The 56,286-nt window shown below is 67.9% G+C and carries 52 protein-coding genes (1 of these 52 only partly in view); 23 read left to right on the forward strand and 29 right to left on the reverse strand.

The features are described 5' to 3' along the window. The 3 genes from H162_RS33310 to H162_RS0118005 all read right to left on the reverse strand — a co-directional run. The coding region (locus H162_RS33310; RefSeq protein WP_211223685.1) for a transposase domain-containing protein at positions 1–206 on the reverse strand (206 nt) is incomplete at its 3' end. Between the two features lie 226 nt (positions 207–432). Beyond that, positions 433–1,800, reverse strand: a complete 1,368-nt coding sequence (locus tag H162_RS0118000; RefSeq protein WP_026354798.1) for a DEAD/DEAH box helicase — start codon at positions 1,798–1,800, stop codon at positions 433–435. A 265-nt stretch (positions 1,801–2,065) separates the two neighbouring features. Beyond that, positions 2,066–2,845: an inositol monophosphatase family protein gene (locus tag H162_RS0118005; RefSeq protein ID WP_020654885.1), complete on the reverse strand. Its 780-nt coding sequence runs from the start codon at positions 2,843–2,845 to the stop codon at positions 2,066–2,068. A 173-nt stretch (positions 2,846–3,018) separates the two neighbouring features. On the opposite strand from H162_RS0118005, the gene H162_RS0118010 reads away from it, so the two are divergent. The 7 genes from H162_RS0118010 to H162_RS0118040 all read left to right on the forward strand — a co-directional run bounded on the left by H162_RS0118010 (position 3,019) and on the right by H162_RS0118040 (position 9,311). Then, a complete protein-coding gene (locus tag H162_RS0118010; protein WP_020654886.1) occupies positions 3,019–3,780 on the forward strand; it encodes an RNA methyltransferase in 762 nt (253 codons plus the stop codon). Between the two features lie 106 nt (positions 3,781–3,886). Further along, the gene (locus H162_RS0118015; RefSeq protein WP_020654887.1) at positions 3,887–4,405 is read left to right on the forward strand and encodes a hypothetical protein; all 519 of its coding nucleotides are present in this window, start codon (positions 3,887–3,889) and stop codon (positions 4,403–4,405) included. After that, positions 4,402–6,030: a GMC family oxidoreductase gene (locus H162_RS0118020; RefSeq protein WP_020654888.1), complete on the forward strand. Its 1,629-nt coding sequence runs from the start codon at positions 4,402–4,404 to the stop codon at positions 6,028–6,030. The genes H162_RS0118015 and H162_RS0118020 overlap by 4 nt, the downstream gene beginning before the upstream one ends. A gap of 4 nt (positions 6,031–6,034) precedes the next feature. Further along, positions 6,035–6,988, forward strand: coding sequence for an esterase/lipase family protein (locus H162_RS0118025; RefSeq protein WP_020654889.1), 954 nt, complete (start codon positions 6,035–6,037; stop codon positions 6,986–6,988). Positions 6,989–7,120: 132 nt separating this feature from the next. Beyond that, positions 7,121–7,876 carry a response regulator gene (locus H162_RS0118030; RefSeq protein ID WP_020654890.1) on the forward strand — a complete coding sequence of 252 codons (756 nt, stop codon included), beginning with the start codon at positions 7,121–7,123 and terminating at the stop codon, positions 7,874–7,876. A gap of 151 nt (positions 7,877–8,027) precedes the next feature. Further along, positions 8,028–8,723, forward strand: coding sequence for a TetR/AcrR family transcriptional regulator (locus tag H162_RS0118035; protein WP_020654891.1), 696 nt, complete (start codon positions 8,028–8,030; stop codon positions 8,721–8,723). Between the two features lie 9 nt (positions 8,724–8,732). Then, positions 8,733–9,311, forward strand: coding sequence for an LOG family protein (locus tag H162_RS0118040; protein ID WP_020654892.1), 579 nt, complete (start codon positions 8,733–8,735; stop codon positions 9,309–9,311). Here H162_RS0118040 and H162_RS0118045 read toward each other — a convergent pair. From H162_RS0118045 to H162_RS0118085, 9 genes are all read right to left on the reverse strand, one after another. Beyond that, positions 9,308–9,907 (reverse strand): YdcF family protein, encoded by a 600-nt coding sequence (locus H162_RS0118045; protein WP_020654893.1) that lies wholly within the window; start codon positions 9,905–9,907, stop codon positions 9,308–9,310. The two genes, H162_RS0118040 and H162_RS0118045, sit on opposite strands and share 4 nt — an antisense overlap. A gap of 48 nt (positions 9,908–9,955) precedes the next feature. Then, on the reverse strand, positions 9,956–11,056 hold the full coding sequence (locus tag H162_RS0118050) for a diguanylate cyclase (protein WP_020654894.1): 1,101 nt from the start codon (positions 11,054–11,056) through the stop codon (positions 9,956–9,958). Beyond that, a complete protein-coding gene (locus tag H162_RS0118055) occupies positions 11,053–13,770 on the reverse strand; it encodes a bifunctional diguanylate cyclase/phosphodiesterase (protein ID WP_020654895.1) in 2,718 nt (905 codons plus the stop codon). The genes H162_RS0118050 and H162_RS0118055 overlap by 4 nt, the downstream gene beginning before the upstream one ends. A gap of 3 nt (positions 13,771–13,773) precedes the next feature. Then, on the reverse strand, positions 13,774–14,205 hold the full coding sequence (locus tag H162_RS0118060; protein WP_020654896.1) for a type 2 periplasmic-binding domain-containing protein: 432 nt from the start codon (positions 14,203–14,205) through the stop codon (positions 13,774–13,776). A 7-nt stretch (positions 14,206–14,212) separates the two neighbouring features. Next, positions 14,213–15,466 carry a hypothetical protein gene (locus H162_RS0118065; RefSeq protein WP_020654897.1) on the reverse strand — a complete coding sequence of 418 codons (1,254 nt, stop codon included), beginning with the start codon at positions 15,464–15,466 and terminating at the stop codon, positions 14,213–14,215. A gap of 270 nt (positions 15,467–15,736) precedes the next feature. Then, positions 15,737–16,255, reverse strand: a complete 519-nt coding sequence (locus tag H162_RS0118070) for a M48 family metallopeptidase (protein WP_020654898.1) — start codon at positions 16,253–16,255, stop codon at positions 15,737–15,739. An 80-nt stretch (positions 16,256–16,335) separates the two neighbouring features. Beyond that, positions 16,336–16,677 (reverse strand): KGG domain-containing protein, encoded by a 342-nt coding sequence (locus H162_RS0118075; RefSeq protein ID WP_020654899.1) that lies wholly within the window; start codon positions 16,675–16,677, stop codon positions 16,336–16,338. A gap of 323 nt (positions 16,678–17,000) precedes the next feature. Further along, entirely contained in the window at positions 17,001–17,366 is a 366-nt protein-coding gene (locus tag H162_RS0118080; RefSeq protein ID WP_020654900.1) for a hypothetical protein, read from the reverse strand. A gap of 89 nt (positions 17,367–17,455) precedes the next feature. Beyond that, on the reverse strand, positions 17,456–18,487 hold the full coding sequence (locus H162_RS0118085; RefSeq protein WP_020654901.1) for an NADP-dependent oxidoreductase: 1,032 nt from the start codon (positions 18,485–18,487) through the stop codon (positions 17,456–17,458). Positions 18,488–18,605: 118 nt separating this feature from the next. On the opposite strand from H162_RS0118085, the gene H162_RS0118090 reads away from it, so the two are divergent. Together H162_RS0118090 and H162_RS0118095 are read left to right on the forward strand one after the other, a co-directional pair. Continuing rightward, on the forward strand, positions 18,606–19,148 hold the full coding sequence (locus H162_RS0118090) for a YaeQ family protein (RefSeq protein ID WP_020654902.1): 543 nt from the start codon (positions 18,606–18,608) through the stop codon (positions 19,146–19,148). A gap of 63 nt (positions 19,149–19,211) precedes the next feature. Then, positions 19,212–19,661 carry a copper chaperone PCu(A)C gene (locus H162_RS0118095; protein ID WP_020654903.1) on the forward strand — a complete coding sequence of 150 codons (450 nt, stop codon included), beginning with the start codon at positions 19,212–19,214 and terminating at the stop codon, positions 19,659–19,661. A 7-nt stretch (positions 19,662–19,668) separates the two neighbouring features. Here H162_RS0118095 and H162_RS0118100 read toward each other — a convergent pair whose 3' ends face one another. After that, the gene (locus tag H162_RS0118100; RefSeq protein ID WP_020654904.1) at positions 19,669–20,451 is read right to left on the reverse strand and encodes a head GIN domain-containing protein; all 783 of its coding nucleotides are present in this window, start codon (positions 20,449–20,451) and stop codon (positions 19,669–19,671) included. Between the two features lie 240 nt (positions 20,452–20,691). Here H162_RS0118100 and H162_RS0118105 point away from each other — a divergent pair, with 240 nt between their 5' ends. Together H162_RS0118105 and H162_RS0118110 are read left to right on the forward strand one after the other, a co-directional pair. Then, complete coding sequence (locus H162_RS0118105; RefSeq protein WP_020654905.1) at positions 20,692–21,165, forward strand: DMT family transporter; 474 nt, start codon at positions 20,692–20,694, stop codon at positions 21,163–21,165. A gap of 107 nt (positions 21,166–21,272) precedes the next feature. Beyond that, positions 21,273–22,394 carry a type IV pilus twitching motility protein PilT gene (locus tag H162_RS0118110; RefSeq protein ID WP_020654906.1) on the forward strand — a complete coding sequence of 374 codons (1,122 nt, stop codon included), beginning with the start codon at positions 21,273–21,275 and terminating at the stop codon, positions 22,392–22,394. Between the two features lie 19 nt (positions 22,395–22,413). On the opposite strand, the gene H162_RS0118115 is transcribed toward H162_RS0118110, so the two are convergent. The 4 genes from H162_RS0118115 to H162_RS0118130 all read right to left on the reverse strand — a co-directional run bounded on the left by H162_RS0118115 (position 22,414) and on the right by H162_RS0118130 (position 25,581). Next, entirely contained in the window at positions 22,414–23,682 is a 1,269-nt protein-coding gene (locus H162_RS0118115) for a c-type cytochrome (RefSeq protein ID WP_020654907.1), read from the reverse strand. Then, entirely contained in the window at positions 23,679–24,398 is a 720-nt protein-coding gene (locus H162_RS0118120) for a c-type cytochrome (protein WP_020654908.1), read from the reverse strand. The genes H162_RS0118115 and H162_RS0118120 overlap by 4 nt, the downstream gene beginning before the upstream one ends. An 84-nt stretch (positions 24,399–24,482) precedes the next feature. Further along, entirely contained in the window at positions 24,483–25,076 is a 594-nt protein-coding gene (locus H162_RS0118125) for a 3'-5' exonuclease (protein ID WP_020654909.1), read from the reverse strand. A 7-nt stretch (positions 25,077–25,083) separates the two neighbouring features. Next, positions 25,084–25,581, reverse strand: coding sequence for a ProQ/FINO family protein (locus H162_RS0118130; RefSeq protein ID WP_020654910.1), 498 nt, complete (start codon positions 25,579–25,581; stop codon positions 25,084–25,086). Positions 25,582–26,137: 556 nt separating this feature from the next. On the opposite strand from H162_RS0118130, the gene rpoD reads away from it, so the two are divergent. Both rpoD and H162_RS0118140 read left to right on the forward strand, forming a co-directional pair. Continuing rightward, positions 26,138–28,825 carry an RNA polymerase sigma factor RpoD gene (rpoD, locus tag H162_RS0118135; protein ID WP_020654911.1) on the forward strand — a complete coding sequence of 896 codons (2,688 nt, stop codon included), beginning with the start codon at positions 26,138–26,140 and terminating at the stop codon, positions 28,823–28,825. 376 nt (positions 28,826–29,201) lie between these two features. Further along, positions 29,202–29,999 carry a transporter gene (locus H162_RS0118140; RefSeq protein ID WP_020654912.1) on the forward strand — a complete coding sequence of 266 codons (798 nt, stop codon included), beginning with the start codon at positions 29,202–29,204 and terminating at the stop codon, positions 29,997–29,999. Here the strand turns inward: H162_RS0118140 and H162_RS0118145 are convergent. Continuing rightward, positions 29,989–30,834 (reverse strand): PEP-CTERM sorting domain-containing protein, encoded by an 846-nt coding sequence (locus tag H162_RS0118145; RefSeq protein WP_020654913.1) that lies wholly within the window; start codon positions 30,832–30,834, stop codon positions 29,989–29,991. The two genes, H162_RS0118140 and H162_RS0118145, sit on opposite strands and share 11 nt — an antisense overlap. Positions 30,835–31,105: 271 nt before the next feature. Between H162_RS0118145 and H162_RS31225 the strand changes: the two genes are divergently transcribed. Beyond that, positions 31,106–33,274, forward strand: a complete 2,169-nt coding sequence (locus H162_RS31225; protein WP_084677053.1) for a family 10 glycosylhydrolase — start codon at positions 31,106–31,108, stop codon at positions 33,272–33,274. A 50-nt stretch (positions 33,275–33,324) separates the two neighbouring features. Here the strand turns inward: H162_RS31225 and ppc are convergent, their stop codons facing one another. Continuing rightward, the gene (gene ppc / locus H162_RS0118155) at positions 33,325–36,132 is read right to left on the reverse strand and encodes a phosphoenolpyruvate carboxylase (RefSeq protein WP_026354800.1); all 2,808 of its coding nucleotides are present in this window, start codon (positions 36,130–36,132) and stop codon (positions 33,325–33,327) included. A 109-nt stretch (positions 36,133–36,241) separates the two neighbouring features. On the opposite strand from ppc, the gene hemC reads away from it, so the two are divergent. The 5 genes from hemC to ppa all read left to right on the forward strand — a co-directional run bounded on the left by hemC (position 36,242) and on the right by ppa (position 41,020). Further along, entirely contained in the window at positions 36,242–37,264 is a 1,023-nt protein-coding gene (gene hemC / locus H162_RS0118160) for a hydroxymethylbilane synthase (RefSeq protein WP_084677054.1), read from the forward strand. Then, positions 37,257–38,027, forward strand: coding sequence for a uroporphyrinogen-III synthase (locus tag H162_RS0118165; RefSeq protein ID WP_020654917.1), 771 nt, complete (start codon positions 37,257–37,259; stop codon positions 38,025–38,027). Before hemC ends, H162_RS0118165 begins: the two co-directional genes overlap by 8 nt. After that, positions 38,024–39,175 carry a uroporphyrinogen-III C-methyltransferase gene (locus H162_RS0118170; RefSeq protein ID WP_020654918.1) on the forward strand — a complete coding sequence of 384 codons (1,152 nt, stop codon included), beginning with the start codon at positions 38,024–38,026 and terminating at the stop codon, positions 39,173–39,175. Before H162_RS0118165 ends, H162_RS0118170 begins: the two co-directional genes overlap by 4 nt. Before the next feature lie 3 nt (positions 39,176–39,178). Next, on the forward strand, positions 39,179–40,387 hold the full coding sequence (locus tag H162_RS0118175) for a heme biosynthesis protein HemY (protein WP_040787669.1): 1,209 nt from the start codon (positions 39,179–39,181) through the stop codon (positions 40,385–40,387). A gap of 93 nt (positions 40,388–40,480) precedes the next feature. Further along, positions 40,481–41,020: an inorganic diphosphatase gene (gene ppa, locus H162_RS0118180; RefSeq protein WP_020654920.1), complete on the forward strand. Its 540-nt coding sequence runs from the start codon at positions 40,481–40,483 to the stop codon at positions 41,018–41,020. Between the two features lie 112 nt (positions 41,021–41,132). Here the strand turns inward: ppa and H162_RS0118185 are convergent, their stop codons facing one another. Further along, on the reverse strand, positions 41,133–42,068 hold the full coding sequence (locus tag H162_RS0118185) for a DUF2145 domain-containing protein (RefSeq protein WP_020654921.1): 936 nt from the start codon (positions 42,066–42,068) through the stop codon (positions 41,133–41,135). Further along, positions 42,068–42,532, reverse strand: coding sequence for a hypothetical protein (locus H162_RS0118190; RefSeq protein ID WP_020654922.1), 465 nt, complete (start codon positions 42,530–42,532; stop codon positions 42,068–42,070). The genes H162_RS0118185 and H162_RS0118190 overlap by 1 nt, the downstream gene beginning before the upstream one ends. A 251-nt stretch (positions 42,533–42,783) precedes the next feature. Here H162_RS0118190 and H162_RS31230 point away from each other — a divergent pair, with 251 nt between their 5' ends. After that, positions 42,784–45,339, forward strand: coding sequence for a sensor domain-containing protein (locus H162_RS31230; protein ID WP_084677055.1), 2,556 nt, complete (start codon positions 42,784–42,786; stop codon positions 45,337–45,339). A gap of 20 nt (positions 45,340–45,359) precedes the next feature. Here the strand turns inward: H162_RS31230 and H162_RS0118200 are convergent, their stop codons facing one another. The 8 genes from H162_RS0118200 to H162_RS0118235 form a co-directional block, all read right to left on the reverse strand. Then, positions 45,360–45,710, reverse strand: a complete 351-nt coding sequence (locus H162_RS0118200) for a TfoX/Sxy family protein (protein ID WP_020654924.1) — start codon at positions 45,708–45,710, stop codon at positions 45,360–45,362. A 16-nt stretch (positions 45,711–45,726) separates the two neighbouring features. Continuing rightward, positions 45,727–46,803, reverse strand: coding sequence for a branched-chain amino acid ABC transporter permease (locus tag H162_RS0118205; RefSeq protein ID WP_211223721.1), 1,077 nt, complete (start codon positions 46,801–46,803; stop codon positions 45,727–45,729). Positions 46,804–46,805: 2 nt separating this feature from the next. Next, positions 46,806–47,828 (reverse strand): branched-chain amino acid ABC transporter permease, encoded by a 1,023-nt coding sequence (locus tag H162_RS0118210; protein WP_020654926.1) that lies wholly within the window; start codon positions 47,826–47,828, stop codon positions 46,806–46,808. Positions 47,829–47,836: 8 nt separating this feature from the next. After that, a complete protein-coding gene (locus H162_RS0118215) occupies positions 47,837–48,580 on the reverse strand; it encodes an ABC transporter ATP-binding protein (RefSeq protein WP_020654927.1) in 744 nt (247 codons plus the stop codon). After that, positions 48,567–49,355 carry an ABC transporter ATP-binding protein gene (locus H162_RS0118220; RefSeq protein ID WP_020654928.1) on the reverse strand — a complete coding sequence of 263 codons (789 nt, stop codon included), beginning with the start codon at positions 49,353–49,355 and terminating at the stop codon, positions 48,567–48,569. The genes H162_RS0118215 and H162_RS0118220 overlap by 14 nt, the downstream gene beginning before the upstream one ends. A 1-nt stretch (position 49,356) precedes the next feature. Continuing rightward, complete coding sequence (locus H162_RS0118225) at positions 49,357–50,556, reverse strand: substrate-binding domain-containing protein (protein WP_020654929.1); 1,200 nt, start codon at positions 50,554–50,556, stop codon at positions 49,357–49,359. A 22-nt stretch (positions 50,557–50,578) separates the two neighbouring features. After that, positions 50,579–51,466: an alpha/beta fold hydrolase gene (locus tag H162_RS0118230; RefSeq protein WP_020654930.1), complete on the reverse strand. Its 888-nt coding sequence runs from the start codon at positions 51,464–51,466 to the stop codon at positions 50,579–50,581. Between the two features lie 139 nt (positions 51,467–51,605). Further along, entirely contained in the window at positions 51,606–53,882 is a 2,277-nt protein-coding gene (locus H162_RS0118235) for a TonB-dependent receptor (RefSeq protein WP_229452132.1), read from the reverse strand. A gap of 275 nt (positions 53,883–54,157) precedes the next feature. On the opposite strand from H162_RS0118235, the gene H162_RS0118240 reads away from it, so the two are divergent. The 3 genes from H162_RS0118240 to H162_RS0118250 form a co-directional block, all read left to right on the forward strand. Beyond that, complete coding sequence (locus H162_RS0118240) at positions 54,158–55,108, forward strand: LysR family transcriptional regulator (protein ID WP_020654932.1); 951 nt, start codon at positions 54,158–54,160, stop codon at positions 55,106–55,108. Next, positions 55,105–55,647, forward strand: coding sequence for a GNAT family N-acetyltransferase (locus tag H162_RS0118245; RefSeq protein ID WP_020654933.1), 543 nt, complete (start codon positions 55,105–55,107; stop codon positions 55,645–55,647). Before H162_RS0118240 ends, H162_RS0118245 begins: the two co-directional genes overlap by 4 nt. A 234-nt stretch (positions 55,648–55,881) precedes the next feature. Next, a protein-coding gene (locus H162_RS0118250; RefSeq protein WP_229452134.1) for a glycoside hydrolase family protein crosses the window boundary here: on the forward strand, positions 55,882–56,286 show its 5' portion. Its footprint extends 135 nt past the window's final position; the window shows 405 of its 540 coding nt (coding positions 1–405); its start codon is at positions 55,882–55,884; its stop codon lies beyond the right edge, outside the window.

Here is a 56,286-nt window from a genome sequence, read left to right on the forward strand (position 1 = left end):
TGCCGTACCGAACGATGACGGTACAAGGCCAACGCAATGACCAGCCACACTACCTGCTGTGCTGGCAAACGTCTTCGTCGAATGCTCGCCTTACCTGTATGGCTGAGCGCCTGCTCGATCCACTCAACTGGCAGATGCTCACCCAGCCGTTGCCAATCAGGAGCGGGAAGATCTGCGGTTACAAGTGGGAGGGTATCGGCTAGCATCGGAACCGCAGGTTAACAGAGCCGCTACACGTTTACAACAGCCAAATGATCAAAGGTGGCTTAACTTAACCGCATTAGACTCTGACCCTAATTATTGGGAGTGCTGAGCTTGGCTAAAAGAAATAGGGTCAGAGTTGAATTAACGGAAACTTTTAAAAGTTGTCTGTTAATTCTACTCTGACCCTACGTTTAGCTTTCCTGGCCCTGGCTTGGGCCTGGCCTGGGCTTAGCGGTCGCGGTTGGGGCGGGAGGCCGGGGAGTGGGAGCGGGCGCCGGCGCCGCTGCGTTTCGGGGCGCTGGAGGGGGCGGCGCCTGGGGCGCGCGGCTTGGCGCCGTTGCCGGCGCTGCCGGCGCTGCGGTTGCCGCCCGGACGACCACCACCACGGTTGGCATGGCCCGGGGCGCCGCTGCGCAGCTGGATCGGCTGCGCACGCGCGGTCGGATCCGGCTCGAAACCGGGGATCACGTGACGCGGCAGGGTCTGCTTGATCAGCTTTTCGATGTCTTTCAGCATCTGGTGCTCGTCGACGCAGACCAGCGAGACAGCTTCACCCGTGGCGCCGGCGCGGCCGGTACGGCCGATGCGGTGCACGTAGTCTTCCGGCACGTTCGGCAGGTCGTAGTTCACCACGTGCGGCAGCTGGTCGATGTCGATGCCGCGCGCCGCGATGTCGGTCGCCACCAGCACCTGCAGGCTGCCATCCTTGAATTCAGCCAGCGCCTTGGTGCGCGCCGACTGGCTCTTGTTGCCGTGGATCGCCATCGCGCCGATGCCGTCCTTGCCCAGTTGCTCCACCAGCTTGTTGGCGCCGTGCTTGGTGCGCGTGAACACCAGCACCTGGTGCCAGTTGTTGGTCTTGATCAGGTGCGCCAGCATCGGGTGCTTCTTGTCGCGGTCCACCGGGTGGATCGTTTGCGCAATGACTTCCACCGTCGAGTTGCGGCGTGCCACTTCGATCGACGCCGGGTTGTCCAGCAGGCGGTCGGCCAGGGCCTTGATCTCGTCGGAGAAGGTGGCCGAGAACAGCAGGTTCTGGCGCTTTGGCGGCAGCACCGCCAGCACCTTGCGGATGTCGTGGATGAAGCCCATGTCGAGCATGCGGTCGGCTTCGTCCAGGATCAGGATTTCGATGTTCTTCAGGTCGACCGTGCCCTGGCCGACGTGGTCGAGCAGGCGGCCCGGGGTAGCGACCAGGATGTCGACGCCCTGCTTGAGCAGCTTGATCTGCGGGTTGATGCCGACCCCGCCGAAGATCACGGCCGAATTCAGGTTGGTGTACTTGCCATACACGCGCACGCTTTCCTCGACCTGGGCCGCGAGCTCGCGCGTCGGGGTCAGGACCAGGGCGCGGATCTGGCGCGGCACGGTCTTGTTGCGCAGCGCGCTGCCGACCTTGTCGGTCGACAGGCGGTGCAGGATCGGCAGGGTGAAACCGGCGGTCTTGCCGGTGCCGGTCTGGGCGCCGGCCAGCAGGTCGCCGCCGTTCAGCACTGCAGGAATCGCCTGGCTCTGGATCGGCGTCGGTGCGGTGTAACCTTGTTCAGTGACGGCGCGCACGATGGCCTCGGACAGGCCAAGTGTAGAAAATGACATAAATTCTCAGTAAAGAGTGGCCCGTCGCCAAAGGAGGCGTCAGTCCAGGAATTGAATTACTAATGCGGCGGGCGGAATTAAAAAGTCCGCATGCCCGGACGCTGCCGCTGTACGGCTAGCTGGGATTATAGTGAAAGATGTTTCACTGTGGAAAGTTTTTTGATCGGCGCTTTCCGGCCGGTGACGCGGGACGAGCAGGATAATGCTGCCAGCCTACCCTGGCGAGCAGGGCAAGGCCGGTCGTCCCGGAAGCACGGAGGGTATTTTACGCGAAAGGCGAGAGCAGCGTGACCATGGCCCCGAAAACCTTCGGACCGGCGGCCAGCACGTCGCCTTTGTGCAGGTATTCGGATTCGCCGTTGAACTCGCCGACGATGCCGCCGGCTTCGGTCACGAGCAGGGCGCCCGCGGCGATATCCCAGACCTTCAGGCCCTTCTCGAAGTAGCCGTCGATGCGGCCGGCGGCGACGTTCGCCAGTTCCAGGGCCGCCGAGCCGCCGCTGCGCACGCCATGGCAGCGCGAGGCGACCACTTCGTACATGCGCAGGTATTCGGCCAGCGCGCGCGGATCCGGGCCATGGCCGGCACCCAGCAGGGCCTTGCCGATGCGGTCGTGGTTGCGCACGCGGATGCGCTTGTCGTTCAGGTAGGCGCCGCCGCCCTTGGAGGCGGTGAACAGGTCGTTGCGGACCGGGTCGTAGACCAGGGCCTGGGTGATTACGCCGCGCTGCTGGAGCGCGATCGAGATGCAGTAGTTGGGGTAGCCGTGCAGGAAGTTGGTGGTGCCATCGATCGGGTCGATGATCCACACGAATTCACTCTCGTCGTTCAGGTTGCTCGATGCGCCGGTTTCTTCCGCCAGGATGGCGTGGTCGGGGTAGGCTTTCAGCAGCGTCTCCACGATCGCCTGTTCCGCCGCCTGGTCGACGTCGGTGACGAAATCGTTATGATTCTTTTCGGAGATGGTGATGCGGTCGAGATCGAAGGACGCGCGGTTGATGACGGTGGCGGCGCGGCGAGCGGCCTTGACGGCCGTGTTGAGCATTGGGTGCATGAAGGCTTTCCGTGAAAAACGCGAACGCCCACCAACGCACGCGGCGCCGTGAACGGTCAGCTATGAGAGTAGATTAAAGAGCAAAGCGGTGCCGAACCCGTTACAATCGCGAACCTTCGTCCGCCAATTCCAACCGTTCGCACCGCGCGATGGCGCTATTGTAAATGAACCCGACCGAAATCGACACTTCTCTTTTCAAACGCCTGCGCTTCGTGCTGGTCGAAACCAGTCGCGCCGGCAACATCGGCGCCGTGGCGCGCGCGATGAAGACGATGGGATTCAGCGAGCTCGTGCTGGTCACGCCGAAATGCGCCGAGCCCCTGACGGACCCGGAAGCGGTGGCCTTCGCCAGCGGCGCGATCGACGTGCTGGGCAATGCCCGCATCGTGGGCAGCATCGGCGAAGCGCTGGAAGGCTGCAACTTCGCCGCCGCCGTCTCGGCCCGCCTGCGCGAATTCTCGCCGCCGGTCTGGACCCCGCGCGAGTTCGCCGCCCACGCCGCCGCCCAGGCCGAACTGCGCCCGGCGCTCGTGCTCGGCAACGAGCGCTTCGGCCTGCCGAACCACATCGTCGAGCAGTGCAACGTCCTGATCAACATCCCGGCCAATCCCGAGTATTCCTCGCTCAACCTGTCGCAGGCCGCCCAGGTGCTGGCCTACGAGGCGCGCCTGGCCGCCATCGGCGACGGCATCGATGCGCGCGGCGTCGGCTTCCATGGCGATGCCGCCAGCGTGGCCCAGATCGAGGGCATGTATGCGCACCTCGAAGAGGCGCTGGTGGCGGTCGGCTTCCTGGATGCCGGCAATCCGAAGAAGCTGATGCCGCGCCTGAAGCGCCTGTTCGCCCGCACCCAGCTCGAGACCGAGGAAGTCAACATCCTGCGCGGCATCGCGCGCCAGATCCTCAAGCACACGCCGCCGCGCTGAGGCGCGGCCGGAGTCCGGTTCCGGCTAGACGCCATCCTCTAGTCCAGCCCGCCGACCTGCGCCGACCCTTGGCGTACACTGGCGAAAAAACGACAAGAGGTCTGAGATGGCGACTTCACGCAGGACTTTCCTGGCAGCGGGCGGCCTGGCCGCGCTGGCGCTGGCCGGCGGCGGGACCTGGTACCGCTTGCGGCACGCGCCGCCGCACCGCTTCGCACTCGACGGCGAGGCGCGCGCCGCACTGCACGCGATCATCCCGGCGCTCCTGGCGGGCGCGCTGCCGGATGACCCGGCCCGGCGCGCGCTGGCGCTCGCCTCCGTGACGGACGGCGTGCACGCGGCCATCCTCGGCCTGCCGCCCGCCACCCAGAAGGAAGTCCAGGACCTGTTCGGACTGCTGGCGCTGGCGCCGGCGCGCCGCCTGCTCACCGGGATCCCGGACGGCTGGCGCAACGCCACTCCCGACCGGGTCGGCGCCTTCCTGCAGGACTGGCGCCTGCACCGCCTGGGCCTGCTGCGCACCGCCTACCACGCGCTGCACGACCTGGTGCTGGGCGCCTGGTACGCCCAGCCGGCCAGCTGGGCGGCGATCGGCTACCCCGGGCCGTTGACGGAGCTGGCATGAGCGCGGCGCACGGCCTCGTCCCCGATCCGATCCAGGCCGGCCTGGCGCGCGGCTGGAAGGTGGTCGACGCCGCCGCCCTGCATGAAGACCGCGCGATGACGGCCGATGTCGTCATCGTCGGCAGCGGCGCCGGCGGCGCGGTCAGCGCCGAGATCCTGGCCAGGTCCGGCCTGTCGGTGATCGTGGTCGAGGAGGGCCCGCTGAAATCCTCGCGCGACTTCAGGATGGACGAAGCCGAGGCCTACCCGGCGCTGTACCAGGAATCGGCCGCGCGCAAGAGCGCGGACAAGGGCATCAACATCCTCCAGGGCCGCGCGGTGGGCGGCTCCACCACCGTCAACTGGACCTCGAGCTTCCGCACCCCGGACGCCACCCTGGCGTGGTGGCGCCAGCGCCATGGGCTCGCCGAAGCCACGCCGGAGGCGCTGGCGCCCTGGTTCGCGATGGCCGAACGGCGCCTCGGCATCGACGACTGGCAGGCCGGCCCCAACGAGAACAACGACATCCTGCGCCGTGGCGCCGACAGGCTGGGCATCCCGACCGGCTTCATCCGGCGCAACGTGCGCGGCTGCTGGAACCTCGGCTACTGCGGCATGGGCTGTCCCACCAACGCCAAGCAGTCGATGCTGGTGACCTGCATCCCGGCCGCGCTCGACCAGGGCGCGACCCTGGTCACGCGCGCCCGCGCACAGGCACTGCGCATCCGCGGCGAGCGCGTCGAGGAAGTGCTGTGCCACGCCCTCGACCCGGGCGGCGTGCTGCCGAGCGGACGCCTGCTGCGCCTGCGCGCGCGCCACGTGGTGGTGGCCGGCGGCGCGATCAATTCGCCCGCGCTGCTGCTGCGATCAAGGGCGCCCGACCCCGGCGGCCAGCTCGGCAAGCGCACCTTCCTGCACCCGACCCTGGTCTCGGCCGCCTTCTTCCCGCAGCGCGTGGACGGCTGGGCCGGCGCGCCGCAGACCGTGTATTCGGACCACTTCCTGGGCGCCGCCCCAATCGACGGACCGCTGGGCTACAAGCTGGAAGCGCCGCCGCTGCATCCGCTGCTGCTGGCCACCACCATGCCCGGCTTCGGGGAGGGGCATGCGGCGATGATGCGCGATTTCCCGCACATGCAGGGCATGCTGGCGCTGCTGCGCGACGGCTTCCACGCCGACTCGCCGGGCGGCGCGGTGCGCCTGCGGCCCGACGGCAGCCCGGAACTCGACTATCCGCTGAACGCTACCCTGTGGGAAGGCGCGCGCCGGGCCTTGCTCAGCATGGCCGAGATCCAGTTCGCCGCCGGCGCGCGCAGCGTGCAGCCGGCGCACGAGATGGCGCGCCGCTACACCAGCTGGGAGGAGGCGCGGCGCGGGATCGCCGCGCTGCCGCAGCGCGTGCACCTGACGCGGGTGGCCTCGGCCCACGTGATGGGCGGCTGCGCGATGGCGGGCGACGAGCGCCTCGGGGTCACCGATCCGGACGGGCGCTACCGCGGCCTGCTGAACCTGTCGGTGCACGACGGCTCGCTGTTCCCGACCTCGATCGGCGCCAATCCGCAGCTGAGCATCTACGGCATCGCGGCGCGCCTGGCGAGCAGGCTGGCCGCTGCGCTGACCGGCCGTCCGGCGGCGCCGCTGGCCTGAAGCCATGCGCGCGCGCAGCCTGCTCAAGCTGGTCCTGCTGGTGCAGGCGCTGGCCGCGCTCGGGATCGGCCTGGCCGCGCTGCATGTGTTCGGCGCCAGCCGCTGGCAGGCGCTGGCGGCGGGGCTGGGCAGCGTGGTGCTGGTGCGCATGCTCATCAACGCCAACAACTTCGCGATGAGCGCGCGCTTCGCCAGCCCGACCCCCCGCCAGTTCCAGCTGGGACTGGGGGCGCGCCTGGCCCTGTTCGCCGAGGAGTTCGCGGCCAGCATGCTGTACTCGTCCTGGTACATGACGCGCGCCGTGGCGCGCACCCGGATCTACCCGGAGTCCGGCGTGCCGCCGGTGCTGCTGCTGCACGGCTATGGCTGCAACAGCGGCTACTGGTCGCACCTGCTGCCGCTGCTCGATGCGGCCAGGATCAGCCATGCCTCGGTCGACCTGGAGCCGCTGACCGGCGACATCGACGGCTACGCGCCGCTGGTCGACGGCGCGGTGCGCGCGCTGTGCGCCCAGGCCGGCAGCGAGCAGGTGATCGTGGTCGCGCACAGCATGGGCGGACTGGTGGCGCGCGCCTGGATGCGCACGGGCGGCTGCCGGCGGGTGGCGCGCCTGATCACGCTCGGCACGCCGCACCACGGCACCAGCCTGGCGGCCTTCGGGGTCGGCGCGAACGCGGCCCAGATGCGCCGCCTCGGGGTGGAGGGGCCGGAAAGCGACTGGCTGCGCGCGCTCGGCGCCTGCGAGGAGGCGGCCACGCGCGCCCTGGTCACCTCGATCTATACCCACCACGACAACATCATCGCGCCCCAGACCTCGAGCGTCCTGCCGGGCGCGCGCAACCTGGCCTTCGGCGGCGTCGGACACGTGGCGCTGGGCCGCAACCCGCGCGTGCTGGCGGCGGTCATGGAGGAAATCGCGCGCCTGGGCCGGGCGCGCAAAGCCGGCCCGGCGGCCTGACTCTCTGTCTTATGGGAGAGCCGGCGCGCCGCCACGCGCAGGGCGACGGGGCGGGCGCCGGCCGCCGCGGCAAACCGGATCGCCGGGTGCGGCGTGGTACAGTGCACCCCAATGCCGCAACCGGAGTGCCTCGTGGCCCGCATCCTCATCATCGAAGACAATCCCGCCAACATCGAACTCATGTCCTTCCTGCTGAACGCCTTCGGCCATACGCCGCTGGTCGCATCGAATGGCGCGCGCGGGGTGGCGGCGGCGCGCGGCCAGCATCCGGACCTGGTCGCCTGCGACGTCAACCTGCCGGACATGAGCGGCTTCGCGGTCCTGTCCGCCCTCAAGGCCGAGCCGGCGCTGGCCGGGGTGCCGGTGCTGGCCGTGACCGCGCTGGCGATGAGCGGCGACCGCGAGAAGCTGCTGGCGGCCGGCTTCGACGGCTACATCAGCAAGCCGATCGAGCCGGAGGGCTTCGTGGCCCAGCTGGAGGCCTTCCTGCCGGCCGCGCAGCCGGCCCTGCTGCTGGTCGACGACGACCGCTTCATGCTGGGCGTGCTCGGCGACATGCTGGAGGGGCAGGGCTACCGCGTGCTCGGCGCCGGCTCGGGCGAAGAGGCCCTGGCGCTGCTCGAGCGCGAGCCGGTCGGCGTGATCCTGTGCGACCAGTCGATGCCGGGCATGTCCGGCACCGCGTTCCTGGCCGAGGCCGCGCGGCGCCATCCGGCCACGGTGCGCATCATGCTGTCGGGCCAGCTCGACCTGGCCGAGATCGAGGCGGCGATGGACGCCGGCGTGATCGACGGCCACTACGCCAAGCCGGCGGCGGCGGGCCCGCTGCGCGAGCGCATGGCGCTGGCCTTCCGCCTGCACGCCCGGCGCGCGGGCGGGGACGTATAGAAGCCGCGTTCGGCAGCGGCGTTTCACGCGCCAGGCCCGCTTCTGGACTGCCGTGCAAGCCGGCAGGCCGGGGCAGTTCCCGATTCGAGGAAGCATTCTACGAACGACCGTTCGGTGTTATCCTTGCGGGAATACATTTCAGCTCGTCCCCATGCAACAGAAAGCTCCACGCCGTACCCGTGAACGCATCCTCGAGCTCTCGCTCAGGCTGTTCAACGAGTTCGGCGAGCCGAATATCACGACTACGGTCATTGCCGAGGAGATGAATATCTCGCCCGGCAACCTGTATTACCACTTCCGTAACAAGGACGACATCGTCAATTCGATCTTCGTCCAGTTCGAAGCGGAGATCGAGCGCATCCTGACGGTGCCGGCCGGACGCCGCTCGAACATGGAAGACGTGTGGCTCTACCTGCACCTGATGTTCGAACTGATCTGGCGCTACCGTTTCTTCTACCGCGACCTGAACGACCTGCTGTCGCGTAACCGCAAGCTCGAGCTGCACTTCAAGGCGATCCTGGCGCACAAGATCAAGGTGGCGCGCCAGCTGTGCGAGGATTTGCGCAGCGAAGGCTCGCTGGAAGCGTCCGACCCGCAGATCGGCGCGATGGCGACCAACATGGTGGTGGTGGCGACCTACTGGCTGTCCTACGAGTACGTGCGCAATCCGCGCAAGTACAGCGAGCAGCAGGCGATCGCCGACGCCCTCGCGCGCGGCTGCTACCAGGTGCTGTCGATGGTCGGCCCCTACCTGCGCGGCGACACCCGCCTGCTGTTCGAGAAGCTGTCCGACGAATATCTCAAGAAGCTGTCCGCCGAGGCTCGGCCCGGCACCGATTTCCTGTAAGGCCCAACAATGAAAACAATCGCTGTCTACTGCGGCGCCTCGCATGGCGCCAATCCCCTGTACGCCGACGCGGCGCGCGACCTGGCGCGCACGCTGGTCGAGCACAACGTCGGCCTGGTCTACGGCGGCGGCAAGGTCGGCCTGATGGGCGTGATCGCCGACGAGGTGCTGCGCCTGGGCGGCGAAGCCACCGGCGTGATCCCGCGCGCGCTGGTCGAGCGCGAAGTCGGCCACGCCGGCCTGACCCGGCTGTTCGTGGTCAAGGACATGCATGAGCGCAAGGCCATGATGGCCGACCTGTCCGAAGGCTTCATCGCGATGCCGGGCGGGATGGGCACGCTCGAGGAACTGTTCGAGATGGTGACCTGGTCCCAGCTCGGCATCCACGCCAAGCCGATCGGCCTGTTCAACGTGAACGGATTCTACGACGGCTTGAGCGCCTTCGTGCGCCACCAGTGCGAGGAAGGTTTCGTGCGCGCCGAGCATGCGGAGCGGATGCTGGTCGACGCCGACCCCGCCAGCCTGATCCGCCGCCTGCGCGCGGCCGCGCCGCCCCAGGCGCCGAGCGCGGCGGACCTGCGCGGCTAGGGCGCGGGGGAGCGGGCGGGGTAGGGCGCATAGTCGGCTACCTCGCTCAGGAAACCCTGTTCGAGGTAGCCGGGAATCTTCTGGTACTCGGCCAGCACGCGCCTGCGGAACTCGCGGTGCTCGTGCCAGCGCCCGACCTCCACGCCGAAGTAGTTGACCGGGCAGGCGGACAGCGCCAGGCCGGGCCAGTGGCGTTCGATGGTCATCAGGTAGCGCCGGGTGGCGCAGACCTTGCCGATCACCAGCACGCTGCGCACCTGCGCCAGGTCGAGCCGGGCGGACAGCGCCGCGCGGCCCAGGATCACGTTTTCGCCGGTATTCGTCGCCCTCGTCTCCAGCACCAGCGCCGCGCGCGGCATCCCCAGCGCGAGCAGGCGCGCGGCGATCACCTCGGCTTCCGGCCGGCGGTCGCCGGGCGTGACCCCGCCCGACACCAGCAGCACGCGGAACATCCCGCGCATCCACAGCGCATGCGCGCTGGCGCAGAATTCGTCCACGCCATGGCGGGTCCCGAACAGGAAGCCGACATCCGAAGGCCGCAGCGGGACTTCGGGCATCACATAGGCGGAAATGGCGGCGAGGTCGGGGGCGTCCATGGGGCGGCTCGGGATCGGATGCGCCGATCTTACCAGCACCTTGCGGGCTCAGGCCACCATGATGCGGTCGCGTCCCGCTTCCTTGGCGCGGTACAGGGCCTTGTCGGCGCGGTTGATGGCGTCGGCGAAGGGCTCGTCCGGACGGCGCTCGACCAGGCCGGCCGAGAAGCTGATGCGGCGCCCGGGATCGAGTCCCGGCACCTGCATCGCGTGCACCCGTTCGGCCATGCGCGCCAGCACATTCTCCGCATCGGCGGGCCGGGTGTCCGGCAGCAGCAGCAGGAATTCCTCGCCGCCCCAGCGCGCCAGCATGTCGTGCCCGCGCAGCGCCGAGCGCGCGGTGCCCGCGAAGGCGCGCAGCACGGCGTCGCCGGCCGCATGGCCGTGGCGGTCGTTCACCTGCTTGAAGAAGTCGATGTCGAGCAGCGCCACGCAGGTGCCGGCGCCGTGCGGCTGGCGCCGCTCCTCGGCGTCCAGCACCTCGTTCATGTGGCGCCGGTTCACCAGCGAGGTCAGTTCGTCCATCGTGGCCAGGGTGCGGATGGTGCCGAGGGCCTCGGTCAGTTCGCGCTTCTGGTGCTTCAGGCGCGCGCGCAGCTTGTGCATCTCGCCGCTCAGCACCGCGGTCGAGAACAGGGCGGCGGCCAGGTAACCGAAGGTCAGCGCCTCGGTCTCCGGCGGGAAGCGCGCCGGGTCGTGCGCCTGCAGCCACCACATGGTCGCGCCCACGCCGGCGGTCGCGATGAGCGACAGCAGCATGGTCTGGCGCGGGCGGGCGGCGAACATGCAGAAGGCGATGACGACCACCGCCATGCTCAGCGGGGCCGCGCGCAGCGGGCCGGAAACCGCATACATCCACATGGCGCACACCAGCGAGAACACGGCCTGGGACACGGCCAGCCGGTCGGGCGCCACCCCGAGCCTGGCGCTCAGGCGGATCAGGAGGTAGAACGCCAGCACGCCGCAGACGCCGAACCGGATCAGCGTCCTTGCCGCGGGTGCGGGGGTGTAGCCATGTTCCACCTGCAGCAGCACCAGGCCGGCGCAGGCGCAGTACAGGACCGCGGTGAAGGCCCAGTAATGCAGCATCCGGCGCAGGCCGGGATCGGTTCCGTACAGGAGGGTCGCGAGGCGGCGCAACAGGTTCATGTCTGTCCCGTGGAATGTGGAGGGTGGACCAGCAGGGCGGCAAGGTCGGCGGCCGGTACCGGACGGCTGAACAGGTAGCCCTGCATCTCGTCGCAATCGTTGGCGCGCAGGAAGTCGCGCTGCTGTTCGGTCTCGACGCCTTCGGCGATGACGCGCAGGTTCAGCTTGTGGCCGAGCGAGATCACGGCCATCGCGATCGCCTGGTCGTCCGGGCTGTCGGCCAGGTCGCACACGAAGGATTTGTCGATCTTCAGGCGGCTGATCGGGAAGGACTTCAGCGCCGACAGGCTCGAGTAGCCGGTGCCGAAGTCGTCGATCGAGAGCGACACGCCCATCGCCTTCAGCTCGCGCATCTTGTCGACCGAGCGCGCCAGGTCGCGCATGATCGCGCTTTCGGTGACCTCGACTTCCAGCGCCTCGGGCGGCAGCCCGGTGTCGCGCAGCGCGCCGGCGATGCGCTCGACCAGGCGCTTTTCCTCGAACTGGCGGGCCGAGACGTTGACCGACACGCTCAGGGGCGGCAGTCCGGCGGCGCACCAGGCCCGGGCCTGGCGGCAGGCGCTGCGCACCACCCATTCCCCGATCGGCACGATCAGGCCGCTCTCCTCGGCCAGGCCGATGAAGCGCAGCGGCGACACCATGCCGTGCTCGGGATGCCGCCAGCGGATCAGGGCCTCGACGCCGAACACGCGGCCGCTGCGCAGATCGACTTTCGGCTGGTACAGGAGCTGGAACTGGCAGGGGCCGGCATGGCCGTCGGCGCAGCTGTCGAGGGCGGCGCGCAGGCCTTCGAGCAGCCTCAGCTTTTCCTCGACGCTGGCGTTCATCTCGCTGGCATAGAACTGGACGTTGTTGCTGCCCAGGTCCTTGGCGCGGTACATCGCGGCGTCGGCGTTCATCATCAGGGTGTTGACGTCGGCCCCGTCGCGCGGGAAGAAGGTCACGCCGATGCTGCAGCTGACCTGCACTTCCTGGCCGCCGACCTGCACCGGCTCGGTCACCGCCTGGCGCACCTTCTCGAGCAGCGGGGTGATCGCCATCGGGTCGCCCGACAGGTCGGGCAGCAGGATCACGAATTCGTCGCCGCCGAAGCGCGCCAGGGTGTCGGTGCGGCGCAGGCAGCGGCCCATGCGCGCACCCACCACCTTGAGCAGTTCGTCGCCCGCATTGTGGCCCAGGCCATCGTTGACCAGCTTGAAGCCATCCAGGTCGATGAAGGCCAGGCCGACCGCGCCGCCCTTGCGCTCGGCGTCGCGGATCGCCTGTCCCAGGCGGTCGCGCAGCAGGCTGCGGTTGGGCAGGCCGGTCAGGTCGTCATGGTGGGCGAGGTGGCGGATGCGCTGCTCGGCGAGCTTGCGCTCGGTGATGTCGCGCACGATGGCGACCACGCCGCCCTCGACCGCCACCACCTGGCGGTGCAGCCAGCGCTCCGCCACCGGCACGGTGTGCGCCAGCCATTCGGCTTCGCGCGCCACGCCATCGAGGGCCACCGCGGCCAGGTCGTCGAAGATGCTGGCGCCCAGCGAGGCGGGCAGCATGACCGACATGCGCTGGCCGGCCATCTGCTCCTTGCGCAGGCCGGTGAGCTGCTCGGCGCGGCTGTTGGTGGCCTCGATGCTGAAGTCGGCGATCGAGCGGCCGGGGCCGGCGACGGTGCGCAGCACGAAGAAGGCGTCGGGGCTGGCCTCGGAGGCGGCGGCATAGGTTTCCTGCGCCCGGCGCTCGCGGCGGCGCGCCTTGGCCAGCTGCCACGACCAGGCGCTGACCAGGCCGACCGCCGCCAGAAGCAGGGCGCTGCCGGCGCCGGCGGCCAGCAGCCAAGCGCGGCGCTGCTGCTCGAAGCGGGCCATCTGCTCGTCCTGCGACAGGCCGACCACGGCCACCAGCGGGAAGCCGCTCAGCGGGCGGGTGCTGGTGTAGCGCAGCTCGGTGTCGGCGCCGCCGGCGCCCAGCACCACGGCGCCGGCCGCGGCGGGCGCGAAGCGCTGGCCCCAGGAGACCTGCTCGCCGATGCGCAGCGCGCGCAGCACGCCGTCGGCGCCGGCCAGGCCGAGCAGGCCGCGTTCGCCCTGGCGCGAGCGCTCGTAGGAACTGGTGAAATAGGCCGGTTCGACGGCGACGATGGCGACGCCGGCGAAATGCCCGGCGGCGTCGTTGATGCGGCGCGAGAAATGCAGGTGCGGCAACTGCCTGTCCTTGCCCGCCCCGACGCCGGTATGGCCCACATAGGGGGTGTCATGGACGGCGTCGCGGTGGAAGGCGAAGGTGGCCGTGCGCGACAGGTCGCGCCTGCCCAGGCCCGGATTGCTGGCGACCACCTGGCCTTCGCTGTCGGTGATCGCGACCTGGAACACCAGGCCGGGCGGCAGCAGTCCCTGGGCGCCGAGGACGGGCAGGGCGCCGGTCGGGCCGTTCAGTTCGACCGCGTACTTGAGCACGCGCAGGGTCTGGTCGATGCCGCTCAGGCTGCGCGCCATCTGGGCCTCGTAGGTGTCGACCAGTTCGCGCGTGGCGTCGAGCGCGGCGTCCACCGCGGCGCGCCGTTCCGACTCGATCAGGTGCAGGGTGGCGAACCACATGGCGGCCACCAGCAGCAGCGCGAACAGGGGCAGCGACACATGGGTTTCGCGGACGAACGCCAGCCGGCGCGCCGGCGCGCCGCGGTGCACGGCGGCGGGAGCCGGGGGCAGGGAGGGACGAACGGCGCTGCCCATGGCCTAGCGCAGCACCAGCACGGGCCGCACGCTGGCATCCAGCGCGGAGCGGTCGATGTAGCCGATCATCGAGGCATTCCCGGCCACCATGCGGCGCACCGCGCCGTTGTCGGCGGCTTCGCGCGGCGGCTGGCCGCGCCCGGTGAACACCATCTTCGACCAGTGCGCCTTGAGCAGGGCCGGGGTCTTGCCCGTCACCTGCCGGTAGAACTGGTCGCGCTGCGGCGAACCCAGGCGCTGGTCGAGTGCGACCGCTACCCCGCCGTCCGGGAAATGTCCCGCCTGGCCGAGGAAGATCGCGGCGACCTGGTCGCCGCTGAGCACCTGCACGGGATTGCGGGCCGAGACGATCACCACCAGCTCGGCCGACGCATTGGCCGTTGCCGCCAGGCCGATGGCCGCCGCGGCCAGCAGGAGTCGGATGCGTGTCTTCATGGCCGCCTCAGAACACGACATCGAGCGCCACGCTCGTCACGTGGGTGGACTTGTCGAGCTGGAAGGCCGGCTGCGGATTGACCAGCATGCCGCTCGAGGCGCCATGCGGGCGGATGTAGTCGACCTGCGCCTTGAGGGCGATGTCGCGCGCCGCGTCCCAGCGCAGGCCGGCGCTCCAGGTGGACTGTGCCGGCCTGGCGGACAGGTAGCCGTTGAGGGCGGCGTTCAGCGCCAGCACGGTGGCCGCCTCGCGCGGCGGCAGGCCGGCCGCCGGCAGGCCGGGCTCGGCCGCCGGGACGTCGGCGTGCACGCGCGCATAGCCGGCATACGGCGTCAGCGCGCCGTGGCGGTAGCCGGCGCCGACATGCAGCGCGGTGGTCCCGCCGAGCGGCGACGTGCTGCGGCTGTGGCCGGCCTCGGCGCTGACGAACCACTGGCCAGGATCGTGGGTGAAGCCGGCGGTCAGCATGCTGACCCGCCTGTGCCGGATCGCATGGCGGTCGGCCAGGGCATGGCCGCGCGGCCCGAAGCTGCGCAGCGCGGTGAACAAGTCCTTGCCGACGTCGGTGGTCAGGTTGCCGGTGAGGACCGCGACGCGGCCGCTGAACGGGCCCCGGTCGACGCTGTGCGCCAGGCCGGCGATGCCGCTGGCCTGCAGCCGCAGTCCGTTGTACAGGTCGAGATCGGCCTGGCCGTGGAAGACCTGGGTGGCATGGCGCAGGCCCCCGGCGTCCCAGCGCCAGGTGGCGTCGACGCCGTCGCTGCTGCCGATCGGCAGCGCACCATAGACCTCGACCGGGGGACGCACCCAGGGCAGGGTGTAGCCGACCTTGCGGTACTCGGCCGCCAGGAAGCCCGGCAGCGCGATGCGGCCGGCGCGCAGGGCGAGGTCCGGCGTGAGCTGGACCTTGATGTTGGCCCATTCCACCAGCGGACGGTAGCTGCCGTCCAGGCGCTGCTCGCTGACCACCTGCACCACGCCCGACCAGCGGCCGGTCGCCACATCGAGCTGGGCGCCGACGCGGCTGTCCACGTCCACGCTCCAGGCGCGGGTATGGCCGGCGCCGTCCGCCTTCAGGACCGAGGAGATGAAGTCGACATTGCGGTTGCTGGAGTGCACCGCGCCGAGCGTGCCGAAGCCCGACAGCTTCCATGCGGGAGCGGACTCGGCGGCGCAGGCGCCGGCGGAAAGTCCGCAGGCAAGCACGCCCGTACTGAGTACGGCAGGGAAGGACCGGCCGGGATTGAAATACTTGACCATGCAGATGTCGAAGCGGGCCCAGGGGCCAGGAAACGTGCCGGGTGAACTGGACGCGGATGCGGATGTCGGGACAAACTGTAACGAAGCCGCATCGGAATGTCGAGAAATTTTACGCTCGGCAAGTGTGTGTTTCGACAAGCTTCGTTGTTGAATGGCAACGTCCTGGTCGCAGCCCGGCAAGCCACGAGGCCGGGCAGGATGGCGGCTTATCGGAACGGCATGCCGGCCGGACTTTGGACCGGATACCTGAACGGCTGCCATGCATGAGCGTCAGGCAGCAGCGGCCCACAGCCGCTCTCCCGACAGATCCAGCCAGGTCAGGTAGAGCCGAAGGTCGAATTCATATTGGTGGTACTGCGGCTCCATCCAGCAGCAGAGCTTGTAGAACGCCTTGTCGTGTTCCTTTTCCTTCAGGTGGGCCAGCTCGTGGACGGCGATCATGCGCAGGAAGGGGAGCGGGGCGTCGCGGAAGACGGTGCCGATCCGGATCTCGTGCTTGGCCTTGAGGCGCTTGCCCTGCACGCGCGACACGGCCGTGTGCAGGCCCAGCGCATGCTGAATCACCCGGATCTTGCTGTCATAGGCGACCTTGGCGATGGGCTCGGCCTGGCGCAGGTAGCTGTCCTTCAGTTCCTGGACGTAGGCGTACAGCGCCTTGTCGGTGCGGATGCCGTGCGCCGCAGGATAGCGCCGGCGCAGCAGGTCGCCGAGGCGTTCTTCGGCGATCAGCTGGCTGACCTGGGCGCGCAGGGGTTCGGGATAGGCGGTCAGGTATTTGAGGGTATGCATACGGGGCGCAATGTAACACAGCAGGCCCGCGGCGCGGACGCCTGCGGCGTCCGCGCGACACCTTCCCCCGCATGCCCGCCTCACCCCTCCTTGTCACCCTGGCGGTTTCCCTTGGCTGCGGCGCTGGCCGCGCGCTGGGCCGATTGCCGGCTTTCGCCGCCCTTGCGCCCGATGTCGGCCATGTGGGCCCGGTTGCGGCTCACCGCTTCGCCGCCTTTCTGCCCGGCGCGGCGCGCTTCCTCGGAATCGAATTCGTGGGCCGTGCCCTTCTGGTGCGCAGCCTGGCCGCCCTTGCTCGCGATTTCGCGCTGCTGGTTCTGGTCCATTGCCGCGAAGCCGCGCTTGGCAGCTTGCCCGCTGCCGCTCTTTTGCGCGTTGCCCGGGTTGTCTGCGCCTTTGCCGCTCTCGTTACTGTTCGCCATGTCGATCTCTCCTTGTGCCCTGGTGCTGTCGATGAGTTAGCCCGTGAGCGCGGTATGGCTGCGCTCGTGCGTTTAGAGGCAGGGGTAGCGCGTTAGTTCCGGGCACCCGGAGACACGGGCAGGGCGGGTCGTGTCGGGGGCGCTGGCGTCGGGCACCGGGAACGGCGCTACCGCCCCCGGCTTGCAGGCGCGCGCCGCCTCGCGCGACGCGCTGTCCTGACAGGCGACATGATGCGCCAGTTCCGCGGCCAGTGTTGTCGTGCGGGCGATGAAATATTCATCGCCCGGCGCCGCCGGCGATTGGGTGGCGGTATCGAGAGCGCTCAGCCCGCCTGGGTCGGGAAGCCCGGCAAGCGCATCAGGTCGAGGAGCGGACGCGCCAGCTGCTCCCGCGAGTCGGTCAGCAGGGCCAGCAGCCCGGCCTGGTAGTTGCGCAGCGGCTGGCCGCCATCCTGGAGCTTCTGCATGGCGATGCTGCCCAGCTGGAACGGGTCGGTGCAGCCGGCCAGCTCGCGCCAGGTGTCGGCCGTCTGGGCGAACGTCTGGTGGATCAGCTCCATGTGCACCATGCCCAGGCGTACGCCGAGGTCGCCGTAATGCTGGGCCAGCGGCCCCAGGAAAGCCAGCTGGGCGCCGGTCCCGGCGCGCATGGCGGCGCCGGCGGCGGGGATGTCGGGATAGGGGAACACGTTCGCTCCTTCGCAATATGGCCATGCGTCCGGTTGGACCCGGCCGAAAGGGTGGAAGTTCGCCCCATCCGATGCGGGACAGCGCGGACTCAGGCGTCGGCGACCTTCAGCACCAGCTTGCCGAGGTTGCGGCCCTCGAACAGCATCAGGAGCGCCTGCGGGAACTGCTCGAAGCCCTCGACCACGTGCTCGTGGCTCTTGACCGCGCCTTGCCGGAGCAGCTGCGCCAGCTCGGCCACCGCTTCCGGATAGCGGGCCGCGTAGTCGAACACTACCATGCCCTCCATGCGCGCACGGTTAACCAGCAGCGACAGGTAGTTCGACGGCCCCTTCACCGGCGCGGTCGCGTTGTATTGCGAGATCGCGCCGCAGATGACGATGCGCGCCTTCATGTTGATGCGCGTGAGGACGGTGTCGAGGATCTCGCCGCCGACGTTGTCGAAATAGACGTCCACGCCCTGCGGGCAATGTTCCTTCAGGCCAGCGGCCACCTTGCCGGCCTTGTAGTCGATGCAGGCGTCGAAGCCGAGCTGCTCGACCGCGAAGCGGCATTTGTCGGCGCCGCCGGCGATGCCGACCACGCGGCAACCCATGTGCTTCGCGACCTGGCCGACCGTCATCCCGACCGCGCCGGCCGCGCCCGACACCACCACCGTCTCGCCGGCCCTGGCCTGGCCGACCTCGCGCAGGCCGAACCAGGCGGTCATGCCGGGCATGCCGAGGATGTTCAGCCAGGCCGTGGCCGGGGCCATGCGGAGATCGACCTTGACGAAGCCGGCCGCCTTGTCGTCGGCCGGCCCGGACCAGTAGCGCTGCACCCCGGGTGCGCCCACCACGTGGTCGCCGACGGCGAAGCGCGGCGAGCGCGACGCGACCACCACGCCCAGTCCGCCGGCGCGCATGACTTCGCCGATGGCGACCGGACGGATGTAGGATTTGCCTTCGTTCATCCAGCCGCGCATGGCCGGATCGAGCGACAGGTACAGCACCTTGACGACGATCCCGCCTTCCTCGGCGGCGGCGACCGCCTGTTCGTGGAACTGCCAGTCGTGCGGCTGCGGCAGGCCGTTCGGGCGCGCCGCCAGGAGGAACTGCTGGTTGGGGGGGAAGGTGTTCGTCATCCTGGTCTCCTTGAGTTGTTTTTGGCAACAAGACTATACCGCCTTCGTGCCCCGTGGTGCGGCGCATGCGACAATAGCGGGTTACCCGATCCATCAACATAACCAAGCAAAAGCACCAATGGCTCTCAAAGCGACCATCTACAAGGCCGACCTCTCGATCGCAGACATGGACCGGCATTACTACGGCGACCACAGCCTGACCATCGCGCGCCACCCGTCCGAAACCGACGAGCGCGTGATGATCCGCGTGCTGGCCTTCGCCCTGCATGCCCACCCCGCGCTGGGCTTCACCAAGGGCCTGTTCGACACCGACGAGCCCGACCTGTGGCAGAAAGACCTGACCGGCGCGATCGACCTGTGGGTCGAAGTCGGCCAGCCCGACGAGAAGCGCATCCTGAAGGCCAGTGCGCGCGCCGAAAAAGTGGTGGTGTACAGCTACAGCGCCACCAGCCACATCTGGTTCAAGGGGATCGCCAACAAGATCGAGCGCACCAGGAATGTCTCCGTCGTCAACATCCCGGCCGACACCAGCGCCCAGCTGGAAAAGCTGGCGCAGCGCTCGATGCAGCTGCAGTGCACGATCCAGGACGGCCAGGTGTGGCTGACGAATGGGGTCGACACCGTGCTGGTCGAGCGCGAAATGTTCCGCGATAAAGCCTGACGCACCCGAGGTCCGGCCCGACGCTATAATCGTCCCTCTCACCCAGACTTACCGATCCCGACCATGACCCGACAGTTTCTCGCCCTGCTGGCCGCCGGCCTGTTTTCCGCTACCGCCTGTGCCCAGGTAACCGTGTCCGAACCGTGGATCCGCGCCACGGTGCCGGCGCAGAAGAGCTCCGGCGCCTTCATGCAGGTGCAGTCGGCGACGCCGGCGCGCCTGGTCGAGGTGCGCACCCCGGTGGCCGGCCGCGCCGAGCTGCACGAGATGGCGATGGATGGCCAGACCATGCGCATGCGCCAGGTCAAGGAGATCGAACTGCCGGCCGGCAAAGTGGTCAACCTTGCCAGCGGCGGCTACCACGTGATGCTGCTCGACCTGAAGCGCCAGCTCAAGGAAGGCGAGAGCGTCGAGCTGACCCTGGTGGTCCAGGACGCCGCCCAAAAGCGCCAGGAAGTCAAGCTGGCGGTGCCGGTGAAACCGCTCACCCACAGCGCCCACGCGGGACACTAGGTAGCGCTTACGGGTTGCCCGCCAGGCGGCGGGCATCGCCCGAACCCACCACCGACTTGCTCACCCGCGGGTCGCCATAGTAGTTGACGTCGCCCGAGCCGGCGATCGTCAGGCTGAGGCTGTCGCGGGCCCAGACCGTGACGTCGCCCGAGCCGGCCACGCTGATGCTGGCATTCTCGGCCTGCACCTTGCCCAGGTCGACATTCCCCGAACCGCCGATCGAGACCGACAGCTTGCGGGTCCTGCCGCCGGCGGCGCGGAAGTCGCCGCTGCCGCCCAGGGTGACCGAGGCCGATTCGCTCTCCAGGCTGCGGACATGGATCTTGCCCGAACCGCCCAGGTCGAACTGCAGGCGCTGGCCGCGCAGGACATCGGCGTCGATGCTGCCCGAACCGCCCAGCGACAGGCGCTCGACCTGGCGCGCGCTCACGTAGATCTTCAGGTGGCGGCTGCGCAGGTTCAGGTGGCGCTTGGCGGGGCGGATCTTCAGGGTGCCGTCCTCGACGACGGTCTCGATCAGGCCTTGCAGATTGTCGTCGGTCTCGACCGTGACACTGTCGCTGCCGCCGGTGCGCAGTTCCAGCCGGCCCGGCACTTCCATCGCGATGCCGCTGAAGTGCTCGACCTGGCGCACCTGGCGCTTGACGCTGCCGCTGCCTTCCACCTGTTCGCCGCTCCACGGCCAGGAGCCGGCGGCGGCCGGCGCGCCGGCGCCGGCCAGCAGGACGGCCAGCACGAGGGTGCGCAGGACAGGGGTGAAAAGCGGGGAGGAAAGCGTAGTCTTGTTCATGGTGGTCTCCTGGGGACGATGTCATGGAACGCATCCTAATCATGGCACCCCGCATGCGCCGCGCGTTTGCGACGAACCGCAGCGACCGCCCACCAGAATGCATGCTGGACGGATGGGCCGTCCCGGGTCTTTCCCCGGTCGTTCCCCGGTCTTTCCCGTGTGTTGCGCTAGGCGCGGCGCGCCACATGCACTAGAATCGTGCGCTTTTTGTCCCCGGCAAGCGCCGGTTGGAGCCTTGCAATGAACCTGATTCTTTTCCTGATGGCGTTCTGCGTCGGCATCGCGATGTCGGTGCAGGCGGCCGTCAACAGCCAGCTGGCGCATGCGATCGGCGCCAATTCCGTGGTCGCCGCCCTGGTCTCCTTCACCTGCGGCACGATCGTCCTGCTGGGCATGGCGCTGGCCAAGGGCGGGCTGGGCGGCACCCTGGCCGCGCTCGCCTCGCAACCGCTGTGGAAGTTCGCCGGCGGCTTCCTCGGCGCCGCCTTCGTGTTCGGCACCGTGTTCCTGGCGCCGCGCATCGGCCTGCTCAGCCTGATCGTGCTGGTGATCGCCGGCCAGCTCCTGACCTCGATGGCGATCGACCACTTCGGCCTGGTCCACATGGCGATGCGCAAGGTCTCGGCGGTGCGCATGGCGGGCGCGCTGGTGGTGGTGCTGGGCGTGGCGATCACCCTGTTCGGCGACCGTATCGTTGCGAGCATGTCACGTTAAGCAATTTTGCTTTCGATATTGCAATTTTTTGCCGGCGCTGGTTCTATAATGGCCTGCTCATTAATCTTTTAACAGCTCGATTAATCTTTTAACAGCTCGCCGGCCAGATGGAACACCACCAGTCCTCGCAGATTCCCACCCTCTCGTATATCGAAAACGAAGACCACCCGGTATTCGGGACCCTGGTCGAGCAGATCCTGCACCTGCTGAACTCGCGACTGGTGTTTTCGGACATCATCATTCACCAGAACAGTCCGCTCATGCTGCGCCAGCCCAAGGGACTGGTGGCGGTGACCGATTCGCCGATTACGAAGGAGGAGCTGGAAGAGTTCTTCGACGTGATCGAGCCCAACTGGGCCGAGCGCATCGCGGTGCGCGCCTTCGACCGCTCGATCGACCTGCACACGGCGCGCATCCGCGCCAACTGCTTCAGCTTCCAGGGCAAGAAGCGCCTGGGCTGCGTGATCCGGCGCTTCCCCAAGGAGCCGATGGCGCTGTCCGAGCTGGGCCTGTGGGACGACGAGCGCGAGTTCGCGCGCCTGACCAGCGGCCTGGTCCTGATCATCGGCGACACCTGCCAGGGCAAGTCGACCACCATGGCCTCGATCCTGGACGAGATCAACCGCCAGCGTTCGGGCCACATCATCACCATCGAGGATCCGGTCGAGACCCTGATCCCGCAGCGCAAGTGCATCATCACCCAGCGCGAAGTGGGGGAGGACGGCGACGTCGAGAGCTACTACCTGGGCGCGCTCGACGCGCTGCGCGAGCGGCCGGACGTGATCATGATCGGCGAGATCCGCGACGCCCAGACCGCCCAGGAAGCGCTGGCGCTGGCCGAGTCGGGCCCGCTGGTGCTGGCCACCCTGCATGCGCGCTCCACCGAACTGGGCCTGCAGAAGATGCTGCGCCTGCTGGGCAATTCGGAAGTCCAGGCGCAGGCGCTGGCGCACGCGCTGCGCGGGGTGCTGTGCCAGGCGCTGCTGCCTTCGGTCGAGGGCAACCGCTACCACCTGGCGACTGAATGCCTGACCCCGAGCCCGGCCTTCGTGCGCCTGCTGGAGGCGGGCGACATCGGCGGCATCCGCACCCACATGAACAGCGGCCGCGATCCGGGCTGCCACACGATGAACACCTCGCTCGAGCAGCTGCTGGCCGCGCACAAGGTGCGGGTCGACGATGCGCGCAACGCCACCACCGACCGGGTGGCGTTCGCGGACATGATCTGAGAACCTGTCCCGGCAGGTCCTAATCGGATCCGGACACCGCGCGGTAGCGGTTCACCTCGGAACCGCGTACCGGCGGGGCCGCGTTGCCCCAGCTGGCACGCACATAGGTCAGCACCGCCGCCACCTGGGCGTCGTTCAGTTCGTGGCTGTAGGGCGGCATGCCGTAGGGGCGCGGATTGCCCGCGGTCCCGGGCGGGAAGCCGCCGTTCATCACCATCCGGATCGCATTCACCGCCGGCGTCAGCGTCACCGCGCGGTTGCCCGCCAGCGGCGGGTAGGCGGGCGGCTTGCCCCGTCCGTCCGCGCCATGGCAGTCCACGCACTGCGCTTCGTAGATCCTGCGGCCTTCCAGCAGTACCTGCTCGCTGGCCGGCTCGCCCGGGCCAGGGGCCGGGCTGTCGCCCGCCGGCAGCGATTTCAGGTAGTCCGCCATCGCCTCCAGGTCGGCGGGCAGGAGGTGCTGCAGGCTGCGCGCCACCACTTCCGCCATCGGTCCGGTGGCCGAGCCGCGCGGCGAGACGCCGGTGCCCAGCAGCGCGACGATGTGCGCCCGTTCCCAGTCTTTCATGCCGGCCTCGCCGCTCGACGCCAGCGAAGGCGCATACCAGCCGATGCTCGGAATCAGGCCGCCGGACAGGGTGTCGCCGCTGGCGCCGAAGCGGTTGCGCGTGCTGTGGCAGGCGCTGCAATGTCCCAGTCCCTCGACCAGGTAGGCGCCGCGGTTCCATTCGGCGCCGCGCGCCGGCTGCGGCGCGTAGACGCCGGGCCGGAAGTACAGCAGGCGCCAGCCGGCCAGCAGGGCCTGCTGGTCGTAGGGGAAGCGCAGTTCGTGCGGCCGGTTCGGCTGGCGCTTCGGCGGCAGGCTCCGGAAGTAGGCGAACAGGGCGTCCGAGTCCGGGCGCGTGACCCGGGTGTAGTTGGTGTAGGGGAAGGCCGGGTAGAGCAGGCGGCCGTCGCGGGCGATGCCGTTGTGCAGGGCATTCCAGAAGTCGTCGGCGCTCCAGTCGCCGATGCCGGTCTCGCGGTCCGGCGTCAGGTTGGGGCCGTACAGGCGGCCGAACGGGGTGTCGAGCGCGCGTCCGCCAGCGTAGGCCGCGCCGCCGCGCGCCGTGTGGCAGGCGATGCAGTCGCCGGCGCGCGCCAGGTAGGCGCCGCGCGCGATGTTGTCCGGGGTGGCGGCCCAGGCCGCGGGTGACGCGGCCGGCACGTGGCGGGCGCGCGGCCAGGCGATGAGCACGGCGGCGGCGGCCGCGCCGACCAGGACCAGGAGGGCGAGGGTCTTCTTCATGGCCGTTCCGGGGCGCTGCCGCAGGCCAGCGGCAAGGGGCGGGCGATCGCGGCCGCCGGGCGTGCATCGGCGGGCGCCGGCTGGGCCGCCAGCCAGCCCGAGACCGCGGCCACGTCTTCCAGCGACAGGCGCGAGGTGACCTGGGCCATGCAGTCGGGAGCGTGGGCGCGCCGCACGCCGTTGCGCCAGGCGCCGAACTGGGCGTTGACATAATCGCGCGGCAGGCCGAGCAGGCCGGGAATCGCCGGCTCGACCCCGGTCAGGCGCTGGCCGTGGCAGGCCACGCAGGCCGGCAGCTTGCGCGCCGCGTCGCCGTCGAACACCAGCTGGCGCCCGCGCGCGAGCAGCCGGGCCGTCGCGTCAACGGGCGCGGGCCGGGGCGCGGGCGGGTGCTGGGACGCGAAGTGGCCGGCGATCTCGCGCAGGTAGTCATCGGGCAGGTGGTCGACCAGGTAGGTCATCAGGGGATACTGGCGCCGGCCTTCGCGGAAGTTCAGCAGCTGGTTGTACAGGTAGCCCGCCGGCTTGCCGGCGATGCGCGGGAAGTAGCTGTCGTTGACCGGGTTGCCGCGCGCATCGACGCGCGCGTGGCAGGAGGTGCAGGCCAGCAGGCGCTGGGCCAGGGTGTCGGGGACGGCCTGGGGCGCGGCCTGGACTCCCAGGGCGGCCAGTCCGAGCAGCGCAGCGGCCGGCAGGCGCAGGCATCGTGATCTCATGTGATCTCACAGCAACGAAGGTGGCTGAATGATAACGCGGATCGATGCCGGACGGCTCATCCGTCCGGTGGAAGCGCTGCCGGCTCAGGCCGGCGGATTCGCGCGCCAGTAGCGGTAGATGCGCAGCGCCACATGGGCGTCGTCGGCCGCATACTGCATCTGCTTGTCGCTCAGCCTGGGCAGCGCCCAGTTGGTGGTGGTGATGCGGCGCGATTTCTGCAGCCGCTGGCCGAAGAAGCGCGCCACCGCGCTCTTCGCGCCGAGCGCGTTGCGTTCGCCGCGCCGCAGCGCGGTCGACAGGTCGAGCACGTTCTGCGGTTCGATGCCCAGCTTGGCGCGCAGGCGCCGCAGGTCGTCGCCGAGGCCGAAGCCGACCTTCAGGATGCGCTCCGATTCCAGCACCGGCTTGAGCACGGTGAGGGCGGTCGCGCTGCCCGCCGGGGTGGCGGTCTGGAACAGGTAGGCGAGCTCGTCGGTGGCAAGCTGCACCAGGTGCGGCCCGGTCGAGACCTCGCCCTTGGCGAAGGTGGGCTTGGATTCGGTGTCGAAGCCGAGCACGTCGGCCTTCAACAGGGCCGCCAGCGCAGCGGCGGCCTCGGCCTCGGTCCGGATCAGGCGCACATCGGCCATCCCGATGCCGGCATAAGGCGGCAGCAGCTCTTCGGGGGCGACCGTCATCGGCACATCAGTTGCGCGAAAACTTGGAGGCGAGCGCCTTCAGCTTTTCCTGGCGCAGGCGGTTCGCTTCTTCTTCGGCGGCGGCGTCGCGTTCGGCCTTCTTGCGCTCGGCTTCCTTCTTGAAGCGCTGCTGCAATTGTTCCTTGGCATGCAGGCGGTGGGTGTCGGTCACCTCGGCGCCCGGGGTGCCGTCCAGGTCGAAGCGGACCGTGGCCTTTTCCATGGCGCGCAGGTAGCGCATCGATCCCGTGTGGATGCCGAGCGCGGCGCGCATGGTCTTGCGGTCCAGGCCGGGCATACGGGCCAGCAACTGCTTGTCGATGCCGATCGCCAGCGGCAGGCAGTCGCGGAAGGCGGGAAACTCCTGCTGGAGCTGCTTGAGCAGTGCGCGGGCCGACGGTGCGGGCGCCGCAGGCGCTGCAGGCGCTGCAGGTGCTGGCGCACTCTCCGGAGCAGCGGGGGCGGCAGTGGTTTCGGCGGACTCAGCAGGGGAATTGGTATTCATTGACTTCATTGTAAGAAAAACGGGAAAGCGAAGGATAGCATGTCGCTCGGACGAGCATTGTACTTGTTCCAACGGCACATGTTGGGAATTCCACGACAAGGGGGCGGCAGGGCCTGGAGAAATCGTGTATGATCCGCCTCTTGCCTTGCGTGCGGCTTGTGCCCACGCAGACCGACCGGAGAAGCGGGCGCAGCCAGCCACTATGCGGATTGGTTATATCCATTATCGGATAATTCAATTATCACCGATTCTTGCTTTGGGGCATAATGCTGCCTTCCCATTCTTCTAGAAGAATAGATGCAAGCCCGTTTCAGCCACGGGCTTTTTTTCGTTCAGACATGCACACCGCGATTTTAAACACCGATCCCTTCCTGCCTGCCTGCCGCCCTGGTTCTTCCTTTGCGGATAGGTGCAGGAAATTTGTGCTTGAAGTCCGGCTGTCCGCCCTAAGCTACTAGGGCCACTTCCGTCCCCCTTTTGCCAGGATCCGCGCCGCGGGTCCCGCTCGATTATTGACTGCGCAGGCGCGCACCCGCCTCGACTGGAGAGTTTTAGTATGAAAAACACCGCCAAGACATTGACACTGACAGCGAAGAAGGCGCCGGCCAAGGCTTCGGCGCCGCTGGCAGTGCCGAAAACCGCGACCTCCTACTTCCTCGAGACGGAAGCGGCGGCCAAGGTGACGGTGGTCAAGACCCGTTCGCGCCTGGCCTCGCTGAAGGCGCACGCGGCCGACGCCGTCCAGGCGGCAGCCGAGCCGGTGGCGGAACGCGAACTGGCCGTCGAGGCCGCTCCTGTCGAGGCTGCCGTCGTCGCCGAGGCGCCGCTCGTGCCGGTCCAGGCGGCCCCGAGCGCGACCGCCGCGGTCGCCGCGCCGGCCCTCGACGCGGCCAACGAGCCGGTCGTGGACGCCATCGAGGACTATGTGACGACCCCGGCCAAGCCGGCCGCGCCGCCGGTCATCGTGCGCAAGCGCGGCAAGCTGGCCAGCCTGAAGGCCGCCGAGGAGCCGGTCGCCGCCGAGGAACCGGCCGCCGCGCCGGAAGCCGCGCCCGAGGACGCCGCGGCGAAGGTCGTGCGCACCCGCACCCGCCGCGTCGACGCGGCGATCCAGCCTGCGGCCGCCGTCGGCGCCGTCAGCCAGACCACCGATGCGGCCGCGCTGGCCGCGATCGATACCTCCGGCTACCTGTTGCCGCAGGTGAAGGTGCCGGGCCGCCGCGGCCGCAAGCCGAGCGAATTCGTGCCGGAAAACGACGAAGTCGCGGCGCTGAACGCGGTCGAGCGTGCCGAACTGAAGGCGGCCTCGAAGGCGCGCGAGCGCAAGGCCAAGGGTGTCGCCCTGCTGAGCGAAGAGGGCTTCTCGGGCGAGGAACTGGAAAAGCGCCGCCAGCAGCTGAGGAACCTGATCAACATGGGCAAGGAGCGCGGCTACCTGACCCATGCGGAGATCAACGACCACCTGCCGGAAAACATCATCGATCCGGAAGCGATCGAAGGCATCATCGCGACCTTCAACGACATGGGCATCGCCGTCTACGAGCGCGCCCCGGAAGCGGAAATGATGCTGCTGTCGGACCAGGCCGTGACCCCGACCAGCGAAGACGAAGTCGAGGCCGCCGCCGCGACCGCGCTGTCGACCGTCGACTCCGACTTCGGCCGCACCACCGACCCGGTCCGCATGTACATGCGTGAAATGGGCGCGGTGTCGCTGCTGACCCGCGAAGGCGAGATCGAGATCGCCAAGCGCATCGAAGACGGCCTGAAGGACATGGTCCAGGCGATCTCGGCCTGCCCGATCACGATCTCGGAAATCATCGCGCTGTCGCACAAGATTTCCAGCGACGAGCTGAAGGTCGACGACGTGGTGGACGGCTTCGTCGAGCACTACGAAGCGGCAAGCCCGGCCCCGGCGCCGGCCGCCGCTTCCTCGGACGACGAGGACGAGGACGAGGAAGAAGTCGAAGAGGAAGAAGAGAGCGAAGGCGGCAGCGGCGGCGCCGCGGCCGGCTACTCGGCCGAGCAGCTGGCGCTGCTGCGCAAGAGCGCGCTCGAGAAGTTCGCCGTGATCGAGAAGCAGTTCGACCTGATGGGCCACGCCTTCAAGCGCGACGGCTACGGTTCGGACGCCTACAACGACGCGCAGGAAGTGATCTCGAGCACCCTGCTGGGCATCCGCTTCACCGCCAAGGTGGTCGAGAAGCTGTGCGACACCCTGCGCGGCCAGATGGACGAAGTGCGCGCCATCGAGCGCGCCGTGCTGGACATCTGCGTGAACCGCTGCGGCATGCCGCGCGCCCACTTCATCAAGGTGTTCCCGGGCAACGAGACCGACCTGGCCTGGGGCGACCGCGAAGTCGACTGCGCGTATCCCTACAGCGCCGTGCTGAGCCGTAACCTGCCGGCGATCAAGGAACTGCAGCAGCGCATGATCGACCTGCAGGCGCGCGTGGCGCTGCCGCTGGCCGACCTGCGCAAGATCAACAAGCAGATGGCGGCGGGCGAGAAGCGCGCGCGCCAGGCCAAGCGCGAAATGACGGTGGCCAACCTGCGCCTGGTGATCTCGATCGCGAAGAAGTACATCAACCGCGGCCTGCAATTCCTCGACCTGATCCAGGAAGGCAATATCGGCCTGCTGAAGGCGGTGGACAAGTTCGAATACCGCCGCGGCTACAAGTTCTCGACCTACGCGACCTGGTGGATCCGCCAGGCGATCACGCGCTCGATCGCGGACATGGCCCGCACCATCCGCGTGCCGGTGCACATGATCGAGACGATCAACAAGATGAACCGCATCTCGCGCCAGATCATGCAGGAAACCGGCAGCGAGCCGGACCTGCCGACCCTGGCCGCCAAGATGGAAATGCCGGAGAACAAGGTCCGCGAGATCATGAAGATCGCGAAGGAACCGATTTCGATGGAAACCCCGATGGGCGAGGACGGCGATTCGCAGCTGGGCGACTTCATCGAGGACAACGCCACCCTGGCCCCGCTGGACGCCGCGCTGCACGCGTCGATGCGCAACGTGATCAAGGAAGTGCTGGACTCGCTGACCCCGCGCGAAGCCAAGGTGCTGCGCATGCGCTACGGCGTCGAGATGTCGAACGACCACACGCTGGAAGAAGTGGGCAAGCAGTTCGACGTGACCCGCGAGCGTATCCGCCAGATCGAAGCGAAGGCGATGAGCAAGCTGCGCCAGCCGTCGCGTTCGGACAAGCTGAAGACTTTCCTGCACAATCAGTAAGCGTTCCTTGCTTCCCAAAAAATGCCGCCCGGTTCGCCGGGCGGCATTTTTTTTAGGTTCGGGGTCAGGTCTGTCATTCGGACACCGAGCGAGCACCTTTGCTCCATCTCAAAATGCTGGTTTGTTTTATCCTAAACTCGTCAATGCTCGGCCCACATCTGTCACCGAAACCCGCGCATCACGGGCCATGTCGGAAAGGGGAAAAAATCTCAGCATACTGAAAAACGTTCTGAGATTTCGCAAGGGTTGTGCGTCCATGTCCGATTGACAGACCTGACCCTGAATGTGACCGCGAATGCCACTCAATGCGCAGCGTCACGCGTCGCCGGAATCGCCGAGAATAGGATCGACTGTCGCCGCCCACAGGAAATCGTCCATGCCGCCTTTCGCCCGCGGTCCCGCCATCTTGCTCGCCACCTGCTGCGCGCTTGTTCAGCCGAGCGCCCATAGCGCCGAGCCCATCGCCACCGACCGTCCCGATTTCGTCGAGTCGAGCGAAGTGGTCGGCAAAGGCCGCTGGCAGCTCGAAACCAGCCTGGCCTACGAGCGCGACCGCAACCCCGACGGCCGCGAACGCACTGTGGCCACGCCCAGCCTGCTGCGCCTCGGGATCGGCGACACCGTCGAACTGCGCATCCAGACCGACGGCCGCACGGTCATGCACGCCACACCGCCCGGCGGCCCACGTTCGACCACCACCGGCTACGCCGACACCGCCCTCGGCCTCAAGTGGCACGCCCTCGACCCCGCGGGCGGGCGGCCTTCGCTCGGCCTCCTGCTGCACGCCGACCTCGACAGCGGTTCGCGCGGCCTGCGCGGGCAGGGCGTGCGGCCGTCGCTGCGCGTGGCCGCCGAATGGGAGCTGGCGGCGGGCATGTCGCTCGGTGTGATGCCCGGCGTGGGCGTGGAGCGCGACGACGCCGGCCGCCGCTACCGCTTCGGCATCCTCGGCGTGGTGGTCGGCAAGCAGTTCGGCGAGCGCCTGCGTGGTTTCGCCGAACTGGCGCTGCCGCAGCTCGCACGCGGCCGGCATGGCGGGACCCGGGCCAGCGTCGATGTCGGCGCCGCCTGGCTGCTCTCGGACGACTGCCAGCTCGACGCCATGCTGTCGCGCGGCCTGAACCGGCGCACGCCCGACCTGGCCTTTACGGTCGGCCTGTCATTCAGGCATTGAGGAACCGGCGGCGCCGCGCGGCCAGCAGCAGGCCGCCCGCCAGCAGCATGGCCAGCGGCAGCGGTTCCGGCACCGGGCTGATGCGGTGCGACATCGTGTCGAGGGAAATCCGGTACTGGGCCGCCCCGTAGGCCGGCGCCGCACTGCGGTTGTCGAAGCTGCCCGACAGGGTGACCGTGTCGTCGACGTGCGGCAGCAGGCCGCTGCCGGTTCCCCCCGCATAGCTGCGCCGGTCCTGCGCGGACAGGACCAGCCCGGCATTCCACAGGAGCAGGGCGGTGGTGGCCTGCAGGAAGTCGTCGTAGTTGTCGCGCGGGACGGTGTCGATCGTGGCGCTGGACTCGGCCGTGAAGCTGACCCGCGTATGCGGCGTCAGGGTGAACAGGAAGGGCGCGCTCTCGCCGCTCGTGTGCGCGGTGATGGCCAGCATGCCGCCGGGGACCGAGTCCGCCGACGCCGACAGCATCTCGTCCTGTACCGCGCCGCCGATGACCCCGGATCCGATCGCCATGTGATTGCCGTAGTATGCCGCCACACCCGCGAACTCGCCGGGCTCCGCCACGTCCTCCAGGCTGACCTGGTCGACCTTGTCGGGCCAGAGGGGGGAATCGTCGGGCCAGAGGCCGAAGTAATCGAGCCTGGCCCCGGCCTGCCACGGGCCGGTCCAGCTGCCCTCGGGCACGCCAAAGCTCAGCGCCGGCGTGATACCGTCATTCGGGTCGAGGTCCTGCAGGGTATAGCCGAGATCGCGTACCGAAAACCTGCTGTAGATGTCGGCAAGGGCCGGCGTGCTCAGGAGCAGTAGCGCCAGCACGGCGGCGCGCGGGATCGTCATGGCGTCCTCCCAGGGATCGTGTGCTCATCCTAGCATCGGACAATCCGGGGCCGCCCCGGTTCCGACTGGTTTCGACGGCTGAGTGACCGCCACACCACTCATGCATGGCAGTTATGTCCAGATACGTGAATTTCATTGGTTGTGTGCATTGCTCTTGCGTAATCTCTTGGGAAGATGGCAACACTGTGGCGTGAGGAGAGACGCCGCGTGACAGCCACAGGCGCATCCGCTTCCCGGCTGCGTCGACTTCAACCCTGCAAAAAAACACAATATGAAAAAACTTTTGCTTGCCGCGGCAGCCACGCTGCTGGTTGCTTCCTGTTCCCACGCCGATGCGCAGAACGCGCCGCCGAAACGCGAGCTGCGCGGCGTGTGGATCAGTACCCACCTGAGCCTGGACTGGCCGAACCGCACCCAGACGCCCGAGCAGCAGCGCGCGGCCCTGGGGGCGATCCTCGACCACAACAAGGCGACCGGCATGAACGCGGCCTTCTTGCAGGTGCGCAGCCAGGCCGACGCCATGTACGCCAGCGACCTCGAACCCTGGTCCTACTACCTGACCAACCAGCAGGGCAGCGCGCCGGCGCCGGCCTGGGATCCGCTGCGCTTCGCGATCGACGAGACGCGCCGGCGCGGCATGGAGTTCCACGCCTGGATCAACCCCTACCGCGCGGTCGCCAACACCGCCAGCGAGTCGAACCCGGCGCTATATGCAAGCAAGCACGTCTCGCGCACCCATCCCGAGTGGCTGCTGACGGTCGGCACCGTGAAGATCCTGAACCCGGGCCTGCCCGAGGTGCGCGACCATGTGGCGAACGTCATCATGGACATCGTCAACCGCTACGATGTCGACGGCATCCACTTCGACGACTACTTCTACCCGAGCGGCGCGATCAACGACGACGCGGCCTACAACGCCGACCCGCGCGGCTTCCCGGCCACCGCGGCGGGCCGCGCCGACTGGCGGCGCGACAACATCAACCTCTTGATCAGCCGCGTCAACGACAGCATCCGCCAGGCCAAGCCCTGGGTGAAGTTCGGCGTCTCGCCCTCGGGCATCTACCGCAGCAGCACCGATCCGGCGATCGGCTCGCCCACCTCCGCCGGCGCCTCGCAGCACTACAGCAGCATGTTCGCCGACACCCGCAAGTGGATCCAGCAGGGCTGGGTGGATTACCTGGCGCCCCAGGTCTACTGGTACATCGGCCAGGCGGGTTCGGACTATCAGCTGCTGGTGCCGTGGTGGAACGACAATGCCTACGAGCGCCACATGTACATCGGCCTGGCCGACTACAAGATGAACACCGCCGGCTGGACCAGCCCGAACCAGATCGCCGACCAGATCGGGATGAACCGCGCGCACGCCAACATCTCGGGCCAGATCCACTTCCGCCACGCCTTCCTGCAGGGGAATGCGCTGAACTACCGCACTAAACTGCAGCAGGAAACCTACGCGCGCCCGGCGCTGCCGCCGGTGATGCCGTGGAAGGGCACGCGCGCCCCGGGCGCCCCGACGCAGCTGGCCGCCAGCCTGGGCCAGGACCATGCGGTGCAGCTGGCCTGGGCCGCGCCGGTCGACAGCGCCGACGAGATGGAAAAGACGCGCCGCTTCGCGATCTACCGCTCCGACCAGCGCGAGATGGACCTGGATGCGCCGGGCAACCTGCTGGCCGCCACCGACCTCGCCACCCCCGCGTTCGCGGATACGACGGCGGAGCCGGGCAGGTATTACTACTACACGGTCACGGCGCTGAACCGCCTGAGCCTCGAGAGCGCGCGCGCCAACACGGTCAGCAACGACTTCGAGCCGCCCAGCGTGCGTACCCGCGATGCGCAGCTGACGCTGGCCGATGGCGCCGCCAGCATCACCGCGGCCGACGTCGATGGCGGCACGGGCGACAACTGGGGCGTGGAGTCGCTGAGCGTCTCGCGCAGCAGCTTCTCGTGCGCGGACATCGGGGCCAACCGGGTGGAATTGAGCGCGCTGGACAAGGGCGGCAACATGGCCAGCGCGGCGGCCACCGTGCAGGTGCTGGGCACGATGCCGCAGCCGGTGGTGGGCGTGGCGCCGGCCAATGCGGTGGTGCTGGGCTATGGGCCGCAGACCCTGACCCTGACGGCGGGCGACAAGGCCGGTGCGCAGGCGCAGTACCAGTGGAACCCGGCGAACGGGCTGGCGGCGGAAGGGGCGGTGGCCACGTTCGCGCCGACGGCGGCGGGCAGCTTCAGCTTCACGGTGCAGGCGGCCAGTGCGCAGGGCTGCTTCGCGCAAGCGACCGTCACGGTGCCGGTGATCGATGCGCGCTGCGGGCAGGGGAAGGTGGCGCTGTGCCACAAGACCGGCAGCAGCACGAACCCGTCGAACCAGATCTGCATTGCGCCGAACGCGGTGGAGGCGCACTTGCGCAAGGGGGCTACCCTGGGAGCGTGCGAGGGGTAAATGAGATACGCAGCCGGCTGCGGTCGATGCGGCCGGCTGCGCCACGTCCGTCAGCCCGTATTGCGCAGGCCCGCCGCCACCCCGTTGATGGACAGGTGAATCCCGCGATGCACCCGCGGATCCGCGCTGTCCGGCGCGCGCGCCAGCGAGGAACGGCGGCGCTGGATCAGCTCCACCTGCAGGTGGTTCAGCGGATCGATGTAGGCGATGCGGTTCTGGATCGAGCGCGCCAGCAGCGGGTTGCCCACCAGGCGTTCGCTGGCGCCGGTGATCGCTTCCAGGCAGCGCAGCGTCTCCTCGTATTCCGCCGAGATGCTGCGGAAGATCCGCTCGCGCAGCGCCACGTCGGCCACCAGTTCCGCATAGCGCGAGGCGATCGCCAGGTCGGTCTTGGCCAGCACCATGTCCATGTTCGACAGCAGGGTGGCGAAGAACGGCCAGTCCCTGAACATCGCGCGCAGCAGTTCCAGCCTGGCTTCGCGCTCGCCCTCATTCAGCCAGCCGCTGACGGCGGCGCCGAAGCCGAACCAGCCCGGCAGCAGCAGGCGGCACTGGCCCCACGAGAAGCCCCAGGGAATCGCCCGCAAGTCCTCGATCCGGCGCGTCGACTTGCGCGAAGCGGGGCGCGAGCCGATGTTCAGCTCCGCGATCTCGGCGATCGGCGTGGCCGCGAAGAAGTAGTCGGTGAAGCCCGGGGTCTCGTACACCAGGTGGCGATAGGCCTGGTATGCACGCGCCGACAGCTCGGCCATCGCGCCTTCGAAACGCGCCAGGCGCTCGGCCTCGGCGCCGTTGCTCGAGGACGGGCTGAGGCTCGCTTCCAGGGTGGCCGCCACCATCAGCTCCAGGTTGCGGCGGCCGATCTCGGGGTTCGAGAACTTGGACGAGATGATCTCGCCCTGTTCGGTCAGGCGGATCTGGCCGTTCACCGTGCCCGGCGGCTGGGCGCGGATCGCGTCGTAGCTCGGACCGCCGCCGCGGCCGACCGTGCCGCCGCGGCCGTGGAACAGGCGCAGCTTGACGTCGTGCTTCGCGAACACCTTCACCAGGGCGAGTTCGGCCTGGTACAGCTCCCAGTTCGAGGTCAGGAAGCCGCCATCCTTGTTCGAATCGGAATAGCCGAGCATGACTTCCTGCAGCCGTCCCTGTTTCTCGATCACGCTCGCCACCACCGGCAGCGACATCCATTCCGACATGATGCCGCCCGCGCGCTGCAGGTCGGGGATGGTCTCGAACAGCGGGATCACCATCACGTCGGCGCTGCCTGAGCTGGGCCGCATCAGACCCGTTTCCTTCTGCAGCAGCAGGACTTCGAGCAGGTCGGACACGGTCTCGGTGTGCGAGATGATGTAGTTGCGGATCGCCCGGGTGCCGTAGCGCAGCCGCACCTCGCGCGCGGCGCGCAGCACGCCCAGCTCGGAATTGGCTTCGTCGCTGTAGGTCTCGTAGGGCGAGAACAGCGGCCGCGGCTGGGCCAGCTCGGCCAGCAGCAGCTGGACTTTCCGCTCTTCCGGCAGCGCCGCGTAGTCGGGCTGGACGCCGGCGCGCGCGAACAGCTCGGCCAGCACGCGCTCGTGCACGTCCGAGCTCTGGCGCATGTCGAGCGAGGCCAGGTGGAAGCCGAAGATGCGCGCGGCGCGCATGAGCCCCGCCAGGCGCGGCGCGATCAGGACCGCGCCGTGGTTGCCGCGCAGCGAATCGGCCAGCACCTCGAGGTCGGCCGCGAACAGTTCCGGATCGAGGTAGGGCGCCGCATGCCCGACTTCCTTGCGCAGGATGTGGTCGATGCCCAGTTCGCGCGTGGTCGCCGCCAGCCGGGCATAGATGCCGATCAGGGCGCGCCGGTAAGGCTCGTCGCTGCGGTGCGGGGATTCGTCGGTCGAGTGCTCGGCCAGCGCCTCCAGCGCCGGGGTGACGGTCACCAAGAGGGTGGAGGACGACAGCTCGGCGCCCAGCGCGTGCACTTCCTCGAGGTAGAAGTCGAGGATCGTGGTCGACTGCCGGGTCAGCGCGTGGCGCATGGTGTCGGCGTTGACGTTCGGGTTGCCGTCGCGGTCGCCGCCGATCCAGCTGCCCATCTGCAGGTAGGTCGCCCCGTTCAGGCGCGCGCCGGCGCCGTACTGGGCGTCGATCTCGGACTCGATGTCGTCGTACAGCGCCGGCACTTCGCGCAGGAAGGTGGTGCGGTAGTAGGACAGGGCGTTCTCGATCTCGTCGGCCACGGTCAGCTTCGAGTAGCGCAGCATGCGGGTCTGCCACAGGGTGGCGATGCGCGCATGCAGCAGCTGCCCGTTGCGCTGGCGCTCCTTGGGCGTGAGCGGACGGTCGCGCTCGGCCAGCAGGCGCGCGATGTCGAGCTCGGCGTCCAGGATGCTCTTGCGCTGCACCTCGGTCGGGTGGGCGGTCAGCACCGGCGAGATCAGGGCGTCCCTGAAGAAGCCCTCGACGCTGTCCTGCCCGACCCCGGCCTCGCGCAGCTTGCCCAGCGCGAAGCAGACGCTGCCTTGCTGGGGCGCGGAGCCGGCCAGCAGGTGGGCGCGGCGGCGGCGGATGTGGTGCTGGTCCTCGGCGATGTTGGCCAGGTGCGAGAAGTAGGAGAAGGCGCGCACCACCGAGTTGGTCTGGTCGCGCGTCAGCTTGTGGAGCAGGGCGCCGAGTTCTTCGCCCGCCACCGGGTCGGCGTCGCGGCGGAAGCGCACGGCGGTCTGGCGGATCGTCTCGACCACCCCGAACACTTCCTCGCCTTCCTGGTCGCGCACCACGTCGCCGAGGATGCGGCCGAGCAGGCGGATGTCTTCCTTCAATGGTGCGTCCTTGTCGGCGCCCGCGGATACGTCAAGTGCAGCTGGATTATCCATATCGACCACAAGTTAGTAGATTGTGCGATGGCGGTTGGCCATGGTCTGCAAGAGGGCCCATGCTAAAATTTGTGATCTTATGCAAGAGCCGTTTACTGGCATCGTCCTGATGGGCACAACGACAGCGAAAGAAACCGTGTTGAAAGCAACTGAATCGGCGCAACAGGCGCCCGCGAAACTGATTATCGCATCCCGCGAGAGCCGCCTGGCCATGTGGCAGGCCGAACATGTGCGCGCCCGACTCGCCGCATTATATCCGCAGTGCAGCGTCGAAATTCTAGGAATGACGACACGGGGCGACCAGATCCTCGACCGCGCGCTGTCCAAGGTCGGCGGCAAGGGCCTGTTCGTCAAGGAACTCGAGGTCGCCATGGCCGAGGGTCGCGCCGACCTGGCCGTGCACTCGCTCAAGGACGTGCCGATGGACTTGCCGGAAGGCTTCGAACTGTCGGTCGTGCTCGAGCGCGAAGACCCGCGCGACGCCTTCGTCTCGAACGACTACGCCAGCCTGGACGAGCTGCCTGCCGGGGCAGTGGTCGGCACCAGCAGCCTGCGCCGCCAGGCCCTGATCGCGGCGCGCCACCCGCACCTGGTCATCCAGCCGCTGCGCGGCAACCTCGATACCCGCCTGGGCAAGCTCGACCGCGGCGATTACGCGGCCATCATCCTGGCCGCCGCCGGCCTGAAGCGCCTCGGCCTGCCGCAGCGCATCCGCGCGCTGCTCGAGCCCGAGTACAGCCTGCCGGCCGCCGGCCAGGGCGCGATGGCGATCGAGATCCTGAGCGGCCAGCGCAGCGACGGCGTCGACCTGCACGCGCTGCTGGCGCCCCTGAACCACGAGGACACCGCGCGCGCCGTCATGGCCGAGCGCAAGGTCTCCAAGATCTTCGGCGGCAGCTGCCAGATCCCGCTGGCGGCCTTCGCCACCGTCGAGGGCGACACCATGCGCCTGCGCGCCATGGTCGCGACCCCGGACGGCAAGCGCACCGCCAGCGCCGAAGTGTCCGGTCCGGCCGGCCATCCCGAACACCTGGGCGAACGCGTCTCCGAGCTGCTGGCGCAGCAGGACGCGAACGCGATCCTGGCGGCCTGCCGGCAGGATGCGGCGTCGGATACCGCTTCCGATGCCTGAGACAGTCGTCATCACCCGGCCGCGCGCCCAGGCCGGGCCGCTGGCGCAGGCCGTGGCCGCGCTGGGCTTCGATGCCGAGGTGCTGCCGCTGCTCGAGATCTCGCCGGTCGCGGACCCCGCGCCGCTGCGCGCCGCGCTGGCGGAGCTGTCGGACTATGCGCTGGTGGCCTTCGTGTCGCCGAACGCGATCGACGCGGCCTTCGCCCAGCTCGCGGCCTGGCCGCAGGGTGTGCCGCTGGCCGTGGTGGGCGAGGGCAGCAAGACGGCGCTGGCCGGGCATGGACTGACCGACGCCAACGCCACGATTCACGCGCCGCGCGACAGCGCCCATAGCGATTCCGAGCACCTGCTGGCCAGCCTCGACCTGGCCGCGCTGGCCGGACGCCGGGTGCTGATCGTGCGCGGCGACGGCGGCCGCGAACTGCTGGCCGACAGCCTGCGCGCGGCCGGGGCCCGGGTCGAGACCGTGACCGCCTACCGGCGCAGCGTGCCTGAGCTCACCCCGGAACTGGCGCTGCGCCTGGACGCCTTGCTGGCGCGGCCAAACGTCTGGATAATCACGAGCTCCGAAGCCCTGCGCGGCCTGGCGGGGCTGGTGGACCGAATCGACCCGGCCGGCGGCCCGCGCCGCCTGCGGGAGCAACACCTGATCGTGCCGCACGCGCGCATCGCCGAGACGGCGCGCGCGCTCGGCATGGACCGGATCACCCTCACCGGTTCCGGCGACGCACGATTACTTGCCGCGCTACAATCACAAGAATGAACGAATTGCCCAATAATCCAGACCAATCCCAGGCCCCGGGGACCGCTCCCGCGCCGGGTCTCCCGAAGGCCGACCAGGCCGGCGCGCCGCCGCGCGCGCCTGGCCGGAGCCTGTTCCAGACCCTGCAGCAGCCGCTGCCGCTGGCGGTCGTCGCGCTGGCCGTGCTGCTGGCGGTGCAGACGATCTCGTCGCACAGCCGCATCAACTCGCTGCGCCGCGACATGGCCAGCAGTTTGCAGAAGGGCAATGCCGTCAATGCCGAGACGGCCGCGCTGGCGCGCGACGTGTCGGACCAGTCCAAGGAACTCCAGGTCAAGGTGGGCGTGCTGGAAAGCCGCCAGAGCGAAGCCCAGAGCCAGCAGCTGGCGCTGGAACAGCTGTACCAGGACCTGTCGAAGAACCGCGACGAATGGGCGCTGTCCGAGATCGAGCAGGTGCTCTCGACCGCCAGCCAGCAGCTCCAGCTGGCCGGCAACGTGCAGGGCGCGCTGATCGCGCTGCAGAACGCCGACCGTTCGCTGTCGCGCTCGGACACGCCGCAATTCCTGGTCATCCGCCGCGCGATCGCCGGCGACATCGAGCGGCTCAAGGCCACCCCGGCGGTCGACATGGCCGGCGTCGCGCTGCGCCTGGACAACGTGATCGCCCAGGTCGACGAGCTGCCGATGGTGTCGAGCGAGCAGCCGCTGCTGCCGGCCGCGCCGGTGCGCGGCAGCCGCAAGGCGGAGGCCGCGTCCGCGAAGGCGGCCGATACGGGCGCGCTGAGCTTCGGCGAGCGCTTCACCCAGACCTGGCGCAACTGGAGCCAGGACATGTGGGATGACGTGCGCCAGCTGATCCGGGTGCGCAGCGTGGACACGCCGGAAGCGCTGATGCTGTCGCCGGGCGAATCGTATTTCGTGCGCGAGAACCTCAAGCTGCGCCTGCTGAACGCCCGCCTGGCGCTGTTGTCGCGCAACGAGGCGACCTTCCGCGACGACCTGGGCACCGCGCAGGAGACCCTGCTCAAGTATTTCGATACGCGCGCGCGCGCCACGCAGCAGGCCCAGGCCGCGCTGCGCCAGGTGCAGGCCAACAACCTGCAGATCGAGATGCCGACCCTGGCGAACAGCCTGAACGCCGTGCGCAACTATAAAGCGAAGCAATAAGACATGCGTTTACTCCTCTGGTTAGTCGCGCTGATGGCCGCCGCCATCGGCATCGCCGTGACCGCGCGCTTCAATCCGGGCAATGTGGTGCTGTTCTATCCGCCGCACCGGATCGACATGTCGCTCAACCTGTTCGTGGTGCTGCTGGCGGCGCTGTTCGTGGTGCTGTACGGCCTGGTGCGGGCGATCAACGCGACCCTGAAGATGCCGGTCAAGGTTTCCGCCTACCGCCAGCGCAAGCGCGAGCGCGAGGGCAACAAGGGCTTGCGCGATGCGCTCAAGGCGCTGTTCGAGGGCCGCTTCGGCCATGCCGAGAAGGCGGCGATGCGCGCTTCCGAACTGCCCGAGAATGCGGGTTTGGCGTCCCTGATCGGCGCGCGCGCCGCGCACCGCATGCGCGAACCGGCGCGCCGCGACGCCTGGCTGGCCGGGGTCGCGCACGATCCCGCGCTCAAGACGGCGCGCCTGATGACGGTCACCGAACTGCTGGTCGACGACCACCAGCCGGAGGCGGCCCTGGAAGCGGTCGCCGAACTGAATGCCAGCGGCCAGCGCCATATCCATGCGCTGCAGTGGGCGATGAAGGCCAACCAGCAGGCGCGCAACTGGCCCGAGGTGCTGCGCCTGGTGCGCATCCTCGACAAGCGCAAGGCGCTGCATCCGGCGCTCTCGACCCGCCTGCGCGAAATGGCCTACGAGGCGCTGCTGGGCGAGGGCGGCCACGATCCGGAATCGCTGCGCCGCACCTGGTCCACCGTGCCGGCCGCCGACCGCTGCGTGCCCTACATCGCGGCGCGCGCGGCGACCGCCTTCAATGCGCGCGGCCTGCACGACGAGGCGCGCGCGATCGCCGAGGACGCGCTGAAGGCGAACTGGGACGAGCGCGTGGTGCGCGCCTACCGCGACGCGGCCAGTCCGGCCGGCTCGCCCTCGCTGCTGGCGCAGATCGAAAGCTGCGAAACCTGGCTCAAGGCGCGCCCGACCGATCCCGAACTGGCCCTGACCCTGGGTTCGCTGTGCCTGAAACAGAAACTGTGGGGCAAGGCCCAGCGCTACCTGGAGCAGGCGCTGTCGGATGCGACCGAGGCGCCGATGGTGCGCGAAGCGCACCTGAAGCTGGCGCAGATGCACGAGGCGCTGGGGCAGGAGCAGGAAGCCGCGAACCATTATCGCCAGTGTGCGCTGGCGAGCATTCTCGACAAGGCCAGTTGAAGCACAGCATTGCCCACCGCTGCGCCGCACAAGCCATGCCTGTTTCGCTATAATGACGGTCTTATTGAATCTTCAGCAACCAAGGACTGATCCATGAGCTTGAACAACGTTCCAGCCGGCAAAGATGTGCCGAACGACTTCAACGTCATCATCGAAATCCCGATGAACGCCGACCCGGTCAAATACGAGGTCGACAAGGACAGCGGCGCGATCTTCGTCGACCGCTTCATGGGTACCGCCATGCACTACCCGTGCAACTACGGCTACGTGCCGCAGACCATCGCCGACGACGGCGACCCGTGCGACGTGCTGGTGATCACCCCGTTCCCGCTGCCGCCGGGCGTGGTGGTGCGCTGCCGCGCGCTGGGCGTGCTGAAGATGACCGATGACGGCGGCGGCGACGCCAAGGTGATCGCGGTGCCGGTCGAGAAGGTTCTGCCGATGTACAAGAAGATCCAGAAGCTGGAAGACCTGGAAGAGCTGCGCCTGCAGCAGATCCAGCACTTCTTCGAGCACTACAAGGACCTGGAGCCGGGCAAGTGGGTCAAGATCGAAGGCTGGGCGGACGCCGAAGCCGCCAAGGCCGAGATCACCAGCGGCGTGGCCGCATTCAAGAACAAGGCCCAGGCCTAAGCCTCGGCCAGCCAGCGAAAAGGCCGGCGCCCGATGGGCGGCCGGCCTTTTTGCTTTTCCGGGCCGCTACCGGCCGCTACCGCGCGGTGCGGGGCGGCGTGGCCGGACCCCGTTATGGTGCGAGGGGAATCACGTCGTCGCCCGGCATGGGCCGGCACCCGGCGCCCAGCTGCTCCCAGCCGCGGTGCACGACGATGCGCTGCTGGTCATGGCACAGCTCGACGCGCCGGGCCTGCGGCGCCTGGCGGCGCACGAAGCCCTCGATGGCATCCGGCACGCTCACGTGCAGCGCGAGCGCGTGGATGTCCTCCACCGGGTGGTCGTTCATGTGCAGCAGGGGCACGAACTGCCCGGCGAACATCAGCAGGTGCGAGGGCACCTTCACCGGCCCGGCCGTGTAGCCTTGCCCACGCAGCCATTCCTGCGCGTGTTCGCGCGCCGGATTGCGCGCGGCATCGCCAGTTGCAGCGGGCGCGGCATCCTGGCCATCGAGGCCGCCCCAGGCGCTGGCGATCAGCTCCGCCACCCACTGGTTGCAGTTCTGGTAGCGCGTGCCGTAGGCATATGCGTTCGCGCTGTATTTCCCGGCCAGCAGCGCCAGTCCCAGGCGCTTGTCCAGGGCGGCCTGTTCCAGCTGCGCGCTTTCTTCATCGGGCAGGAACACCAGCGAGATATGGCCCCGCGACGGCGCGTCGGCCCCGAGCGCGAAGCCGGAGACGCCCTGGTCGAACAGGCGCGGGACCGACTCGTCGCAGGCATAGTAGAGCTGGCGCACGGCCCAGGGGCCGCCGGGATTGTCCCTGAGGGCGATGCCGGCGTGCGAATACAGCAGGCCGAAGCGGCTCAGGTCCAGGCCCGCGCGCGCGATCAGGGCGACGCGGGCGCCGGAACGCGCCAGTTCCTGCTTGATGACGCCGGCGAAGCGCAGCACGCGGTCCTGGTCCGCGGCGGTGATGTCGTTCGACCGCTCGCAGAAGGCCGGCATGCCGGCCCACGCCCCCGCGCTCGCGCACAGGGCGAGCGCGGCGACGCTCAAGCGCTTGAACATCAGATCGTGACTTGCTTCGAGCCCAGTTCGCGGTACCAGTCGTCCTGCAGCGCGAGGAAGAACGGACGCTTCGTGTCCACGTGCGCGAATTCGTAGCCGTACACGCGCTCGTTGACCTGGACCAGTTCGCCCTTGCTCACGCCGCGCTCCGCCAGCGCGCGGTCGGGCACGTCGAGGTAGAATTCCTGGGGCGGGCCGCTGGCGACCGCGCGCAGGGTCATGCGGGTGGTATTCGCCTTGGCCGGCGCCTGGGCGATGTCGATCACGCGGTACTGGCCGGCGGCGACCTTGTCGTCGCCGCCGGAGCTGTCGCTCGATGCGCTGATCGAATCGGAGACGCTGGCCGACGATGCCGATCCGGCGCTGGACGCCGACGAGGTGAAGCTGTCGGCGTGGGCCGGCAGGGTGCAGGCGGCGGTGAACATGGCCAGGCAAATGGCGCGGGAGAAGATCGAGTTAGTCATAAGGCAATTTCTTAAGCAAAGTAAATGACCTCTATGGTACAGGCCCCACGGGTTGCTGAGAAGACTCGCGGGAGGCAGGCGTTGTTCTTCGGGCGGGGGCAGTCCTATGGGTTCATTCGACGCGACTTCATAACTTCTATGCTTTGGGCATATGGCGGATTGTATAATTGGCATCTCGGTCTAAAGTGCGGACGGCCGAGTGGAAGCTTTCGCATGACCGAACCCGCGTCCAATCACAGCAGACCACGCCGATGTCTTCGCCTCCTTCGAACCGCCTTCCCGATGCGCATCAGTCTTTCCAAAAAGTGCTGGAATCCCGTGGACTGAACGATAGTGTCGAAAGAAGCGTACTTTCGTTTCTGCAGGATCGCATCCGGGACGTCATTTTCGTACTGGAGGTGACGCCGCAGGATCAATACCGGTTTATTTACGTGAACGCGGCGTTCGAGGCTGCGACGGGTCTTCCGCCAACGGCTGTTGTCGGCAAATTTGTGGAAGAAGTGATTCCGCCCGAGTCCATCGCCCTGGTGCGATCGAAGTATCGACAGGCAATCGAGACAGGACAAAGCGTCCATTGGGATGAGGTGTCCGACTATCCCACGGGCACCAAGGTCGGAGAGGTCACAGTCACGCCAGTCCTGTCTCCCCAGGGAGCATGTGTCACCCTGATCGGCACCGTGCATGACGTGACCGAACGGCATCGCGCTCAGGAACATCTCGCGGAACTGGAAGAACGCTCCCGCCTCGCCCTGGAAGCGTCGGGCTCGGGCTCCTTCGACTGGCATGCCGATACCGGCCAGGTCGTGCTGTCCAAGCAGTGCCGCCATATCCTGGGCTTCGTGTCGGAAACCGTGGATGTCGCCACGGGTACGCTGGACCGCCTGGTGCACCCGGAAGACATTCCCAGGGCGGTCGCCACGCTCCGGCAACTGGGCTCGGGGGAAGCGTCCACCTTTTCGCTGGAGATCCGGATGCGTCACCTGTACGGGCACTGGATCTGGCTGCGCTGCCAGGGCCGCGCACTGCAGGGAAGCGACGGCAGCGTATTCCGGATCTTCGGCGCCATCTCCGACATCACCCTGGCCAAGGAGGCCGAAGCGGCGATGGAGCGCGCCTCGCTGGTGTTCGCCCACAGCAGCGATGCGATCGCCATTGCCGATGCCGCCGGCCGGATCATCATGGTCAACCCGGGGTTCACGCGCATGCGCGGCTACCGGGAAGAGGAAATCGTCGGGCGCACTTCCGATTTCTACAACGCCGACATGGAGCGGGAGAGCCACTACGACGTCTTCCGCTCCCAGGTCCTGGCCACCGGCCACTGGAAGGGCGAGATCTGGAGCCGGCACAAGGACGGGCACCTGATTGCGGAAGAGCGTTCGGTCACCGCCGTCAAGACCGCCAGCGGGGCGGTGCGCAACTACATCGAGATCGCCAGCGACATCACGCGCGCCAAGAAGGACGAGGAACTGCTCTGGCAGCAGGCCAACTACGACAGCCTGACCGGCCTGCCCAACCGGCACCTGTTCCTGGACCGCCTGCGGCAGGCGATCAAGAACTGCCATCGCGGCGAACATCCTGCGTTTTCGCTGCTGTTCATCGACCTGGACCAGTTCAAGGAAGTCAACGACACGCTGGGACATTCCGTGGGCGACCAGTTGCTGAAGGAAGCGGCGCAGCGTCTCTTGCGCTGTACCCGCGCTACCGACACCGTTTCACGTCTCGGGGGCGACGAGTTCACTGTCTTGCTGGTTGATATGCATAACCTGGAGAATGAAGACGCCTATGTGATCGAGCGGATAGCCCATGACATCATTGACATCATGTCACAGCCTTTCCACATCGAAGGGGAATCCTTGCATCTGTCGGCAAGCATCGGCGTCACCCATTTCCCAGGGGATGCCTGCGATGCGGAGAGCCTACTGAAACATGCCGACCTGGCGATGTACGAGGCGAAGAAACTGGGACGCAACCGCTTTGCATACTTCTTGCCTGCGATGCAGGAGCGGGCGCACTACCGGCGACGAATGAGCGACGACCTGCGACTGGCAATGCAGCGGGACGAACTGCAACTGCATTATCAGCCTATCGTCGAGTTAGAGACCGGAAAGATCGTCAAGGCGGAAGCATTATTGCGCTGGCGGCATCCCGAGCGCGGCTGGATCAGTCCTGTCGAGTTCATTCCGCTGGCAGAGGAGACCGGTCTCATTGTCGAAATCGGGGAGTGGACTTTTCATACGGTCGTAACGGACGCCGTGCGCTGGATACAGCAGCTGGGCCAACGCATCCAGGTCGGCGTTAATGTCTCGCCGATGCAGATCGCCAAAGGAGGAGAAAGCTGCGCCAGGTGTATGGCATTCCTCATGTCCCAAGGGTTACCGCCGCACTCGATTGTTGTTGAAGTTACTGAAGGATCGCTGCTGCAGCACGACCGGACGGTAGAAGATCAGCTCCGGCAGCTAGCCGAACACGGCGTCGCATTGGCCCTCGACGACTTTGGGACTGGATATTCGTCACTATCATATATCCAGCAGTACCAGTTCGAGTTCCTGAAAATCGACCGCGCTTTCGTCGGCAACATGAAGACGGGAAGTACGCAGCTAGCCCTGTGCAAGACCATCATCGCCATGGCGCATGCGCTGAACATGCGCGTCATCGCCGAGGGGATCGGAGACGAGCATGAAGCGGAACTGCTGCGGCATGCGGGATGCGACTTCGGTCAAGGCTACTTCTTCTACAAACCCATGCCTGCGGAGTCGCTCGAGCACCTGCTTCTGGCGCAACGTGCCGCCAATGGGCGTGGCGCCTGACAGGGTCGCCGGATTCCAGGCTACCTGCCTGCCACCCGGGGCTTGGCTTTGGCGCGTTTCTTCGCCTTCGGCAGCGGCATCAGTTCAGCCGTTTCCACGAGCAGGCGGCGCAGCGCATCCGGATCGTCCAGCAGTTCGTCGGCGATCGGGTAATCCTTCGCGCCGGGATAGGGCGGACCCTGGGGCAGGTCCGGCGCAAGGGTCGCCACGGCGCGCGATGGCTTGATGAAGAGGCTGTTGTCGCAGGCAAACGCAACCACCTTCCCGTCCAGGTAGAGCGCATATTCGCCGAACAGCCTCTTGCAGGTCAGCCGGCTGCCCACGCCGGCGATTTCGGTGATGTAGTCGACGAAGCTCCGTTCGGTTGCCATGTGTTCCCCCGGCCAGTCAGCGCCGCGCGAGATAGCTGCGCAGCCGCAGCTTGCCCACGATCCCGATCGGGAAGAAATAGATCGACAGGATGAACAGCACGCCCAGCCACAGCATCCAGCGGTCCGGGTGCAGGGCGGCGGCCAGCATCGGCACGGTTTCCATCGCGTTTGAAGCGTGCGCCATCAGTTCCTTCAGGTAGTTCTGCGCGAGGATGAACAGGGCCGCGCCGACCACCGCGCCGTACATCGTGCCCATGCCGCCGATGACGACGATCAGGAGGATGTCGGTCATGACCTCGAAGCCGAGCGAGGTCTTGGGCCCGACATAGCGCAGCCACAGCGCCATCAGCGCGCCGGCCAGCGCCGCCACCAGCGCCGCCAGGCAGTTGGCCCAGATGCGGTACACCATGGTGCGGTAGCCGAGCGCCTCGGCGCGGAACTCGTTCTCGCGGATCGCCTGCAGCACGCGGCCGAAGGGTGAATTCACGAGGCGCAGCAGGAACAGGAACAGCACCAGGCAGCCGAAGAACACCAGGTAATAGGCGAGCAGCTTGCCGTCGATCGAACGCCCGAACACCTCGTTCTCGACCAGCTGGAAACCGGGCGACAGCACTTCGGGCACGCTGAAGGTGATGCCGTCCTCGCCGCCGGTGAAGTCGGACAGCTGCGAGGCCAGCACCGCGAACGAGGACGCCACCGCCAGGGTGATCATCGAGTAGAAGATGGCGCGCACGCGCAGCGCGAACAGGCCGACCACCAGCGCCAGCAGCAGCGCCACCACCAGGGCGATGCCAAGGCCGGCGAGGGCGGCGCTCCAGGTCGGCTCGTCGACGCGCGCCAGCCCGAGGCCGATGCCGTAGGCGCCGATACCGTAGAACATGGTGTGCGCAAACGACACGATGCCGGTGTAGCCGAGCAGCAGGTCGTACGAGGCCACCAGCACGATGTAGACGCAGATGGTCGCCGCCGTGTTGAGCGGGCGCGCGCCCGAGGTCAGGAAGGGCGCGAACGCCAGTCCCACGAGGATCAGGAGCAGCACCGCGGTGAGCGTGCGGCTGCGCGGCATGTCGCCGGAAAGAAGCTGGTGCAGCATGGTCAACCCCGCATTTTCGAATACAGTCCGGCCGGACGCCACAGCAGGATCGCGATCATCAGGACGATGTTCGAGACCAGCGCGACCTTCGGCGCCAGGAAGCCGGTGTAGTTGGCGACCAGCGCCATCAGGAGCGCGCCGATGAAGCAGCCGCCCACCGAACCGAGCCCGCCGATGATGATGACGATGAAGATCATGACGATGATCTCGCCGCCCATCGCGGCCGACAGGGTTTCCTTGTACAGGCCCCACATCATGCCGCCCAGGCCGGCCAGCGCCGAGCCGGCCGCGAACACCGCGACGAACAGGCGGCGGATGCGGTAGCCGAGGCTCTCCACCATCTCGCCGTTCTCCACGCCGGCGCGGATCAGGAGGCCGATCTTGGTGCGGTTCAGGGTCAGGAACATGGCCGCGAACACGACCAGGCCCACGACCACGGCGACCAGGCGGTACTTCTCGATCGCCGCGTCGCCCATCAGGATCGCGCCGCGCAGCGCGGTCGGCAGCGGCAGGGCGATGGTCTCGGCGCCCCAGATCACGTGGATCAGCTGCTCGGCGACGATCATGCCGCCCATGGTGACCAGGATTTGCTTCAGGTGCTGGCCATACACCGGCATGATGATGAGGCGCTCGAAGGCCCAGCCGAGCAGCCCGGTGACGAGCATCGCCACCGTCACGGCCAGGGCCAGCACGCCCAGGTTGATCAGGAGCGAGTCCATCTCGAGCCAGCCGCGCATCGGCAGCAGCACCAGGGTGGCGGCGTAGGCGCCCACGGACACGAAGGCACCATGGCCGAAGTTCAGCACGCTCATCAGGCCGAACACGAGGGTCAGGCCGCTGGCCATGATGAAGATCATCATGCCCATCGCCAGGCCGGCGACGGTCAGGGTGACCCAGGTGGGGAAGCTGCCGACCAGCGGCAGCATGGCCAGCATCAGCGCCGGCACCAGCAGCAGCGGCGCGATGTCGCGCCTGGCCGCCGGCAGCGGGCTATTCGCGCCGGCAAGGGGAAGGGTTGCGCTCATGGTGGTTCCTATTGGTGGGAGTCGAGCGACAGGCCGAGCAGGCGCTGCTGCAGCGCGCCGTCGTCGGCCAGCGCCGCCATCGCGCCGGCGTGCACGACGCGGCCGTCGTCCATCACGCTGACGGTGTCGCCGAGCGAGCGGACGAAGTTGAAGTTCTGCTCGACCAGAAGGATCGTGGTGTCGGTCGCCTTCAGTTCGCGGAAGGCGGCGATCAGGCTCTGGATGATGGCGGGAGCCAGGCCCTTGGTCGGCTCGTCGACCAGCAGCAGCTTGCGCGGTTCGACGATCGCGCGGGCGATCGCCACCATCTGCTTCTGGCCGCCGGACAGGTTGCCGGCCGGGTAGTTCCAGAATTTCTTCAGGGCCGGGAAGAAGCCGCAGATCCAGTCCACGCGCGCCCGGTCGAGCGGGCCGTTGCGCGCCGCCAGGTACAGGTTCTCGCGCACGGTCAGGTCCGAGAACACGGCCATGCTTTCCGGGACATAGGCGATGCCGGCGCGCGCGATGTCGGGCGTGGCCAGCTTCGTGATGTCGCGGCCGTCGAAATGGATGCTGCCGGCGCTGGCCTTCCACAGGCCCATGATGGTACGCAGGGTGGTGGTCTTGCCGGCGCCGTTACGGCCCAGCAGGATAGACAGCCCGCCGCGCGGCACCACCAGGTCCACGCCCTGCAGGATGTGGTACTGGCCGATGTGGGTGTGCACGCCGGACAGCGTGAGCAGCGGTTCGGAAGCCGTTTCAGGCTTGAGCATGTTGGGGTTCGGGTGTTCCAAGATAGGCTTCCTGTACGATCTTCGATTGCATGACCTCGACGGGCTTCCCGTCCGCGACCAGGGTGCCGTTGACCAGCACCACGATGCGGTCGGCCAGCTGGCGCACCACGTCCATCTTGTGCTCGACCAGCAGCACGGTCTTGTTGCGCTCGTCCTTCACCTTCTGGATCAGGTCGAGCACGACCGGCACCTCGTCCACGCTCATGCCGGCGGTCGGCTCGTCGAACATCATGATGTCCGGTTCCAGCGCCAGCAGGATCGCGACCTCCAGCTTGCGCTGGTCGCCGTGCGGCAGGGCGCCGACGCGGGTATCGCGCCGCCCCGCCAGCGCGACGCGCTCGAGGTAATGCTCGGCGCGCGCGACCAGTTCCTTGTGGCTGGACCAGATCGACAGGAAGTTCAGGCCCAGGCCGGCGCGGCTCTGCACCGCCAGGCGCACGTTCTCGATCACGGTCAGGTTCGGGAACAGGTTGGTGAGCTGGAAGGCGCGCCCGATGCCGAGCCGGGTGCGGCGCGCCGCACCGTCTCGGGTCACGTCGGCTCCGCGTACCAGCACGCTGCCCGAGGTCGCCGGCAGCTGGCCCGAGACCAGGTTGAAGTAGGTCGTCTTCCCGGCGCCGTTGGGACCGACGATGACGGTCAGGGTGCCGGGATAAAAGTCGGCCGTCACCGCGTTCACCGCGACATGGCCGCCGAAGCGGATGCTCAGGTCGCGGGTCGACAGGGACGGCTGCTGCTCTGCGGACGTGCCCATGTCAGCGCTTGTTCCGCACCGGCAGCGGCAGCTCGGACGCCGGGATCTCGCGCACCAGTTCCAGGATGTCCCATTCGTTCTTCTGGTCCTTCTTGATGCGGAAGTGGTACATCGGCTGCAGCGCCTGGTGGTCTTCCTTGCGGAAGCTCATGCTGCCCTTCGGGGTCTCGAAGCTCATGCCTTCCATCGCCGCCACCATCTGGTCGCCGTTCGCGTTCGGCGCCTTCGACAGCGCCGCAAAGACCGCGCTGGCGGCCGCCATGCCGCCGGCGGTGAACATGTCGGGCGGGGACTTGAAGCGCTTGGTGTGCTCGGCCACCAGCCAGTCGTTCATCTTGTTCTTCGGGAAGCCGTAGTAGTAATAGATCGCGCCTTCGGTGCCGGCATAGTTCTTCCAGGTCTTCATCACCGGCAGGATGTTCCCGCCCGGCGACAGCAGCACGCCATAGCGCTCCGGCTTCAGGTCGGCCAGCTTGTTCATCGGGTTCGGGCCGGCCCAGACGATCTGCAGCAGGCGCGGTTGCGGCTTGTCCTTGAGGGCGTCGAACAGGCGCTGCGCCGACGCGGTGAAGTCGGTGGTCGTCATCGGCGCATATTCCTCGTGCACCACCTTGGCCTTGCTGCCGGTTGCGCTCAGGGCTTCCTTGCCGGCCTTGATGGCGTCGCGCCCGAACGCGTAGTCCTGGGTCAGGAAACCGACGCTGCCCTGCTTGAGCAGGCTGGCCGCCGCCAGCGCGTCCTGCATCGAGCTGCGCGCGGTGCGGAAGATGTACTTGTTCCACTTGTCGCCGGTGATCGCGTCGGCGACCGCCGGCTCGATGATCAGCACCTTCCTGTACTCCTTCGCCACCGGCAGCATCGCCAGGGCCGAACCGGACGAGGTGGTGCCGACCGCGATGTCGACTTGGTCGTCGCCATAGGCCTCGGCCAGCAGGGTGCGGCCGAGATCCGGCTTGCTCTGGTCGTCCTTGACGATGACCTTCAGCTTGCGGCCGTTGATTTCCATCTTGCCGCCGGTGAGGTATTCCAGGCCCATCATGAAGCCGGTCTCGGTCTCCTTGGCATAGGCTTCCATCACGCCGGTCTTGCCGGCGATCAGGGCGACCTTCAGGTCCTTGCCCTGGGCCAGCACGGTCGGCGCCGCGGTGGCGGCGAAGGCTGCCAGGATCGCGACCGAAAGGGGTTTGATCAGGTGATTCATGCTTGTCTCCTTTTATTCTGTCTTAGGGTACCCTGGCCAGGAACGCGCGGATTGCCTCGAGCGCGGGCGGCTCGGTGAGCATCGGCGCGTGGCCGACGTTCGGCACTTCCGCGTACTGCAGTTCCGGGGCTGCCTTGCGCATCCAGCGCGCCTGTTCGGCTTCGACCAGGTCGGACAGTGCGCCGCGCACCAGCAGGGTAGGGCGGCGCCGCGCCAGGCGGCGGAACGCCATCCTTCCCGCCAGCGAGGACGGAGGCAGTTTACCTGTTCGCAGGCCGTTGGCAATGTTCGGGTCATAGCGCGCGCTTAACAGGCCGTCGTCGCGCTGCTCGAAGGCGCGCCGCGCCCACTTGTCCCATTCCTCGTCCGTGTTGTCGGGGAAGGCGCAGGCATTGATGTCGCGCAGGTAGCAGGCGGCCTCGTTCCATGACGCGAAGGCGGCGGACTTGCCGGCATAGCCGGCGATGCGGTCCAGGCCGCGCGCCGACATCACCGGGCCGATGTCGTTGATGATGGCGGCGGCGATCAGGTCGAGGCGCCGCGCCGCCAGGGTCATCGTGATCAGGCCGCCCATCGAGGTGCCGATGAAGACGGCGCGCGCGATGCCCAGGTCGTTCATCAGCTTGATGATGTCGCCGGCGTACACCATCGGGTTGTAGTTGGCCGGGTTGGGGTCGCGCGCCGAATGGCCGCGGCCGCGCACGTCGACCGCGATCACGCGCCGTCCCAGGCGCGCCAGCTCGGGAGCCAGTTCGTCGAAGTCCGACGAGTTGCGGGTCAGGCCGTGGATGCAGATCACCGGCAGGCGCGCCGGTTCCGGCTTGCCTTGCGTGGCCATCGCCGGATAGTCGCGTGCGTAGAGTGTCAGCCCGTCGCCGCTGGTGTAGCTGAGTGGTGTGAAGGTGGACACGCTGGCTGATCCTGTTGGTAACTGTAATGATGGTCGCTCATGCTACAGGGTGGGCGGCTCGTGATGCGGGCATTCCGCCCGCATCACCCCACGCGTTCAACGGACGTCCCCCCGTCTGCTCGACTCCTGGTTGAAAGCGTCAGAAGCGCAGTTCGAGCGTGCCCGAGATCTGGCGCGGGTTGCCGTAGAAGGCCGTCAGGGTGCCCTCGTTGCCCAGGGTCGGGAACAGGTAGCCCGCGGTCTTGTAGTGCACGTCGTTCAGGTTCTTGCCGTGCAGGCCGGCGCGCACCTTGCCGTCGGCGCGGGTCCAGACGATGCTCGCGTCCCAGATGCGGTACGACTCCTGGTCCAGCAGCGACCTGGTCTCGAACTGGTTGGTGGCGCCCTTGTACGACCAGCTGCCGATCAGCGACACCTTGCCGTTATGGCCCATCAGCGGCAGCGCGATGTCGTAGTTGGCGCGCAGGTTGGCCGAGTTCTTCGGCGTGTTCTGGAACACGCGCTGGCTGGCCACGTTCACGCCCGCCACGATGTATTCCTTGTACCTGGCGTCGATGTAGCTGTACATGCCGGCCAGCATGAAGTTGGACGTGAGGTTGGCGATCGCTTCCAGCTCGACGCCCTTGATCTCGGCCTTGCCCGCGTTGGTGGTCACGCCGGCGAAGCTGTCGTCGCGGCCGTCGCCGTTGGTGTCGATCGCGACCGAGCCCGGGATCTGCACGTCCTGGTAGTCGCTGTAGAACACCGCCGCATTGGTGGTGATGCGGCCGCCGTTGAAGGCCGACTTCAGGCCCAGCTCATAGGTCTCGATGGTTTCCGGCGCATAGCCGGCGCGCGCGGTGGACAGCGGGATGCGGGTGCCGACCACGTTCAGGCGCGGGTCGAAGCCGCCGCCCTTGAAGCCTTCCGAGTACGAGGCGTACACGTTGTGGGCGTCGTTCATCTTCCAGTTGACGGCCACGCGCGGGGTGAATTTCTTGTCCTCGCGCTCGAGCACGCCGCCGCGCAGGTCGGTGTCGGTGCGGAACAGGATCGCGTTCGGATTGCCCATGCCCGGCGTGCCGCCCAGGCCGAGGAAGATCTGGCGGAAGATCTCGGCTTCGCGCTTGTCGACCGTGTAGCGGCCGCCCAGCGAGACGTTCAGGCCGTCGACGATGGTATAGCTGCCGTCGAAGTAGGCGGCCCAGGCCTTGGTGTCGATGTCGCCGCTGGTGAAGGTCGAGGTCGGGACGGCGCCGGCCAGGATGGTGTCGAACTTGTTGAAGGCGTTGGCGTCCATGTAGTACAGGCCGGCCACGCCCTGCAGGCGCTCGCCCGTGTAGGTGAGCTGCAGCTCCTGGCTGAACTGCCGGTTGGTGTACAGCGCCGGCACTTCCATGTCGACCACCGGCAGCGCGTCGAAGTCGATCGGCGCGTACGACTTGTCGCGGCGGGCGGCGGTGATCGACTTGGCGCTCCACTCGTTGTTGACGCGGTACTCGATGGTCGCCGAGCCGCCGTAGGCGCGCACTTCCTGGTCGTGGCCGAGCGCCTTGGTCAGGTTGCCGCGGGTGTCGAACACGTCTTCCAGGATCGGCGCGCCGCTGGTGCGGCCCGGGATCAGGCGGTGCCCGTTCTTCGGATTCGAGTCGTCCTGGGTGAAGTCGCCGGCGAAGCGGACGAACAGGTCCTGGTTCGGCGTGAACTCGGCCGACACGCGCGCCGCGGTGACGTCCTTGTCGTAGTTGCCCTTGCCGGTGAACAGGTTGTCGCCGAAGCCGTCGCGCTTGAAGCGGGCGACGGTGGCGCCGATGCGCGCGCTGTCCGACAGCGGGGTGCTGGCGGTGACCACGGCTTCCTTCTGGCCGTACTCGCCGACCGTGGCGCGCACGCGCAGGTCGCGCTGCGGGCCGAGCTTGCGGGTCACGTACTTGACGGCGCCGCCGATCGTGTTGCGGCCGTACAGGGTGCCCTGCGGGCCGCGCAGCACTTCGATGCGCTCGACGTCGTAGATGTCGGCCACGGCGGCCTGCGGGCGGGCGAGGTAGATGTCGTCGATGTAGATGCCGACGCCGGCCTCGAAGCCGGCCAGCGGGTCGGCCTGGCCGACGCCGCGGATGAAGGCGGTCAGGGTCGAGTTGGTGGCGCGCGAAGCCTTGAGGGTGGTGTTCGGCAGCGCCAGCGCCAGCGCGGTGACGTCCGGGACGGCCTGCTTGGACAGCTGGTCTGCGCTGAAGGCGGTCACCGAGACCGGCACGTCCTGCAGCGATTCCTCGCGGCGGCGCGCGGTGACGACCACCTTCGAGACGTTCTCGTCGGCGTTCGCCGCCGGGGCGCCGGCGCTGGTCTGGGCGTGGGCGATGCCTGCCGTGCTGCCGGACAGGGCGAGCAGGGCGGCTGCGGACTGGTTGAGCAGCTTCAGTTTTTTCCTGGTCATGCGCATTTTGTCTCCTGGTTTTTCGTATTGGCATGCGTGCAAGGCTTCGCATGCCCAGCAGTGTGCCTCGGTTGGGTTTGGTTGAATAGATAACAATTGCCAACCCCTTTGTGCATAAATGCACAGCCTGTGCAGCGCTGCAGTGCGTTGATTGGACGGGGTACATACGTCGTGGCGCGTGGCTTGGCTGCAACAATAGCCGGCCTCGACCAAAGGATTGCAGGGGCAATGTGCACTAGTGCACAATATGTCATCTTGATATCAAACAAGTACCCATGAATACGCTGCCCGAGTGGACCGACCTGCGATTCTTCCTGGAGCTGGCGCGCGCCGGCACCCTGTCCGGCGCCTCGCGCCGCCTGGAGGTCGAACACACGACGGTGGCGCGCCGCATCGACCGGCTCGAAGCCCAGCTGGGCGCGACCCTGTTCGACCGCAGCCGCGAAGGCTACGAACTGACGGAGGTGGGGCAGGCCCTGCTGCCGCACGCCGAGGCGATGGAAGGGGCGGCGCTGGCGGCGGCCGAGCAGATCGGCGGGGCCGAAGTCGCCGCGCACGGCGTGGTGCGGCTCGGGGTGCCCGAGGTGTTCGGGGTGCGCGTGGTGGCGCCGCTGCTGGCCGGGCTGCTGGAAGAGAATCCCGACCTGTCGATCGACCTGCTGGCGCTGCCGCGCTTCGCCAACCTGGCCAACCGCGAGGCCGACCTGGGCGTGATGCTGGATGCGCCGACCACCGGGCGCTATGTCGTCACGCGGCTGGCGTCGTTCCGCTTCTACCTGTACGCCTCGCCGTCCTACCTGGCCAAGCATCCGCCGATCCGCCAGCAGTCGGACCTGGCGCGCCACGACTTCGTCGACTACGTGCAGGACCGGCTGGCCAGCCGCGAGCTGTCCTACCTGAACGAGCTGGGATTCACGCCGAGGCGGCGCATGTGCTGCTCGGGGATGACGGCGCAGATCGAGGCGGCCTCGCTGGGCATGGGGCTGATGATGGCGCCGCCGTACGCGGTGCCGGATGACGGGCGGCTGGTGCCGGTGCTGCCGGGCTTCTTCGCCGAGCGTGCGTTCTGGCTGGCGGCGCCGACCGACCTGTACCGGCTGCGAAGGGTGAAGGTGGTGTGGGATCTGCTGCGCGAGCTGGCCGAGAACAATCCGTCGCTGTGGTGGCATGAGGGCGACGTCGAGCGGGACGCGCACATCGGCGCAAGCCAGTTCGTCGCGTCTTGAGCGGCATCCTGATACGCGACTACGCGGCGCCTGATCGCGACGGCGTCAATGCGGTGGCGCGCGCCGCTTTCCTCCAGTACGAGGGCGAGTACGAGGAGTGGACCACCTTCATCGCCGGCATCGGCAGGATGGCGGAACTGGCGCAGGATGCCGGGCTGGTGGTGGCCGAGCGCGCCGGCAGGATCGTGGGGGCGGTCGCGCACATCGCGCCGGGCCGGCCCAGGAGCGCGATCTTTCCGGAGGAGTGGTCGGTGATCCGGATGCTGGTGGTCGATCCCGCCCACCGTGGGCATGGCATTGGCCGGGGCCTGGTGGCGGCCTGCCTGCAGCGGGCGCAGCGCGCGAATGCGCCGGCGATCGGGCTGCATACCAGCCCGATCATGGCGTCGGCGCTGCGCCTGTATGGCGCGCTGGGATTCGAACGCGATCGCGACCTGCCTCCGATCAGGGGCGTTCCCTACGGGCGCTACGTGCTGCCTGCGGCCCGCATTCCTGCGGCGCTGGAACTGCTTGCTGACCAGTCAGGGCCGTCTGACTGAGCGAACTTGCTCGTCTTCGACATGGCGGCTTGCTTTGCCGTCGACATTCCCTTGCACCTGTTTTGTGATTGCCATACGTTGTTGAACAAGGCAATTTGAGTAGCCATTTTCTTTTCTCTATCTGGTCAACGATTCCTCAAGTCGTGGCAACACAGCCGGGCCTGCTTGGCTCACATCAAAAAATAACTTTGCCGGAGTGATAGATTCGTCGCTTCCATCTCGACGGAGCCCGTAATGGCAACTACGAACAAGATTTCTGTTCCCACTGCAAATCCAAATGTCGGCATGAGGATGAGCCCGGAGGCTCGCGCGGCGATGCGAAATACGGAAAAGGCCATGCTGAGGTACTACAACGACATGGGGAAGAATAAGGGAAATTGCACTTGGGGCATAGGATTCTATGCTCACAAGGGCGTTTGTACGCCGGAGGAACTGGAGCGAAAAGTCACGGCGCCCTCGATGGAGATCGAATATGCCAAGAGGATCGCGGAAGCAGAGCGGCGGATAAAGATAAAAGTCAAAGTAAAGCTTAACCAGGCTCAATTTGATGGACTTGTGAGTTTTACCTATAATACAACCAACGTTACCAATAACCGTATCTATCAAGCTTTAAACGACAACAATTTTCTGGCAGCTGCG

The organism is Massilia niastensis DSM 21313, assembly GCF_000382345.1.
In the GTDB taxonomy this organism is placed as follows: domain Bacteria; phylum Pseudomonadota; class Gammaproteobacteria; order Burkholderiales; family Burkholderiaceae_D; genus Telluria; species Telluria niastensis.

Excerpts from the sequence above, each read along its gene's own strand:
- H162_RS0118000 (WP_026354798.1), bottom strand. The coding sequence starts at position 1,800 with ATGTCATTTTCTACACTTGGCCTGTCCGAGGCCATCGTGCGCGCCGTC.
- H162_RS0118005 (WP_020654885.1), bottom strand. The coding sequence starts at position 2,845 with ATGCTCAACACGGCCGTCAAGGCCGCTCGCCGCGCCGCCACCGTCATC.
- H162_RS0118010 (WP_020654886.1), top strand. The coding sequence starts at position 3,019 with ATGAACCCGACCGAAATCGACACTTCTCTTTTCAAACGCCTGCGCTTC.
- H162_RS0118015 (WP_020654887.1), top strand. The coding sequence starts at position 3,887 with ATGGCGACTTCACGCAGGACTTTCCTGGCAGCGGGCGGCCTGGCCGCG.
- H162_RS0118020 (WP_020654888.1), top strand. The coding sequence starts at position 4,402 with ATGAGCGCGGCGCACGGCCTCGTCCCCGATCCGATCCAGGCCGGCCTG.
- H162_RS0118025 (WP_020654889.1), top strand. The coding sequence starts at position 6,035 with ATGCGCGCGCGCAGCCTGCTCAAGCTGGTCCTGCTGGTGCAGGCGCTG.
- H162_RS0118035 (WP_020654891.1), top strand. The coding sequence starts at position 8,028 with ATGCAACAGAAAGCTCCACGCCGTACCCGTGAACGCATCCTCGAGCTC.
- H162_RS0118040 (WP_020654892.1), top strand. The coding sequence starts at position 8,733 with ATGAAAACAATCGCTGTCTACTGCGGCGCCTCGCATGGCGCCAATCCC.
- H162_RS0118045 (WP_020654893.1), bottom strand. The coding sequence starts at position 9,907 with ATGGACGCCCCCGACCTCGCCGCCATTTCCGCCTATGTGATGCCCGAA.
- H162_RS0118050 (WP_020654894.1), bottom strand. The coding sequence starts at position 11,056 with ATGAACCTGTTGCGCCGCCTCGCGACCCTCCTGTACGGAACCGATCCC.
- H162_RS0118055 (WP_020654895.1), bottom strand. The coding sequence starts at position 13,770 with ATGGGCAGCGCCGTTCGTCCCTCCCTGCCCCCGGCTCCCGCCGCCGTG.
- H162_RS0118060 (WP_020654896.1), bottom strand. The coding sequence starts at position 14,205 with ATGAAGACACGCATCCGACTCCTGCTGGCCGCGGCGGCCATCGGCCTG.
- H162_RS0118065 (WP_020654897.1), bottom strand. The coding sequence starts at position 15,466 with ATGGTCAAGTATTTCAATCCCGGCCGGTCCTTCCCTGCCGTACTCAGT.
- H162_RS0118070 (WP_020654898.1), bottom strand. The coding sequence starts at position 16,255 with ATGCATACCCTCAAATACCTGACCGCCTATCCCGAACCCCTGCGCGCC.
- H162_RS0118075 (WP_020654899.1), bottom strand. The coding sequence starts at position 16,677 with ATGGCGAACAGTAACGAGAGCGGCAAAGGCGCAGACAACCCGGGCAAC.
- H162_RS0118085 (WP_020654901.1), bottom strand. The coding sequence starts at position 18,487 with ATGACGAACACCTTCCCCCCCAACCAGCAGTTCCTCCTGGCGGCGCGC.
- H162_RS0118090 (WP_020654902.1), top strand. The coding sequence starts at position 18,606 with ATGGCTCTCAAAGCGACCATCTACAAGGCCGACCTCTCGATCGCAGAC.
- H162_RS0118095 (WP_020654903.1), top strand. The coding sequence starts at position 19,212 with ATGACCCGACAGTTTCTCGCCCTGCTGGCCGCCGGCCTGTTTTCCGCT.
- H162_RS0118100 (WP_020654904.1), bottom strand. The coding sequence starts at position 20,451 with ATGAACAAGACTACGCTTTCCTCCCCGCTTTTCACCCCTGTCCTGCGC.
- H162_RS0118105 (WP_020654905.1), top strand. The coding sequence starts at position 20,692 with ATGAACCTGATTCTTTTCCTGATGGCGTTCTGCGTCGGCATCGCGATG.
- H162_RS0118110 (WP_020654906.1), top strand. The coding sequence starts at position 21,273 with ATGGAACACCACCAGTCCTCGCAGATTCCCACCCTCTCGTATATCGAA.
- H162_RS0118115 (WP_020654907.1), bottom strand. The coding sequence starts at position 23,682 with ATGAAGAAGACCCTCGCCCTCCTGGTCCTGGTCGGCGCGGCCGCCGCC.
- H162_RS0118120 (WP_020654908.1), bottom strand. The coding sequence starts at position 24,398 with ATGAGATCACGATGCCTGCGCCTGCCGGCCGCTGCGCTGCTCGGACTG.
- H162_RS0118125 (WP_020654909.1), bottom strand. The coding sequence starts at position 25,076 with ATGACGGTCGCCCCCGAAGAGCTGCTGCCGCCTTATGCCGGCATCGGG.
- H162_RS0118130 (WP_020654910.1), bottom strand. The coding sequence starts at position 25,581 with ATGAATACCAATTCCCCTGCTGAGTCCGCCGAAACCACTGCCGCCCCC.
- rpoD (WP_020654911.1), top strand. The coding sequence starts at position 26,138 with ATGAAAAACACCGCCAAGACATTGACACTGACAGCGAAGAAGGCGCCG.
- H162_RS0118140 (WP_020654912.1), top strand. The coding sequence starts at position 29,202 with ATGCCGCCTTTCGCCCGCGGTCCCGCCATCTTGCTCGCCACCTGCTGC.
- H162_RS0118145 (WP_020654913.1), bottom strand. The coding sequence starts at position 30,834 with ATGACGATCCCGCGCGCCGCCGTGCTGGCGCTACTGCTCCTGAGCACG.
- H162_RS31225 (WP_084677053.1), top strand. The coding sequence starts at position 31,106 with ATGAAAAAACTTTTGCTTGCCGCGGCAGCCACGCTGCTGGTTGCTTCC.
- ppc (WP_026354800.1), bottom strand. The coding sequence starts at position 36,132 with ATGGATAATCCAGCTGCACTTGACGTATCCGCGGGCGCCGACAAGGAC.
- hemC (WP_084677054.1), top strand. The coding sequence starts at position 36,242 with ATGGGCACAACGACAGCGAAAGAAACCGTGTTGAAAGCAACTGAATCG.
- H162_RS0118165 (WP_020654917.1), top strand. The coding sequence starts at position 37,257 with ATGCCTGAGACAGTCGTCATCACCCGGCCGCGCGCCCAGGCCGGGCCG.
- H162_RS0118170 (WP_020654918.1), top strand. The coding sequence starts at position 38,024 with ATGAACGAATTGCCCAATAATCCAGACCAATCCCAGGCCCCGGGGACC.
- H162_RS0118175 (WP_040787669.1), top strand. The coding sequence starts at position 39,179 with ATGCGTTTACTCCTCTGGTTAGTCGCGCTGATGGCCGCCGCCATCGGC.
- ppa (WP_020654920.1), top strand. The coding sequence starts at position 40,481 with ATGAGCTTGAACAACGTTCCAGCCGGCAAAGATGTGCCGAACGACTTC.
- H162_RS0118185 (WP_020654921.1), bottom strand. The coding sequence starts at position 42,068 with ATGTTCAAGCGCTTGAGCGTCGCCGCGCTCGCCCTGTGCGCGAGCGCG.
- H162_RS0118190 (WP_020654922.1), bottom strand. The coding sequence starts at position 42,532 with ATGACTAACTCGATCTTCTCCCGCGCCATTTGCCTGGCCATGTTCACC.
- H162_RS31230 (WP_084677055.1), top strand. The coding sequence starts at position 42,784 with ATGTCTTCGCCTCCTTCGAACCGCCTTCCCGATGCGCATCAGTCTTTC.
- H162_RS0118200 (WP_020654924.1), bottom strand. The coding sequence starts at position 45,710 with ATGGCAACCGAACGGAGCTTCGTCGACTACATCACCGAAATCGCCGGC.
- H162_RS0118205 (WP_211223721.1), bottom strand. The coding sequence starts at position 46,803 with ATGCTGCACCAGCTTCTTTCCGGCGACATGCCGCGCAGCCGCACGCTC.
- H162_RS0118210 (WP_020654926.1), bottom strand. The coding sequence starts at position 47,828 with ATGAGCGCAACCCTTCCCCTTGCCGGCGCGAATAGCCCGCTGCCGGCG.
- H162_RS0118215 (WP_020654927.1), bottom strand. The coding sequence starts at position 48,580 with ATGCTCAAGCCTGAAACGGCTTCCGAACCGCTGCTCACGCTGTCCGGC.
- H162_RS0118220 (WP_020654928.1), bottom strand. The coding sequence starts at position 49,355 with ATGGGCACGTCCGCAGAGCAGCAGCCGTCCCTGTCGACCCGCGACCTG.
- H162_RS0118225 (WP_020654929.1), bottom strand. The coding sequence starts at position 50,556 with ATGAATCACCTGATCAAACCCCTTTCGGTCGCGATCCTGGCAGCCTTC.
- H162_RS0118235 (WP_229452132.1), bottom strand. The coding sequence starts at position 53,882 with ATGACCAGGAAAAAACTGAAGCTGCTCAACCAGTCCGCAGCCGCCCTG.
- H162_RS0118240 (WP_020654932.1), top strand. The coding sequence starts at position 54,158 with ATGAATACGCTGCCCGAGTGGACCGACCTGCGATTCTTCCTGGAGCTG.